The organism is Paeniglutamicibacter quisquiliarum, assembly GCF_019084045.1.
Lineage (GTDB): Bacteria > Actinomycetota > Actinomycetes > Actinomycetales > Micrococcaceae > Paeniglutamicibacter > Paeniglutamicibacter quisquiliarum.
On record NZ_JAHRED010000003.1, the window covers coordinates 459650 to 507608 of the forward strand.

Consider the following 47959-nt stretch of genomic DNA (forward strand, 5'->3'; position numbering starts at 1 on the left):
GTTGACGGACATGGTGACGGAAATTCACGGACTTACCCCTCATGCAGAACAGGGCACGCTCGAAATGCTGGCCCTCGCAGGTCCCTTGCCGAGCAAGCTCTTGTCGATTTGCGATATGCCCTACCGACACCTGCTCGACTCCGGGGAACTGCGGCAGACCACGAATTCCACGATGCGCATCAACTCCGCGCTGCATGAAACCATGTTGCGCCAGCTCGTCCCGGCGCAGCGGAAGGCCGAGCTGTTCGCCGTGTGGGACAGGGCGCGCGCAGACCTAGGCCTACAACCCACACCCACGCAGGTGCTGTGGGGAATCGAAATCGGCGTCGAAGCCGAAACCGACGTGGTGCTCCGTGCCGTGCAACAGGCAGCGGACGCCTTGGACTTCGAGCTGGCGTGGAAGTTGTGCGTCGCCTCGGACATCGCGGCGCGAAATGAGCGGGGAACGCTACTGGAAGCCGCCGTGCTACTGGGAATGGGTCGATATTACTCGTCTCGGTCGCTGCTGGTCCGGCTCCTGGACCAGGCCAGGGATGCCTCCATGCTGACCTCGGCATATATGCAATTGCTTATTGTTCTGAGCAACCTCGATGTCGAGGCCCATGACAGGCAAGCCATCGAGCGACTGTGGGAAGCCCGTGCCAGTGAATTCGATGACAACTCCGGCCGTGGCGAAATCCTAAGAGGACATCGAACCGCGGAGCTGCTCCTGGAGCGCTGGAGCTCCTTGAACACCCCCGACGCGGAACGCCCGTCAACGGCCGAGCTGGAAAACCTTCTTGAGGATCCCGACATGACCCCCGAGGGGTGCCTCGTCGTGCTGTCCCTGCTCAGTGACCTCAACAGCATCGAGGGACGCAACGAGACTGCGCTGGATCTTGCACGTCAAGTGCTCAAGGGTCTGGGACAGAATCCTCGGCTGGAGGGAACCTACCAGTCAAAGACAGTCTTTCGGGTGGGCTGGAACCTGATCATATGCGGTCGGTACGTCGAGGCCAATGAGTTCATCGATTCGTACCAAGGCCAATCCATTCATTTGATCGTCCATCGCCAGGGCATGCTCGCCCTGCTTCATGGGCTGGGTGACCTGTTGCAAGGCCGGAAAGCAGCAGCCACTGAGGAACTTGCCGAAGCCGTCATGGAACTCCGCCTTAGGGACCCCGCCCAGTTGTTGGCGCTGGCATTGCGCCTGTATCAATGGACCTCGGGACAAACCGGTGTTGCCGTGTCCGACCGAGGTGCACGGCAACGTCGAGATCCCGCATCGAATGACCGGCAACGAGCAGAAGCCCTGGCCGAGACCCCTTCCAGCCGTCGCCTCTTTGCCAGGGCAGTCGCCGCGGGCATGGGACATCCCCTGGGGCACGAAAAGGTTTCCGACTTTCCGCTCGTCGAACGCGAATTGCTGCTATGGAAAACAGCGCAATTGGACCACGAGGAGCTGCAAAGCGATCCCGCCCAAGAGCGGCTGGCGTACCTGGTCCGAGGCCACGAGGGACCCCGGGCGACGCTGGCAGCACGCCTGGTCTCTTCACGGGGAATGAACGACGCCGAGGCCCTGGAGAGCCTGGGGCGAGATGCCCTGCATCAGGGCGATTTCCGCATCGCGACCGAGGCGTTGACCAGAGCAGCACTTAGATACCTGGCCGAAGGGGAACCGCGCGTCTGCGGTGCAATCCTGCGCCAGGTGGGGCGCATCATCGATGAGCAGGGCCTGGTGGCCGAAAACCACATTGCCCGGGCCTTGGCCTTCACGGAACTGACGGCACGGGAAAAGGAAATCGTGGATCTGGCACGTTCGGGGATGAATAATGCGCAGATTGCCCGGGCGTTGACCGTTTCCCAACGGACAGTGGAAGGACATCTCTACCGGGTGTTCTCCAAGTTGGGTATTTCCGAGCGCTCGGAACTGAACGACATGGACCGCGAGTCGGGTAATGGCGGCAGCTGAGTAGACGCAATCCACGCAATGTTGAAGTAGTGACCACGCGTGTCAAGGAATGTCGGGGCTACGTAAGCTCTTTTACAGGGAGAAACGCAGGAAAAATGCGATTAAGTCCTGTCCGAACGAGTTACCTCTAATTCCCGTCGCTTGCGACGGGTTTGGACTCATCCCTAGGGCGGGACCGGCGGCCAGCGGACCCTAAAAAGTCCACCCCCCAGCGACCGTCGGTCCCCTATCCGATCCGGCCCCATGCCGAGCGCACCACGCGCCAGGCATGGGGCCTGATTGTTTCTTCGGCCCCGCAATCCGAATTAGGTGTGGCGCTGGTATTGACCGAGTAGCGACCGAGTGTCCTTTTCGTCCGGTACGTGGATAAACGAGTGTCGGGTCACTCGTGCCTGACTTTGGCTCGCAACTTACGATCGGTGTTGACCGGGGCGCATGACCACTCGCGTGGGAACTTGGGGGCCCCGGAATTGTCACAGCATCATTGGGGAGATTGCACAGATGTGTAAAGAACGGGCTGAACACTTTGCCCTTTTCCACGGTGCCGATCCAGGTCGCACCGTGGGGGCAAGTCATGACGCAAATTAGTGGAAAACTGGATGGGCGCAAGCTTGGCATCATTCGGGCCTGGACGTCTTCGACCCTGACGACCACCTCTTCGGTTGCCGGCGCCAACACCGGAGTCGGCGGTCGAAGCTATCGCCGCCGCTTGCTTCTGACCGACGTCTTGATCATCTGTCTGGCTTGCGTCCTGCCGGCCGCGGTGGCGATGGGTGCGGTCCCGGATGCCGGGGGAGGCGGCCGTGTACTGGCCCAGAACCTCGGATTGACGAACCTTGCCGCCACCCCGCCGCATAGTCTGGCCCTGGCCGGTATCATCATCGGCGGATGCTGGATCCTGAGCCTGAGGTTCTTTAGGACCCGTGCCATTGGCCGAATCGCCGTGGGGATGCAGGAATACAAGTTCCTCGCCTATGCAACCGTCGCGCTGGCCGGGGCCATAGGGAGCCTGGCACTTGTCACCGACAGCACCGACCTGCGAATTTTCGTCGTCCTCAGCCTGCCTGTGGGTCTCGGCGCACTCCTGATCGGGAGGTGGGGATGGCGCCAGTGGCTGGCAGTCCAACGGGCGCGGGGCTTCGCATTGAGCAACGTCCTGATTTACGGCCAAGCCAAGGACGCCCCCTACGTGGTGCGCCAGATATCCCGAAAGTCGGGCCCCGCCTACCGCGTGGTCGGGGTTCTCCTTGATGGCGAACCCGACATCGACGCGGAGAACAAGATCCGCGCGGCGGACCCGACCTTGCCGCTGATCTACGACTCGGGCCGAATCGAGGAAGAGGTGCGGCGCCTGGGCGCCGACGCGTTGGTGGTGGCCGGCCCCCTGACCGGGGGAAACCGCGCCATCCAGGAGTTGGGCTGGCGGCTGGAAACTTGTGCCACCCAGCTGATCCTCGTGTCCTCGCTGACCAACGTCTCCGGCCGCCGAGTGCGCATGAGCCCGGTGGACGGCATGCCGCTGCTGCACGTTGACCTGCCCGCGTTTACGGGCTGGCGCTACGGACTCAAGCGCGGCATGGACGTCGCGTTCTCGGCCGCCGTGCTGTTGATGCTCTCTCCGATCCTTTTGGTCATTGCCTTGGTCATCCGCCTGGACAGCCCAGGGAAGGTCTTTTTCAAGCAAGAGCGCGCCGGCCGCGACGGCACTCCGTTCAAGATGTACAAGTTCCGCACCATGGTGGAGGACGCCGAGGCACAACTGGCCATCCTGCAGCTGCACAATGAGGGAGCGGGCCCGCTGTTCAAGCTCAAGGACGACCCCCGAGTCACCCGCGTGGGGAGCTGGCTGCGCCGGCACTCCCTGGACGAACTGCCGCAGTTCCTCAATGTCCTCAAGGGCGACATGTCGGTGGTGGGTCCGCGCCCGCCGCTGCGAAGGGAAGTCGCCGAATACGAGGGGCACACTTACCGCAGGCTCTACATCAAGCCCGGGGTCACAGGACTGTGGCAGGTCAGCGGACGCTCGAACCTGGACTGGGAGGAAAGCGTTCGGCTGGACCTGTACTACGTGGAGAACTGGACGGTCCTCAGCGACCTGCGCATCGTGTGGCGCACTTTCAAAGTCATGATTCAACCGGAAGGGGCCTACTGATGAGCATCGCACCCGAAACGAGCGTCTACCCCGCACTGCGCGTTGCCGTGATCGGCGCCGGCTATTGGGGACCCAACCTCGCCCGCAACTTTGCAATGAGTTCCGACTGGGAATTGGTGGCCATCTGCGACATGGACCTGGAACGTGCCGCCGCACTGGCACGCAAAACGGGAGAGCCAGCCGTTGTCTCCTCCGTCGAGGAGCTGCTGCGGGACCACGCGATCGATGCGGTTGCCATTGCCACGCCGGCGCGGACCCATCACGGCATCGCCATGGCGGCCCTCGCCGCGGGCAAGCACGTCGTGGTGGAGAAGCCGCTGGCCGACAACAGCGTGCGCGGTACCGAGATGGTGGAAGCTGCACGTGCCGCCGGGCTCATCCTGATGGCCGACCACACCTACTGCTACACCCCGGCGGTGCTCAAGATCCGCGAGCTCCTGGAAGCCGGCGAACTCGGCGAGATCCTCTACATCGACTCGGTGCGCATCAACCTGGGCCTCGTGCAGCCGGACGTGGATGTCTTCTGGGACCTGGCCCCGCACGACCTGTCCATCCTGGACTTCGTGCTTCCCGGCGGCCTCAACCCGCTGTCGGTCACCGCCCAGGGCGCCGACCCGCTGAACGCCGGCAAGGCCTGCGTGGGCTACATGAACATGCCGCTGGACAACGGGGCCCTGGCCCACATCAACGTCAACTGGCTCTCCCCGACCAAGATCCGCCAAATGGTGATCGGCGGCAGCCGCAAGACCCTGGTCTGGGACGACCTGAACCCGCAACAGCGCCTGAGCATCTTCGACCGCGGGGTCAACCTTGACCGCCAGGCGATGATCCGGGCCGATGCCGAGGACCGCAAAGGCGCCACCATCTCATACCGGCTGGGCGACACCTGGTCGCCCGCACTATCGGAATTCGAGCCCCTGGGCTTGATGGTGGCCGAGCTGGCCTCAAGCATTCGGTCCGGCAACGCAGCGCCGACCGACGGGCTCTCGGCGCTGCGCGTGTTGAAGGTCCTTGAAGAGGCAAGCGCAAGCCTGGCAACCGGTTCGTTGCCGCAAACCCACAATCCTGATTCCAGTTTGGAGACTGCATCATGAACGAGAACCTGAAGTCATTGGCGGGGGGTCGCTATCTGGTGACGGGCGGGGCCGGAACCATCGGCTCGGAGATCGTCGACCAACTGCTGGCGGCCGGTGCGGCGCGCGTCGACATCCTGGACAACCTGGTGCGCGGGCGCCGGAGCAACATCGCCGAGGCGCTGGCCACCGGAAAGGTCAACCTCATCGAGGGGGACATCGCCGACAGGGCATTGGTCAGGGAGCTCGTGCAGGGGCGGGACGCGGTGTTCCACCAGGCCGCGATCCGCATCACCCAATGCGCCGAGGACCCACGACTGGCGGTGGACGTGATGGTCAACGGAACGTTCAACGTCCTGGAAGCTGTCGTCGAGGCCAGGGTGCCCAAGATCGTTGCGGCCTCCAGTGCCTCGGTGTACGGCATGGCGGAGGAATTTCCCACGACCGAGCGCCACCATCCGTACAACAACGACACCCTCTACGGCGCGGCCAAGACGTTCAACGAGGGAATGTTCAAGAGCTTTCGTGCCATGTACGGCCTGAACTACGTGATGCTGCGCTACTTCAACGTGTACGGGCCCCGCATGGATGTCCACGGCGCCTACACCGAGGTGCTGGTGCGGTGGATGGAACGCATCGCCGACGGGCTGCCGCCGCTGATTTTCGGTGACGGAAGCCAGACCATGGACTTCGTCTTCTCGAAGGACATCGCACGCGCCAACCTGCTCGCGGCGGCCGGCGGCATCAACGAGGGCGTGTACAACGTCGCCAGCGGGACCGAAACCAGCCTGCGGCAACTGGCGGAAACGCTATTGGTGGCCATGGACTCGGACCTGGGCATCGACTTCGGCCCCGAGCGGGCGGTGAACTCGGTGGTACGCAGGCTGGCCGACACCTCCGCGGCCCGACGCGATCTGGGATTTGAGGCAACCACCGGGCTGGAGGAGGGGCTGGAAAAGCTGGTCGAATGGTGGGCCCCGCTTCGCGAGGAAGTGGCCGCCGGGCGCAACGCTGGCCACAAGGTCGGCACCAGAACCTAAATGGACATCGGGACTTCCTTGGGGGGAAGAACAATGAATCGCATCAGTGTCATGAAACCGTGGCTGGGCGCGGCCGAATCCGAGGCGCTCGCCGAGGTCGTAGCCTCCGGCTGGGTTGCGCAGGGACCACGGACCGCCGCCTTCGAAGGGGCCTTCGCGGAACACCAACACGTGCAACACGCGGTGGCAACCTCCAGTTGCACCACCGCGCTGCAGCTTGCCTTGATCGTGGCGGGCGTGAGGCCGGGGGACGATGTCGTGGTCCCATCCTTCTCCTTCATCGCCACCGCTAACGCACCCACCTACCTGGGTGCCCGACCCGTGTTCGCCGACGTCGAGGAATCGACGGGAAACCTCTCCGCGGACACCGTTGCGGCGGTGCTGACCGGAAAGACGACGGCAATTATCGCTGTGGACCAGGGCGGCATGCCCCTGGACCTGGAACCGCTGCGGCACTTGTGCGACGAACGCGGAATTGCCCTGGTTGAGGACGCCGCCTGCGCCGCCGGATCCACCTACAGGGGAAACCCGGTGGGGGGAGGTGCCGACGTGAGCGCGTGGTCATTCCATCCCCGGAAGCTCCTGACCACAGGGGAGGGCGGGATGCTTACGACCAACAACGCCGAGTGGGCGGCCCGGGCCCGGCGCCTGCGCGAACACGCCATGGACGTCTCCGCGGCCGAGCGCCACGGCTCGACCCTGGCCCCGCAGGAACACTACGGCGAGGTCGGTTACAACTTCCGGATGACGGATCTGCAGGCGGCGGTCGGGCTGGTGCAGTTGGGCAAGCTCGATGCCATGGTGCAACGCCGACGTGAACTTGCCCAGCGGTATCGCGAGGCATTCGGGGGAATGAGTGGACTGCGCTGTGCCCGGGACCCGGAGCATGGCACGTCGAATTTCCAGTCTTTCTGGGTGGAGGTCCTGCCGGAATTCCGGATGGACCGGGAACAGCTGATTGAAAAGCTGGCCGCGGATGAAATATCCGCACGCCGCGGCATCATGGCGGCGCACCGGCAGCCGGCGTATGCGGGACACCCGGGCATGGTCTCACCCTTGCCTGTCACGGAGCGCCTGACCGACAACACGCTGATCCTGCCGCTGTACCACGAGCTTGCCGAGCATGAGCAGGACCGCGTGATCTCCAGCGTGCTCACCGCCGGAGGTGGATGAAATGGCGCGGGTGCTCTTGATTGCCGCTGGCGGGCTGGCTCGCGAGGTGATCTCCTCCATCAGGCAAACCGGAGACCATGACGTCGTCGGTCTGCTCGACGACGACACGTCCCTGCACGGGCGCTTGGTCGGCGGCGTCCGCGTCCTGGGAGGGCCGGAACTGGCGGCAGGGATCGATGCAGGACTGCTGGTTTGCGCGGGCCGGGGCAGCGCACGCGCCGCCGTCGTGGATCGACTCGAGGCGCTGGGCATCGGAGCCGCCCGCTACGCCACACACGTCCATGGCTCCGTGGGCCTCGGCGCGGGTTCGCACGTGGGCGGCGGCACCATCCTGTTGGCCGGTTGCGTCGCAACCAGCGATGTTCTCGTCGGCCGGCACTGCGTGCTGATGCCCCGCGTCACCTTGACCCACGATGACAGGCTTGGGGACTTCGTGACGATGGCCGCAGGCGTGGCCTTGGGCGGGCGCGTCACCGTGGGTCCTGGAGCATATCTGGGAATGAACGCCTCGGTGCGCCAGGACCTGGCAATCGGGACCGGTGCGGTGTTGGGCATGGGGTCGGTCCTCCTGCAGGACCTTCCCGCCGGTGAAGTCTGGGCGGGAAACCCCGCCCGGATGCTGGCAAGACATCCCGGCGGCAAGGCGAGGGGCGACGCGCCGGCCCGGCGAACTGTCAACGAAATGTATCCGGAGCAACAGGGGGCGAACCCATGAACACCGTCCCAGTGGACGTACAACGGATCCCCTTGGTGGATCTGCAGGCACAGCAGCGCGAAATCCAGGAAGTAGTGGATGCCGGACTCGCCAGGATCTTTGAAAGCACGGCATTCATCGGAGGCCGGGCGGTTACCGAGTTCGAGGACGCCTACGCCGGTTTCCTGGGCGCCAGGCACTGTGTGGGGGTCGGCAATGGGACGGACGCCCTTGAGCTGGCCCTCCGTGCCAGCGGGGTCGGACCCGGGGACGAGGTCATCCTCCCGGCGAACACCTTCATTGCCACCGCGGAGGCGGTCAGCAGGGTGGGAGCGGTCGTCGTGCCCGTGGACGTGGACCCGGAGTACCTGCTCATCGATCCGCTGGCCGTGGCCAGGGCAGTCACGTCCCGGACCCGTGCCATCATGCCGGTCCACCTTTTCGGACAGACCGCCTTTGTGGAGCAGTTAGAACCCATCGCAGCGGCCTGCGGCGCGGTCATCATCGAGGACGCGGCCCAATCCCAGGGTGCCAAGCGGTTGGGCCGCAGCGCCGGTACGTTGGGGGTCGCCGCCGGAACCAGTTTCTATCCGGGCAAGAACCTGGGGGCCGCGGGGGACGCCGGCGCGGTCCTGAGCAACAACGAAGAACTCGCCGATCGCGTGCGCATGCTATCGGCGCACGGAAGCCGGGAGAAATACCGGCACGAGGCGGTCGGCGTGAATTCCCGGTTGGACGCGGTGCAGGCGGTGGTGCTCAGTGCCAAGCTGGCACATCTGGACCGCTGGAACGGCTTGCGGCGCGAGGCGGCCCGACGCTATGGGCACTTGTTGTCCGAAGACCCAGCAATCCTCTTGCCGCGGCAAGCCGAAGGCAACGAGGATGTCTGGCACCTGTATGTGGTTCGGGTGCCGGAGCGGGACAGGGTCTTGGCTCAACTGAATGCCGGCGGCATAGGTGCAGGCATCCACTACCCGACACCGGTGCACCTGACCGAGGCGTTCTGGCACTTGGGCCATGGGCCGGGATCTTTCCCCGTGGCGGAACTCGCCGCGCAGCAAATACTCTCGCTGCCGCTATATCCGCACATCTCCGAGGCCCAGCAGGAATCTGTAGCGCGCTTCGTGCGATCGGCGCTGTACGGCAAGGGGGAGCAATGATGAAACGCATGCGCGTGATCGTCTGTCCGCATGAACTTGCCATGGGCGGCAGCCAAATCAATGCCATAGAACTTGCCGCCAAATTGAAGGCACGCGGACACGACGTGATTGTCTATGCTCCCCCGGGACCGCTCGGGAAACTCGTGACGGAGCTCGGGCTAGAGCATGTTGCCAGCCCGGATGGCACCCGGATGTCCCTTGCATGGATGCAGGGGCTGGGACGCCTCGTCAAGGACCACGGGGCGGATATCGTTCACACCTATGAGTGGGCCCCCAGCCTGGGAGCAGCGTGGCGACTGTTGCCGATCGCGAAAACCCACTTGGTGATGACGGTGCTGTCGATGGACTTGCCCGACTTCCTGCCCACGCACGTGCCGTTGATCGTGGGGACCGAGGCCTTGCGCCGTCATGCAACCCGGCGCAGGGCCCCGGTCCATCTCATGGAACCGCCTATTGACACGGACCTAAATAGCCCCGGCTCCATGCCGCCGATGCCGTTCAATCACGCCGGACTGGTCGTTTCAATGGTCTGCCGCATTACGGACGAGCTCGACAAGGCCGATGGGGTGCTGCAGGCGATCGAGGCCGTGGCCGGGCTCGCAGTCGAGCACGACATCCGCTTGGTCATCGCGGGCGACGGCGAAGCCATGGGAAAAGTCAGGATCTTGGCCGATGACGCCAACGGGCAGTCCAACCGAGAAATAGTACGACTGCTTGGAACCCTGCCCGATCCCCGAGCGGCGTACCACCAATCCGACATCTGCCTTGGCATGGGAAGTTCGGCACTCAAGGCCCTGGCCTTCGGAAAGCCATTGATCGTTCAAGGAGCCAGCGGCTACTGGAAAACGCTGACTCCTGAAACCCTTCCGGAATTTGAACTACAGGGATTCTATGGGCGGGGAGGCAGCGGCGCAGCAGGGCTCGGCCAGGAGCTGGGCAGGCTTTGCCTTGATGACGAGCTGCGGCAGCGCCTGGGGACTTGGGGGCGGGAAGTCGTGGAAGAAAAGTACAGTCTCTCCAGCGCCGTCGTTGCCCTCGAAAAAATCTACTTGGAGGCCATGGCAGCGCGCACAAACCGTTTCATCGGTCCCGCAAGCATGACCAAATCCGCGTATGACTTTGGAAAATTCATCATGGCGAGAAGAATCCGTGCCGGGGTGGCGTCATGAAAACCCTCCATCCCGATGCCGGGCCCACGTGGGAGAATCCACGTTGCGCGTCTGCCGGGTCCGAGGCCCGGCAGCCTACCGCTTCGCGTGAATCCTCGCGGTTAATGGTGGTTCCGCGACACCAGAGCAGACCCGGAGTTGGACATGCTTCAAGTTGACCTTGGTATGGGGGTTCGCAGGGGGCTCGTCTGGAGTTCGCTGAATGCGGTGGTGCTCCGGATTGGTACCTTCGCCATGGGAATCTTTCTTGCCCGCATTCTGGCTCCCGAGGAATTCGGGGTGTTCGCCATCGCCTTGACCGTGCAGGCGGTCCTGATGACCTTGGCAGATTTTGGCCTCAGCACGGATCTGATTCGTTCCAAGAACCACCAAGCCAAGAGCCCCACGGTCGGAACACTGGGCCTGATCATGGGCACACTGCTGTTCGTTCTCATGTGGTCCAGTTCCCAGGCGACGGCCAATTTGCTGGGGAGTCCCGAAGCCGGACCCGTGATTGCCGTCATGTCTGGATCGCTCCTCCTTGCCGGGCTCGGCGTGGTGCCCTATGCAAAGCTGCAGCGGGATTTTCAACAGAAACGCCTGTTTGGAATCAGCCTTCTGGATTTTGTTGTGGTTAACACCTTGACCGTTGTTCTGGTGCTGTTGGGTTGGGGAGTCATTTCCTTGGCCATCGCTCGGTTGGCGGCCCAATTTGCAACTCTCATTGCACAATTTGTCCTCGCCGGGGTGAAACCCAGATTTGGCTTCAACCGCGTGCTTGCTCCGGAGGTCATTTCCTTCGGGCTCCCGGTGGCCGGGGCAAACATGCTCTCGTGGATATTGCTCAATGTGGACAACATAGCGATCTCCAGCATGGCGGGTCCTGTGAGTCTTGGCTTCTACTACCTGGCATTCAATGTCTCAAATTGGCCCATGAGCATGCTTGGCCAAGTCGTCCGCTCCATTTCCCTGCCCGCGTTCGCGCGAGTGGTGGGTGGCCAAAAAGATCGGAGCCTCGCGCTCGCCCTTGGCCCGGTTTGGGCAGTGGCGCTGTTTGCCGGTTTCATGCTTTCGACCCTGTCGGAACCCTTGGTCAGGGTCGTTTATGGGGAACGCTGGTTACTCTCGGCGGGAATCCTGGCGTTCCTGGGAGTGTTTGGAGCGCTTCGCATGATTTTCGATCTCTTCGTTTCGTACATGCTTGCCAAGGGTCATTCGACCCGAGTCCTGATCGTGCAGGCAATATGGATCGTCGGGCTCGTGCCCAGCTTGGTATTGCTGGTGCGCCAACAAGGTGCTTTGGGAGCCGGTCTGGCGCATGTGATCGTGTCGACTTGCCTAGTGCTCCCTGCCTACCTCGTCGTCCTACACCGGAGCCAAGCGGATATCAGGCTGATACTCCGAAACCTGGTTACTCCTGCGGTGGCCGCCGTACCAGCCGTTTGCGCCGCGTACTTGGTCGGGACGGCAGTGGACGCGGATCTCATGAAACTTTTTCTCGGGGGAATGGCCGGATCTGTGGTCTACGCCTGCGCCATATTTCGGTGGTTTCGGGCCAGAATGCACGACCTGACGAACTACGCGGGACAAGTCGGGCAGGTCGGAGGCGATGTTCCCGAATTCGCCCCCAACGATACCGCGACGGCCAGTCGTGGCGAGAAAGGGGGAACAGCATGAGGCATGGACGAAGAGGTCGATTCACTGCAACGCGAAGTGCGCTTGACGGCCCGATGGCACGGGTCAGTGTTGTCATTCCCTGCTTCAACTACGCCGCGTACCTGCCAGCTGCAGTACACAGCGTGATCGGCCAAGCCGGAATCGACCTACAAATAATCGTCGTCAACGATGCGTCCACGGACGATAGCTTGCACGTCGCAAACGAGCTTGCGCACAAATTTGCCCAAGTCACCGTTCTGCACAACGAAAGGAATCGTGGCCCCGTGGAAACGTTCAACCGCGGTTTGGAACGTGCCACGGGTGAATTCCTGGTGCGCCTTGACGCCGACGACTTGCTGACTCCAGGGTCCCTCCATCGGGCAGTGGCCGTCGCCCGCTCGGACCCCATGATAGGCCTCGTTTACGGTCATCCGATTCACTTTTCCGGCGACAGCCTCCCCAAGGCAAGAGACAGGGTCAAGGGGTGGGCCGTCTGGGAAGGCTTGCAGTGGCTGGAGGACCGGTGTCGAACGGGCGTAAACGTCATTACTTCGCCTGAGGTGCTCATGCGGATGTCGGTGGTCCGGCAGGTCGGCGGGCAACGGGACCTTGCGCATTCCCACGACATGGAAATGTGGATGCGAATTGCGTCTGTTTCCCGGGTCGCCTATATCCGTGGCGCGGACCAGGCATGGCATCGCGATCATGCGCTGAGCCTATCTGCCAGGAAAGTCGATTTCACCACCGATTTTGAACAAAGGTGGCTGGCCTTTGAAACCCTTTTCGACCATTGCCAGCCGGCAGAACACCGGTTCTCGGCCTTGCGCCTTCTGGCTCGGGAGACATTGATTGAAGAAGGGATCAGATCCGCTCGGGTGGAACTTCAGCTCGGACTGCCCGACCGGGAACGTTTTGCAGCGTGGATGTCAATGGCTAGGCGCATTGGCCCCAACGAGTCACAGGCGGCCAGACTAGCTCGCCTGGAGAACCAGGCCCATGGTCCCCAAGCATCGCCGTTCCGGCGAGCGGACACATTCCTGAGGCGAGTCTACCGACGGATGATGCGTGAATATCGGCAGAGGCATTGGGCCAGCTATGGCATCTACTAAACACGAAACGGTTTATCGGAGGTTCATGAAAAATCAAAGCGAAACTGAATTTTATTGAATATCAAATAGCTAAACTAGGGGGTAAAATGTCCAGTTCAAGGCAAGCTGCCGAACAATTGATCCGCGGTCTACAGCGATTTGGGGTCGAAGGGACCAAACGTCGCATTGCCCGGAAAATGTTTCGGCTTGCGGATTCACGCATGAATTTCGCTGAACTTGATTTTCCGCTGCGCAACGAAGACATAGTGGACTTGGCAAAGTATGCATACGCGCATCCGCCGCAGGTGGCAAAGGAAAAGCTTCGATTGGGGTGGGTGTGTGTCCCCCCGAGCGTGGGGTCCGGTGGCCACACCACGTTATTCAGAATGGTACAGGCGGCACAGGATGCCGGACACGACTGCAGCGTCGTGCTCTATGACCGAGATGATGACGACGTGACAAGGCACCACGAGGTGTTGCGGCGGGGCTGGCCATGGCTGACGGCCAAGATTGTCAGCAGTTCTGTCATTGACGGACATTTCGACGCCTTCATTGCGAGCTCCTGGCCAACCGCCCATGTAATCGCATCTCGTGCGCCAAGCTCCGTGCGGCGATTCTACTTCGTTCAGGATTTCGAGCCTTACTTTTATCCGCGGGGCTATCTCTACCAGTTGGCCGAAGACAGCTATCGGCTGGGGTTCCATGTACTAGCACTTGGCGACATGGTGGCGTCCGAATTGAAGTCGAATTGCGATCTGACGCCGAACGCAGTGCTTCCGTTTGGCTGTGACCGAAGCCTTTACCGCATCTTGCCCGCCCCCAAACAGGGCCGGCCGCGCTCGGGCGTTGTCTACTATGCTCGCCAGGATTCGGACCGTCGGGGATACCTGCTGGCCAAGGCCGCCCTGGAGAAGTTCCATGTGCTGTGCCCCGACCAGGAGATCCACTTGTACGGCGATCGTGTTCAGGGGTGGTCGATTCCCGTGACCAACCATGGAAACCTGCCGCCGGAATCACTCAACGATCTCTACAACCGAACTATCGGCAGCATCGCGATGTCATTCACGAACATTTCTTTGGTGGCCAGCGAATTGTTGGCCGCAGGCAACATCCCGGTCCTCAACGAATCACGAACCGCTCGGCAGGATGCCTCGTTTGCCGTGTGGGCGCCGGCGACGCCCTCAGGACTGGCCGAGGCGTTGGCCAAGGTCGTTCGGTACCACGATATTGAAGGGCGGGCGTTGGAAGCGGCCCTTCAGATTCCGCCCAGTTGGGGTGTCACCGAGCAGCAAATTGTTGTCGAGATCTCGGACGCGTGTCGACGGCTGAACAAGGAAGAGGGAACTCGAGTGGGTGAAATGACATGAGCGTCGGGACGAGGAAACCCGGAAGTGGCCGATCGCAGGTGGCCTGGAAACTGCTTGCCGTGTTGGCGCTGCTACTTAGCGCGTGCACGGCGGGGCCCCTCACTCAAACCCCGCCCCAGAGCGAGCCGCCGAAGGTCGGCGGCCCGCTGGGACTCCCAACAATCCCTTGGGAAGGTGGTGGCGAGTATTGGAATGCCTTTGACGCGCCTCGCGAGGCCGGGTGGACGGATGACTCGTTCTTTCCCATCACGTTGTGGTTCAACGCAATCATGTCGAACGAAGAAGTCCAGTACGACAAGAAGCTCGGATTCAACACCTATATCGGACTGGATCCGAGTACCCCGTACGAGCTCTTTGCCGACAACGACGCATATTGGATCGGTGGGCCGTTGAATGACTCCTTCACCGCGGACAGCAAGAACTGGGTGGGAGACTTCCTGGGCGACGAAGTGGACGGAAGATTTGACGTCGACACCGGACAACAAATGATGCGCGAGGCCTCTGACCTCACGGAAGGCACCGGGCGATTCAGGTATACCAACTACACGCAAATAGTCATGGCACAGTATATGAAGGACAAGGACACCGAAACGTACGTCAATGACTATTCGGACGTGGTTTCCATTGACATGTATTGGTACACAATTCCTTTCTGCAGCCAACTGCCATTGCAGCATGCCTACCTTTTCACCCTGACTGAATCCAATTGCAGGACGTCCAGTAGCTACGGGAAGACGATGCAAGCCTTGCGCGAGAGGGACGTAGTTGATGGCAAACTGCAACGCCTGTGGCAATTCGTTGAAATCCTGAATGGCGGCCCAGGCCAAGATGCGACGTACATTGAGGAAATATCTCCCGGGCAACTGAAGGGAGCCGTAATGAATTCCTTGATCCACGAAGCGCGCGGAATCGTATATTTCAACCAATCGCTCAGCGGAGACTGCCTCGCCGGTTCTGTGGTTCGGCAGAGCCAAGTGGTGGAAGACTACTGCGGCAAGAAACAGGTGGAAGCCGCTGGAGAGATCAACTCCTTGGTCCATTCCTTGGCGCCGGTCTTGAATTCTCAGTCCTATGTCTTTGACTTCGGGGAGGGACTCGACACGATGCTGAAGGTCAAGGGCGATACCGCATACGTCTTTTCGATGCTCGATGATTCCCACCAGACGGGGGAACGCAATTTTACGGTTCCGGAACAACTCCGTGGAAAACCCGTCGAAGTCATCGGTGAGAATCGAACCATATTGCCAAATGCCGACGGGACCTTTACCGACACCTTCGAGCATGAGTACACCTACCACGTCTACAAGGTCATCCTATGAAAACGGCCGTCGACCACGTAATCCTGACTCGTTTCAACCTTCCATCGAAAGGCCCCGAGAGTTTCATTCGGGCTCGAGAAGGGTGGCTTGTCGATCGGGTAAAACTATTCGAGCAGTATTGTCTTCCCTCTGTCCGCATGCAGACCTCAAGCAACTTTTCCTGGATCATCTATTTCGATCCGGAATCACCAGATTGGTTGCGCGAGAAGATTCAGGAGTGGAATCAAAATCCGCTGTTTTCCGCGATTTACCGTGAAGAGGTTTCCCGCGACGAATTGTTGACCGATATTCGTTCGACTACCGGGGCAAGCCGACAAAGACTGCTGACCACAAATCTTGACAACGACGACGGCCTTTCACGGGACTTCGTCGAACGATTGCAGTCGGTGGAGGCCCCTCCCCGACGCCTGGCCATCTACCTTAGCCACGGGCTCATCAAAAGCGGCAACGCGTTGTATTGGCACCGGGATAGAGAAAATGCCTTTTGTTCCGTGCTGGAGAACTGGGACGATCCAGTCACCTGTTGGGTTGACTGGCATAACAGGTTGGCGGATCATATGTCTACAACCGAAGTGACGGATGGGCCGGCATGGCTGCAGGTAATTCATGAACGAAATGTGAGTAACAGGGTTCATGGACGGAGAGTGCCAGCGGGGAAATTCATCCTTAACTTCGGACAATTGATTGGGGATATAAATGACCCGAGCTGGTACGAAACGGCACTAGATCGGTATTGGGGCGCACCACGGCGATTCGTCTACGAGACGACACGTTCTGGTGTCAAGAAAGCGACCATGCTCGTCGGCGGCAAGTCGGCGTTGGACAGAATGAAGATTCTGCTCCAGCAGGGTCAAACAGGAAAATAAAGTCCACTGTCACTGGGGGTTAGGCAACATGGACAATAATTCACGTTTAAGCATGGTTGGAGAAAAAAATTTACCGCGGCAGATGGCGGTGGAGTAGATGTTTCTTCAAGACTTAGGTTTCGCCTTACTACGTCGTTGGTATTTTGTTTTGTTCGGAGTGTTGGTCACGGTTGCCGGGGTGTTTGGCATTTATCAGGTTGTGCCAGTCAGCTACCAAGCAACTGCGAGCCTCGTCTTGGTTCCTCCGCAAACCGCGGTCATCGAGGGGGAGAACCCCTACCTCTACATGGGGGCACTGGACCAAGCCCTGAGCGTCCTCGTTGTCAAAATGAACTCGGCGCAAGTTTCTGAGCCAATTTTGCAAAAGGACCCGAATCTCAGTTACGCACTAACTAAGGACGTTGCCACGACCGGGCCGATTATTCTCATTGAAAGCGAAGCACCGGTTGACACCACGGCTCTGTCCATCGTCAACCAAGTGTTGAAGCAGGTTCCACCAAATCTGGTGGAAATCCAGGACGCATTGGGAGTGCCCAAGGACGCGCGCATCACGGCGATGACAATTGTGCAGAACCGCGAAGCCGAAGAAGTAACCAAGAAACAACAGCGAATGATGATTGCGGGCGCCGCCGGCGGCCTTGCCCTGACAGTGTTGGTAACTGGCCTTATGGACAAGCTCCTGACGCGGCGCAAACAAAAACGGATGGCCAAGAGAAAGGTTCGAGCGGTCGCCGAGGAACATCCGATCGAAGCTATTCAAGAGTCCCGCAAGGGCATTCAACCGGCGCGTTCCCATTCTGCCGGAGGGCCTGAAATCAAGACCACTGATGACGGGAACGATCCGGAACGCGACGTAGCGCATCCGGCGCAGGTCACGCAAAGTACACTAATTGAGTCCTGAGGATTGCAGCCATGGACCATTCGGCAGGCCCTAACCAGCCGTTGAGGGTGAAAACCCCGACGTCCTGGGATGCTGTTACCGTCCTCAAGGGTTTCGTGTTGGTTCAATACGTGATTCCATCGGACCAGCGGATCTTGGCACTAGGCGCGGCAGGTTCCCCGGCAATCATTTATGCCTTGGGCGCCATGCTGTGGTGGGTGTGGCATAGAATCCGGTATACGGCACCGGAACGGTCATTTCGAGCCCGAATGCTCAGGGGTGCCCTCTATTGCTTCTTGGCTGCCATGATTTCCGGTTATGCGGCTGCTAACGTCACCGCTCTGCCGCCGTCCGAGTCCAATATGGCGGACATGGGCGCCATCAAGATCGTCGCGATGATTGGACTGGTTCTTGTCGCCAGCGATGGAATCCCGAGTATCCCGCGCCTCATCAATTTTGTGCGATTCCTGAGCACGGTGGGAGGGCTCTATGCCACCCTGGGATTGTTCCAGTTTTTCACCGGAATCAGCGTTATTAACCTCATCAGCATTCCCGGGCTGTCGAGTATTGGGGGTTCCGGTGTCGATGAGCGAGGTGGATTCGTCAGGGCTGTCGCTACAGCCATGCACCCCCTGGAATACGCGACCGTTTTGTCGATGCTTCTGCCGCTATGCCTGACCCTTGCTGTATTTGACCGGAGGAAGTCGGGTCTTGTGCGGTGGTATCCCGTGGTGGCAATCTCCGTCTGTTCAATGCTCTCAGTGAGTCGGTCTGCCCTCATTGGTGCTGCGGCTGTTTTTCTCATCCTTCTTCCGACGTGGCCGCGCCCATTGCGCCAAGGAGTGGGCATCATGATGGGCTTCGGATTTGCGGCCATGTACGTAGCCGTCCCGGGCATGGCTGGAACGATTCTGGGTCTATTTTCAGGCTCTGACACCAGCGTCAGCTCCCGCACGGGAAGTTACGGAGCGGCATCCGAATTCCTGGCCGTTTCCCCAATATTCGGACGTGGCCTGGGAACTTTTCTTCCGAGCTATCACATATTCGACAATCAATATCTTTTGCTGGTGATTGAAACCGGAATCTTGGGCCTCGTGGGTTTCTTGGCCCTCTTGGTAGTCACGATGTACGGGGTCCTGAGAAGCCGCGCGAAGTTTTCCGACGCTGTCGTCCGCGGTCTCGGGATGGCCATATTTGCCGCGTTGGTCGCGGGCGCCCTCCTATCTGCCTTTTTTGATAGCTTGTCGTTCCCGCAAGCCGGCAGCCTCATTTTCCTCATGATCGGCGTTGCGGGCGCCTATGTGTCCCTAGCGGCGTCCGATCCCGGAAAAGTCGGGAAAGAGGTGACCCGATGGCAAGAGACAGGACAAGCTGGGGGCTAAGGGAACGGCTGAGGAAACATAAAAATGTTCTGGTCCGGCGCTGGTACCTGATCGCTGCAACCACGTTGGTGCTCATGCCCGCGCTAATCGCCGTGCACAATGCGACAGGGGTCTATTACTCGACGGCGTCCGTCTTGTTCCTGCCGCCTGCCTCGGCCGTGGAAGGCGGCGGAAATTCATTGCGCGCCGATCCCGGGAGCACCGTGTATTTCGCGGCCGTCGTCGAACGCCATTTCAACCAGGGGGCTCATGCCTACGAAGTGCCTCGACCAACGAGCGCCCCACTCTACGCGACGGGAGTTCGCCATGGTTCAGCCGTGTACCTTCCCGACCAAGGCGGACAATGGCAGACCAACTTCAATAAGGCAGAGATACGCATAGAGGTTGTTGGCACTTCAGAGGAGGAAGTTCTGACGAAAATGAGCGAAACCATTGAGACCTTGAGAGTGCTGGCCATCAGGCCGCAGGAAGAGATGGGAATCTGGCCGGAGTCTCGCATCACCACCGAAACCTCGCCCGAAAAGCCCGCCGTAGCATATGCCTGGATCCGCAATAGCCGCGCTGAAATGACTGTCGCGGCACTGATCGTGGGGCTGAGTATTGGTGTGGCCAACATCGGTGACTCGGGGCTCAACGCGCGTGCGCGCAGGCGCGCTGGACGTGAGGGTGCAAATGCGCCACGGCCAGGATCCCGTGATCGAGTCGGGTTCGGTGTCGGTTCCGAGGCTTCGTAGCCCCGAACGGACGCGGTTGGACAAGGACGATTCTGGACGGTCGGTTGAGAGCCTACCGACTCGATTCGTCCCGTTCCCAGCGCTGATCCTGCATCCTGCTCGCGTTGCGCGCCTTGAGTCTTCCTCCGATGGCAAGGACACCGTAGATCCCGGCATCCACTGCCGTGAACGGACCAGAAACCGATGCCAGCAGCTGCTCGAGCGTTCGCAAAGAATCCGGAGCGTGTTTCTCAGCCATGGCCCCGGCACCAGACCGAAGTTCATCTTGCCCACGGTAGTTTCTGCGCAGCACCGACATGAGCGATGCGACCGATCGGGGCGTTGAGACCTGAACCGGCGGCGTGGGCAGAATTTGCTTTTCCTCGACTGAAAACTGCAGGTCCACGTACAGGTCATCGGCCGTGACGTCCGGAAACGAATCAAAACGCCGACGTCCGATTTCGCTCATGCCGTAGGCGCCGGCGCCCCACAGCGCCTCGTTAGTCGCGGGCAACCGGCGGCGGGCTCGGTAGAACGCGCGCACGGGCCATGACGCTCCTGCGGTTACGTACTCAAATGCCGGTCGTGCCGACAACGCCCCGGGCCGAGACAAATAATCGAAGGTCATGCGCAGGGCGGATGGCGTAATGACGATATCGGCGTCCAAATACAGTCGTGGATACACCGTCGTCTCACCGTCGGCCAAGTTGAGGGCGGCAACCTTGGAGGGGATTTGGGACTCCAAGACTCTGACACCTGCAAAGCCCCTTGCAATCTCCGCCGTGTCGTCGGTGCAGCCGTTGCAGGCGACAATCACCTCGATGGCGCCACTGGCGGCCAACCCGGCCAGAGGCGCCAAGGTCCGCGCGATGACCGAAGACTCGTTGTGTGCAGGAATGATGACAGCTCCCGGCGGAAAGCCAAATGTGCAGCCGGGTTCCTGCGTTGCGCGGGGTAGTTCGCTCCAGCGTTGTTCGTTGGAGACAAGGCTGAAGATCCCGCGGTGGCCTGGCCTGGCGGAACGCAGCGCCTCGTGTAGGACCACCACGGACTTGAACGCGGAGGCGTACCGGGCAGACCGGTGCTTGCGGACGTATCGGACGCGGTTGGCCGCCATGAGCGCATTGAGGGCGACCGAGGCACCGGAGCCTCCCATATGGTGCGTCATGACGGCTTCGGGTTCATACCAAATGGTTGCACCGGACTCCCTGGCACGCCGGAAGTAGTCTGTCTCCTCGGAGTATAAGAAGAACTGTTCGTCCCAGACGCCTAGACGCCTGTCCAGCCCGGCATCGATCAACAGTGCCGCGCCAGTGGCCCAGTCGACCTGGTGCGGGTGGGCGTAGCACTCCGGATTGAATTCCATCTCCGACGTCCAGACTGGGCGCTGCGGAAGCCGCTCGCCCAGGAGCGCATCGCCCAGGGCGCGGCCAAGGGAAGGCTCCCGGCGAAGGGAAGGATAGGTCTTGCCGTCGCCCTGCAGGAGGCGTGGAACCACGATGCCGGCACCCGAGATGACGAGCCGCTCCAGCATTGCGGCGATGGCTCCGGTGCCCACTGTCAGATCGGGATTCAGGACCAGCACGGCCGAGCAATCCCCGGCAAGGAACCGAACCGCATTGATCCCCCCGGCGTAGCCCAGGTTCGATTCCGTGGACACCGCAATGACATCCGGATGGGCTTGGAGACGTTCCAGCGTTCCGTCCACGGAACCGTTGTCGGCCACGACAACGCGCAGGGCCAATGTGAGCGCCTCCCGGCGAAGACTGAGCATCAGGTCATCAATCGTGTCCTCGTTGTTGTAGGTAACCACCAGGACGGTCACATCGGCGCTGTCGTGACGACCGACGAAACTGGCCAGCGGAGCGTGGGACCGTATGGTTTCCACCTGCGGCTGGACACTGTCGATGACTGGCTCATCGTCTGCAAGAACGCTGCTGTCACGACGGATCTTTAGCAGGCCGGGCGGGTCGTCGACCAGATAGCGGCGGGCCATCCGCCGGGGTTCCGCGGCTAGCCTCCAAGCCCACTCCAGCCCCCTGTCGCTAACCCAGGTTGGTGCACGCCTTACCGCCCCGGCCAGGAAATCCACCACGGCACCGAAAGCGAGGAGGGTCTGTGCTCCGGTCAGCGTCCCGTAGGCGGCCATCCATAATTCCTGGCGCGGCTTTCCCAACCCCACGACCAGGATGTCGGTGTCGGTTCGGTGGATCGCATTGGCCAGCGCCACGGAGGCATCGTGGTCCTCCAACTCGGTGCGTGCCGGCGCCCAGAAGCCGCTGACCTGAAGCCGCGGTCGGTGCTCCGCCAGGGTGCGCGAGAGTTCGTCGTGGATTTCGGCCGATCCTCCCAAGAAGCCTACGGACAGTCCGGTCCGCTCCGCCTCGTTCAATATCGGCCCGATCAGGTCGCTGCCGGCCAGACGCGGCCAGCTGCCGCCGGTGAGACGGTTGGACTGGGCAACCAGCGGCGCACCGTCCAACAAGGTCAGCCACTCCATATCGGGCGTCCTGTCTCCGGAAGGGGCATTGGCCTGCAGGAGGCGCAGTGGCTGCGTGGGCCTGAGGGAATCGCCTAGCACCCCATGCCAACGGCCGCCGGCACCGAACTGGACGACGTGGTCGAGATTGGCCGATACAACTGACAAGGGCCTCGTGCGGTCCTGTCCGGCCGAGCGGCCGGAAGTTGAATGGTCGATGATCCGGGCCACCGCGTCTTGCCGCTGAAGCAGGTCGACGACTATGCCTGCCAGATCTACGCGTCTGTATTCAGATGACATGGTCCTGCCCTTCCAAGTCCGGGGTGCGGCGTTCGGTTCCATGGCCATGCGGAAGCCGCGCCCTCGAATGGCCTAGTGCGCGAAGCCGGCGTCCGGGACGTCCGCCTGAGAGATTCGTTCCAAACCGTCCGCGGCCACGCGATAGCGACTTCCGCTGATTGGACATACCCAATGGTCGCCATCCGGATGCAAGGGATGCCCCGCCTCTCCGACCCAGCCGACTTGGCGTGCCGGGACCCCCACGACGATGGCGTGGGCCGGCACATTGCGGTTCACCACGGCACCCGCGGCGACCATAGCCCAAGGCCCGACGGTCACCGGAGCGATGCACACCGCCTGGGCGCCGATCGAAGCCCCCTTGCCAACGGTCACGCCGACGGATTCCCAGTCGTTGGGGCTCTTGAGCGAGCCGTCTGGATTGATTGCCCGTGGAAACAGGTCGTTGGTCAATACCGCCGCCGGACCGATGAAGACGCCATCGGCCAAGCGGGCGGGTTCGTAGACCAGCGCGTAGTTTTGGACCTTGCAGTTGTTCCCCAGCCTGACCTCGGGCCCAATATACGCCCCGCGCCCGATGTTGCACCCCTTGCCCAGGACTGCGCCTTCGCGCACTTGAGCCAGATGCCAGATCTTCGTGCCAGCGCCGATTACCGCTTCCGGCGATACATCGGCGCTGTTTTCAATGCGAGTCATTTATTTTTCCCCCCCAATGCATGGGCCCGAGATCAGGCTCACGAAGTATCCCCCCAAAAAGCTATGTGACACTTCTAGTAGTGACGTTAGGGGCGGTTAGGGGTGCTTTCAATATCGATTGCCCAAAGTGAGTGCTAATTGGGTGGCCCCTGAATCCTGAACGCGTAATTTACGAGTGTCGTGGCGGTTGCCCCCGGTCGAAGGCGGACTTTGCCGCCCGTTGACCCTCAACGGCAGCCTCGGGGCAGGCCTTGTCTGAAAGGTTGAATAACCCGCGGACGGCGGATAGTCTCAATCTCACTCGGGCCATGGGGGACCGGGGCTTGCCGTGAATTTGGGGAAATTACGTCATGGGGTTCTTACGTCGCAGCGCTAAACGAAAAATCATCGCAATAGTCGCGTTCCTGGGTTTGGCGGTGCTGACCGGCGGTTCTCTGGTCTATGCACAGGCAACACGCGGAGCGGAAATCGTTTCACATTTCCCCCGAGATGGCGCGGAATCCGTTTCGCATGCAGCCGCGGTGGTCGCATGGCTGGATAGGCCGATAGCCAGCGAGCCCGGCGGGCTGGACCTGATGTTATACGACCAGCGGGGAATGTCGGTTGAGGGCGATCTCGAATTGGGCGGTGACCGCAAATCCATCATTTTTGAACCGTCGAGGGCCTTGGAGCCAGGTAAATATGTGGCTTCGGTACGGGACAAGGAAACCACCAACGAGTCAACGGATCTGAGTACATGGTCCTTTTTCGTGCCCGACAAGACCCCGATTTCCGAGGGCCCCGGCGGCTCGATCCTGCTGATCCTCGATGAAGATCATGAATTCTCCGCGAACCTTTCCGAGGTCCTCCGCTCCGAGGGGCTGAACACCTTTGAAACCATTTCAATTGACGACGTGTCGCCAGCGATCCTCAAATCCCACGAACTGGCAATTCTGGGTGCCGGGACAGTGGCAGCGGAAAAGGAGGACATGATCGCCCACTGGGTCGAAAATGAACGCGGAAATCTCGTTGCCATGAGCCCGACGGGGAGGATTGCCGATCTTGCTGGCGTGACGCACCTGGGTCCGGGCCCGCGCGATGGATATGTTCAGGTGGACACGGCGCAAGCACCAGGCTTGGGCATTGTCGCCGAACCCATTCAATTCCACGGAGACTCGGTGATCCTTGGGCTGGAGCAAGGTACCCGCGCCATCGCCTGGCTCAGGGAAACGGAAAACGATCCGGGTGGACCGCCCGCCATAACCCTGAAATCGGGAAACGACGACCGCGGCTCCGTTGCCGCGTATTCCTTCAACCTTGCCAAATCCACGGCGCTCACGAGGCAGGGAAACCCTGACTGGGTGGGGCAAGAACGCGACGGCATTGCGCCCATCAGGTCCAACGACTTGTTTTTTGGTTCCAAGGGCAAGGACTACCTGGACCTGTCGAAGGCGCACATCCCCCAAGCCGACGAGCAAATGCGGCTATTCTCCAATTTGATCGGCTACATGAACCAAGACAACGGGCCGATGCCCAAGTTCTGGTACTTCCCGAAATTCGCCAAAGCCGTCCTGGTCATGGCATCGGACGACCACGGAACGCCCAACGGGACAGCGAAGACTTTCGAGCGGTTGAACGAGCTCAGCCCCGAGGGCTGTTCCGTTGAGCATTGGGAGTGCTTTCGGGCGACCTCGTGGTTGTATTCAAACTCCGGCCTCGGTTCGGAGGCTGCCAAGACCTACACCGACCGGGGATTCGACATCGGCGCCCACGTCACCACGGGCTGCACGGACTGGAACGCTCGGTCACTGATGCTGGCCTTCTCGCAATCCCTGGGTGAGTTCCGAACAAGATATCCGGAACTTCCGCCACAAACGGGAAACAGGATGCATTGCATCGCGTGGAGCGACTGGTCTTCGCAGGCAACCGCCGAGCGCAGCTGGGGTATGCGCATGGACATGAACTACTACTACTGGCCCGGCGACTGGGTCCGGGGGCGAGCCGGCTTCATGACCGGGTCCGGGATCCCCATGCGCTTCAGCGACCCCGAGGGGCGGCTAATAAATGTCTACCAACAGGAAACTCACCTGGTCGATGAGGTCTTTGCATCGAATCCACGGGCGGTGGAGCGGCTCCTGGCTCGGGCAACGGGGCCCGAAGGGTTCTACGGGGCGTTCGGGACCCACTACGACTTCAGCAACGAATTCGATGTCGAGCTGATGGACATCGCCATCCGCAACTCCATTCCAATGGTTTCGGCCAAGCAACTGCTGGAATGGGTGGATGCCCGCAACGCATCGAGTTTCACCAACACGGACTGGAACGGAGGAAAACTTTCGTTCGAACTCGACGTTGACCCAGGGACCCACGGAATGCTCAAGACCATGATTCCGACCGGTTCCGCCGACGGCTCGCTGACCGGGATCCGGTCCCGGGGAGAAGACATCGACTTCATGGTCGAAACGGTCAAGGGCGTCGAATACGCAGTCTTCGATGCGGCCAGTGGGTCCTTCGAGGCGACCTACAAATAGCCGCGGCGCACCGGGAACACTTGGAAAACCGTCATGCGACGGACGGGCCCGCTACTCGGACGGCGCGTCGGCCTGTCCCTCGCGGAGACCCGGTTCCTTGCGCAGGCCGGTCAGGCCATACCAGGCCAGGTTCACCACATGGGCGGCAACCGTTCGCTTGTCGGGGTGCCGGGCATCCAGCCACCACTGGGCGGTCATGGCGACCATGCCCACGAGCATCTGTGCGTATATCGATCCGTCCTCGGAGCTGAACCCTCGGCGGGAAAACTCGTCGGCCAGGATGTGCTCGACCTGCTCCGTCACCTTGGTCAACAGCGTGGAGTACGTGCCTTCGGGCTGGGACGGCGGGGCATCGCGCACCAGGATGCGGAAGCCCTCGGTGCTGTCCTCTATATAGGTCAGCATCGCAAGCGCGGCCTTCTCCAACAACACCCGTGAAGAGTCGTCACCGGAAAGCGACTCCGTGATGCGGCCCAGCAGTTCCCGGTATTCGTTGGTGACCACTTCCATGTAAAGCGCTTCCTTGGAACCAAAGTGCTCATAGACAATGGGCTTGGACACACCGGCCGCGCGGGCGATTTCCTCGATCGTGGTTCCGTCAACGCCCCGCAAGGAGAACAGCTGGCGGGAGATATCGATCAGCTGGAGTCGTCGTTGTACTCCGGTCATTCGCGTGCGCGGGCGTGCGGTGGGGCTCATAGGCATCATGGTAAGCACAGGAGCGGCATAAACCATGCCAAGTCACCGTGGTGTGAACGGAGGATTAACGCGCCGCCGTCCCTGAAGTCGCATCGATGCCTCCAGTCGTGGCAGAATAGTTCACTGTGCCGGTGAGGCAAGCTCAGCGCACATTCCGCCCTGGTGTAATGGCAGCACCCCAGCCTTTGGAGCTGTGGAGTATAGGTTCGAATCCTATGGGCGGAACGCACCACTCATTGAAAATCCCGGTGTTCTCCCGGGATAGAATGATGAGGCCTGGCCCGGCCGGTCCGGCTAGCCAAAGTACAGGGGAGTACCAATCTTGAGCGTTCACGCCAACGCACCAGCCGCTGTCATCGTTCTCGCCGCAGGCGCGGGAACCCGAATGAAATCGGCAAAACCCAAGATCCTGCATGAAATTGGCGGCCGTTCCATGGTGGGGCACGCCCTTGCCGCAGCGGAGGGCCTCGAACCCGAAACGCTCGTGGCCGTGGTCCGCTTTGAACGCGAACGCGTTGTCGAGCACCTCCTGCAGGTCAAGCCGAACGTCGTCATCGCCGACCAGGATGAAATTCCCGGCACCGGACGAGCCGTGCAATTGGGTCTCGAGAAGCTGGACCCGGCCCTTGAAGGCACCATCGTTGTCACCTACGGCGATGTTCCGCTGCTGACCACTGAACTGCTCTCCGAATTGGTTGCAACCCACGACGCCGAAGGCAACGCCGTCACGGTGCTCACCGCACTGTTGGATGACGCCACCGGATACGGTCGCATCCTGCGCGCCGAGGACGGCACCGTCACCGGCATTCGCGAGCACAAGGATGCCAGCGACGAAGAGCGCGCCATCCGCGAAGTGAATTCCGGCATCTACGCCTTTGACGCGGAGGTCCTGCGCTCGGCACTGGCCGAGGTCACCACCGACAACGCGCAGGGTGAAATGTACCTGACCGATGTGCTGGGCATTGCCCGGTCCACGGGGGGCCGCGTGGCGGCCGTCGTCACCGAGGACGCCTGGCAGGTCGAAGGTGCCAACGACCGCGTCCAGCTGGCCGCGCTTGGCAAGGAAATGAACCGCCGCATCCTGGAAAAGTGGATGCGCGCCGGGGTCAGCATCATCGACCCGGACAGCACCTGGATCGATGTCGAGGTCGCCCTGTCCACCGATGTCACCATCAAGCCGGGCACACAGCTGCATGGGACCACCGCCATCGGCACCGATGCCGTCGTCGGCCCGGACACCACGCTGACCAACACCCAGGTCGGACGCGGCGCCAAGATCGTCCGCTCGGATGTCACCGACTCGGTCATTGCCGACGGCTCGTCGGTCGGCCCCTTCGCCTACCTGCGCCCCAAGACCAACCTTGGCCCGGACGCCAAGATCGGCGCCTTCTACGAAACCAAGAACATCGTCGTGGGCCGCGGCTCCAAGCTCTCGCACCTGGGCTACGCCGGGGATGCCGAAATCGGCGAATACACCAACATCGGCTGTGGCAACATCACCGCCAACTACGATGGCGTGAACAAGCACCGCACCGTCATCGGCTCGCACGTACGCACCGCCTCCAACACCGTGTTCGTCGCCCCCGTGAGCATCGGGGACGGCGCATACACGGGAGCGGGAGCCATCGTGCGCAAAAACGTTCCGGCGGGGGCCCTTGCGCTTTCCGTGGCTCCGCAACGCAACACCGAGGGCTGGACGATTTCCAAGCGTCCCGGTTCCCCGGCCGCGGAGGCCGCATTCAGGTCCGCACTGGATTCAGGCGCAACCGCCGAATCCGCGGACCAGGTCAAGTAACCCTCCACATCATTTCCGATCCCCGTCTGAGCGAGAAAGCGATCCCATGAGCGAACTGAGCCATAACGTAGATAAGAAGCTGGTGCTGGCTTCCGGGCGTGCCCACCCCGAGCTTGCCGAAGAGGTGGCAGCGGCCCTCGGGACCGAGTTGCTTCCGATGAGTGCCTACGACTTCGCCAACGGCGAGATCTACGTCCGCTCCGGCGAATCGGTGCGAGGCAAGGATGTCTTTGTCATCCAGGCCCACCCGGCGCCGCTGAACAACTGGCTCATGGAACAGCTGATCATGGTTGACTCCATGAAGCGCGCCTCGGCCCGTCGCGTCACCGTCGTGGCCCCGTTCTACCCCTACGCCCGACAGGACAAGAAGGGCCGCGGGCGCGAGCCGATCTCCGCTCGGCTGGTTGCCGACATGTTCAAGGTGGCAGGCGCCGACCGCATCATGAGCGTTGACCTGCACACCGCGCAGATCCAGGGCTTCTTCGACGGCCCGGTCGACCACCTCTTCGCCATCCCGCTGCTGGCCGACTACATCCGCAAGGTCGTCGGGGACGACCCGGTCACAGTGGTTTCCCCCGATACCGGCCGCGTCCGCGTTGCCGAGCAGTGGGCCGAGCGCCTCGGCGGCGCGCCGCTGGCCTTCGTGCACAAGTCCCGCGACCTGACCGTCCCGAACCAGGCGGTATCCAAGACCGTCGTCGGCCAGGTCGAGGGTCGCACCTGCGTGTTGATCGATGACATGATCGACACCGGCGGAACCATCGCCGGAGCCGTGAAGGTGCTGAAGGACGCCGGCGCCAAGGACGTCATCATTGCCGCCACGCACGCCGTGTTCTCCGACCCGGCCGCGCAGCGCCTTGCTGAATCGGGAGCCCGCGAGGTCGTGGTGACCAACACGCTGCCGATCCCGGAGTCCAAGCGCTTCGACTGCCTGACCGTACTATCGATCGCACCCTTGCTGGCCCGTGCCATCAAGGAAGTCTTCGAAGACGGCTCGGTCACCAGCCTCTTTGACGGAGACGCCTAGGAGCCCGTCCCACGGGACCTTGGCTTGATGCCGGGCGCCGCTGCTGCTCCCCTGACGGGAGCCGCGGCGGCGCCCGCTTTCATTGGGGCCGAAACGGTGGATCGCCGACGATTTCCGTCGGGCACCCGGGCCCTGCTAAAATATTGACTTGTGCCCAGGCGAGGGAACCCCATGAAAATGGGGGTCCGTTATCGACGAGGCTAGAAACGCACTACGCGTCCTTCTCCTTAGAGGGAATCGGATGATGTTGCTTCTAGGCCCGAGCGGGGCAGGAACCAATTAATCATCTTCCACAAGGAGAACACCATGAGCAACATCATCACGCTTGACGGCGAACTGCGCACCGACTTCGGCAAGGGCGCCGCACGCCAGGCCCGCCGCGCCGGCAAGATCCCTGCAGTGATCTACGGCCACGGCACCGACCCGGTCCGCGTCCTCCTGCCGGCCGCCGCCACCACCCTTGCAGTCCGCGGCTCCAACGCCCTGCTGAACATCTCGGTTGACGGCGAAGACACCATCACCCTGGTGAAGGACATCCAGCGCCACGCACTGCGCCAGACCGTTGACCACCTTGACCTCCTGATCGTCAAGAAGGGCGAAAAGGTCATCGTTGAGGTTTCCGTCCAGGTCCAGGGCGAACTCACCGCCGGCTCCACCCTTTCCCTGGACCACGCGGTCATCGCCGTCGAGGCCGAGGCAGTTGCCCTTCCGGAGCACGTTGTTGCCAACGTCTCTGGCCTGGCCGCAGGTACCCAGATCCTGGCCTCTGACCTGGTTCTCCCGGAGGGCACCGCCCTTGCCATCGACGGCAGCGTCGTCGTTGCAACGATCGATGCCGCTGTTTCGGAGACCGAAGAGGAATCGGCAGCTTCCGCCGAGTAATTTCTTGAATTTGGTTGTCGCATGACTAGCGAAACCTGGCTCGTAGCCGGGCTCGGAAACCCCGGGCCCGGCTACGCGCATAACAGGCACAATGTTGGCCAGATGGTCGTCGACGAGCTTGCCTCCCGCATCGGGGGGAAGTTCAAGACCCACGGCTCCCGGGCGCAGATCCTCGAGGGACGCATGGGTATCGGGGGACCCAGACTCGTTCTGGCGAAGCCGATGACCTACATGAATCTTTCGGGCGGCCCCGTCGCCAATCTGGCAAAGTTCTTCGGTATCGATCCCGCACACGTCATTGCCGTGCACGACGAGATCGACATTCCCTTTGACACCGTCAAGGTCAAGCTCGGCGGCGGCGAAGGCGGCCATAACGGGCTGCGCGACATCTCCAAGGCCCTGGGCACCAAGGACTACCTGCGCGTGCGCGTGGGCGTGGGAAGGCCTCCCGGACGCATGGAAACAGCGGATTACGTGCTGAAGGACTTCTCCAAGGACGAAAAGAAATCCCTTCCGTTCCTGACCGATGCGGCGGCTGACGCCGTGGAGGAATTGATGAACCACGGGCTGGAAATCGCGCAACGCAAGTTCAATCTCTCCTAGCGGGCTCTTCACGCCGCGGGCTGCTGGCGCCGATGAAGTTCGTTGGCGCTTGGTTGCGCACGCCATGTGTAATTTGTTCAACAATCAAGCGCCTCATACAATGATCAAGTGCCAGTTGGCCCCAAGACCAGGGGCCGGTAGCGGGCGGCCTCCGAGACTGGGCCACCCCCATCCCGCTATCGGCCCCTTTTTTTGTGCCATTTCCCTGTCGAATTCGAATTGGTAAGGGTCGACTTATGTGCCACGGCGGCCCGAACGTGGGAGAATTAGCGAAGCAAATGATGCCGTAATCACGAATCGCACCATGGAATATGCCGCAGGTTGCGCGGCGGAGAACCAATGCGGCGTGGTCGGCATGAAACGAACTTCGGAGGTTCCCAACGTGTCCAGTGCATTGCCCACGACGCAAGATACCCTTCCCAAGCGCCTGGATGACGTCGAGGTCGCGCGGTTGCGGGCAGACTTCCCCATTCTGGGTCGCAATGTCAACGGTGTCCCGTTGACGTATTTGGATTCCGGGGCCACCTCGCAAAAGCCCAGCTGCGTGTACGAGGCCGAGCAGCACTTCTACGAGAACTTCAATTCGGCAGTCCACCGCGGTGCTCACTCCCTGGCCGTAGAGGCCACCGACATCTTCGAGCAGGCCCGTACCGACGTCGCCGGGTTCATTGGCGCCAAGGACAACGAGGTCGTATGGACCTCAAACGCCACCGAGGCGCTGAACCTCATCACGTACTCCTTCGGCAATGCCAGCGCCGGCCTTGGGGGAGAGGCAGCACGACGCTTCGCGCTCGGCGCGGGGGACGAAATCGTCGTCACCGAGCTTGAGCACCATGCCAATTTGATCCCATGGCAGGAACTGGCGCTGCGCACCGGCGCGACCCTCAAGTACATTCCCGTCGACGAATCAGGCGCCCTGCGCATGGATCTTGCCGACTCGATCATCACCGCGGCCACCAAGGTCGTGGCCTTCACGCACGTCTCCAACGTGCTGGGTACGGTGACCGATGTAGCGGCGCTGGTGGCTCTGGCCCGCAACGTCGGGGCGCTGACGGTCCTTGACGGCTGCCAGTCGGTTCCGCACCTTCCCGTTGACGTCAAGGCGCTCGACGTCGACTTTATGGCGTTTTCCGGGCACAAGATGCTCGGCCCCACGGGGATCGGCGGACTGTACGGCCGCGCCGCGCTGCTCGACGCGATGCCGCCCTTCCTCACGGGAGGCTCGATGATCACCTCGGTGACCATGGAGAAGGCCGAATACCTGCCTGCCCCGATGCGCTTCGAGGCCGGCACCCAACGGATCTCGCAGGCCCATGCCCTGGCTACCGCCGTTTCCTACCTGCGCGAAGTGGGCATGGACCGCATCGCGGCCTGGGAAGAGCACTTGGGGGATCGCATGCTCACCGGCCTGGCCGGGATGCCCGGAGTCCGTGTTCTGGGCCCGGACCGGGGTGTCGCGCGTATCGGCACCGCACCGTTCGTGGTCGAAGGCGTGCACCCGCACGACGTGGGACAGTTCCTGGATTCGCGCGGCATTGCGGTGCGCGTGGGCCACCACTGCGCCCAGCCGCTGCACCGGGCATTGGGCGTTGTCTCCAGCACCCGGGCAAGCAGCTACCTATACAACACCACCAGCGACGTCGACACCCTGCTCAATGCGGTGTCGGATGTGCGCGGATACTTTGGAGTCGGCAAGTGAACGATCTGGACCAGCTGTACCAACAAATCATTCTGGACCATGCCAAGGCCAGGCACGGCGCCGGGCTGCTCGAGGCGCCGGACGGCGTGGCTCACGGCGAATCGATGCAGCACAACCCCGTGTGCGGGGACCACATCCAGCTGCGCGTCCAGGTCGAAGGCAGCGTCGTGAAGAACGTTTCCTGGGAAGGCGACGGCTGCTCGATCTCCATGGCCTCCGCGTCGGTCCTCAGTGAACTGGCCACCGGTATCGAACGCGAGGAGTTCATGGCCATCCTCGACGAATTCCGCGAACTGATGCGCTCGCGCGGCGCCCGGGCCGGGGACGAGGAAATCCTGGGCGACGGAGCGGCCTTTGCCGGGGTGTCCAAGTTCCCCGCGCGCGTCAAGTGCGCGATGCTCTCCTGGGTGGCCGCCGAGGCCGCCCTGCTGGCCGCCAACGAATAGCGGAACGCACCCATAAACAACAGAGCCGGATTGGCTTGCCCGGGATTTCCCGGCCAAGCCAATCCGGCTCTTCTGGTGTGCGGCGTCCCCGCTAGCCGTTGTTTTCGGGCTGCTGGAAGATGTCGGGGACGCCGTCGCGGTCCTCGTCCCTGGCCGCCCGCTCGTTCACGAGGCGGTAGCGGCGGTCGCGCGGCCGCAGCCAAATCGTGCCGAGGATGGCGGCCACCACGGAGGCGGTCAGGATCGCGACCTTCGCGTGGTCGTAGTGCGGTGAGGCCAGGCCGAAGGAGAGCTCGGAGACCAACAGGGACACGGTGAATCCGATGCCCGCCAGGAACGTCACGCCCAACAGGTCGCCCCACTTGGTGTCAGGATCCAGGTTCGCCTTGGACGAGCGGGTCACCAGCCAGGTGGCGCCCAGGATGCCGATGGGCTTGCCGAAGACCAGGCCGAAGACGATGCCCCAGAGCACCGGGTCGCCCAGGGCCGAGGCGAAGCCCTCGGCGCCGCCGACGGCAACGCCGGCGGAGAAGAAGGCGAAGACCGGGACGCAGAAGCCGCTGGAGAGCGGGCGGAAGCGGTGCTCCAGCTGCTCGGCCAGGCCCGGCCTGTCGATCTCGTCCGTGTTCTTGCGCAGCACCGGGACGCAGAAACCCAGCACAACGCCGGCAATGGTCGAGTGGATGCCCGATCCGAAGACCAGTGCCCAGGCCGCGATGCCCAGCGGCAACAGGATGACCCAGGGCGCCCAGAGGCGCGCGGCGAAGAACTTCGGCCACTTGTGGGTCACGAACGCATAGAGCGCAATGGGGGCCAGCGCCATCAGCAGGTATGGCGGGTTCAGATCCTCGGTGAAGACGAAGGCGATGATCACGATGGCAATCAGGTCATCGACGACCGCGAGGGTCAACAGGAAGATGCGCAGCGGGGAGGGCAGGTTCGAGCCGATGACGGCCAGCACCGCAACGGCGAAGGCGATGTCGGTGGCGGTGGGGATGGCCCAGCCGCGCAGGGTTTCCCCGCCGGTGGAGGCGTTCAGGGCGACGAAGATCAGCGCGGGGACCAACACGCCGCCAAAGGCGGCGGTCACCGGGACGATGGCGCGTTTCATGTCGCGCAGGTCCCCGGCCACGAATTCCTTTTTCAGCTCCAGGCCGACCAGGAAGAAGAACACGGCCAGCAGCCCGTCGGCGGCCCAGTGGCCCAGTGACAGGTTCAGGTCGATGCCGAACACCTCGAAGCCGAGGTGGAAATCGCGAAGGGCGAAGTAGCTGTCGGCGGCGGGGGAGTTGGCCCAGATCAGCGCGATGACGGCGCCCACGATCAGGACGAGGCCGCCAACGGTTTCCTTGCGCAGGATCTCCCCGATGCGCAGGTATTCGGTGTAGCTGCCCGGGCCGAAAACCGTCTTGGGTTTCGGCGTGGGTGTGGGGGCTTGGTTCATGGTATTTCTTCAATTCTTTCGGGGACGCTGAAGTTATCGCCGACCAGACTTCCCGGCACACCAGAGACCACACTATCGCCTAAACGTGTCCCGGTGCACATCCGGAAGCCACATGAAGCCGGTGGCCGCCGCGTCTTGACCGACCCGGCAGTGCGCCTGCGGCGGCCCGCCTTAAAGGCGAAGGACCGGCACGAGGTCCGCCCTCCGGGGCATGCACGTGCCGGCCCTTTGGCCAGGGACTGGCGCCCGCCGCAACCACGGCGGGCCAAGCGTCGGTATTTAACCGCGTTCGATCCAGGCAGAGACCTTGGCAGCCTGCAGCGAGAGCGCCTTGGAGATGAATGGCTCGGCGGCCGATGCGATCTTTCCGCCCACAAACGGGATGGAGGAGGACACGGTGGCCTCCACGCCCAGGGCCGAGCCGGCGTCGGTGGCGCGCAGCGACTCGGTGCCGGACACCGAAACCGGCAGCGAACCGACGGTGACCTTCAAGGTGGCCTCGCGGGAGCCGTCGGCGGCCGGGGACGACCAGGACTCGACCTGGGTGACTTCCACGGACTGGCCAACGAACTTGCGGGCGATTTCCGGGGCGCGGTCGGTGGGCAGGGTGCGCACGGTGGTCAGCGTGAAGGCCGCGGCGGTGTCGCCGGCAACCTCGAAGCTCTTGAGCTCTCCTCCGACCAGGCCGGTGAGGTGCTCGGCGAAGTCGCGATCGGCAAGCGTGGCGATGACGGTGTCGGGGGCGTGCGTCAGGTCTGTGGTGGCGTTAAGTGCCATGGGGCAGGACTCCGTAAAGTAGATCGGCCGGGATACAACCCCACCAGCGTACCGGGCATGCGCGCGCGCGGCGGTACGCTTGAAAGGCGCACCCCGGGATCCGGCATGGATCTCGGGTAATTGTGTTGTGCGCGTACCAGTCTTCGGAAAGGACCCCACCCGATGGCGCTTCACGGCCTGCGCACTGCATTGCGAACCGACACCTCCTTTTCCCGCGTCAGATCCAATGCCGCAACCGGGTACGCCGCCCGCGCCAACGAACTGGAGATCGCCGCCCCGGCCGGAATGCGCGCAGTCATCACCGCCGAAACCGTCGAGGCGCTGCGCTCCAAGGTCGCCGACGGGCTGGTGCTGGCGGTGACCGCCACCGGCCGCGAGACCGAGGAACTTCTCGCAGCCCTGCACAGCTACCTCCCCGAGGACGCCGTGGCGGAATTTCCATCCTGGGAAACGCTGCCCCACGAGCGCCTTTCCCCGCGCTCGGACACCGTGGGCAGGCGCCTGGACGTGCTGCGCCGGCTGGAGACCAAGGACCCGACGCTGCAGGTCATCGTGGCGCCGATCCGCGCCGTCATCCAGCCCCTGGTCGCCGGCCTGGGCAAGCTGGAGCCGGTTAACCTGCAGGTGGGCGACGAATACGAGTTCTCCGCCGTGGTCAGGGCGCTGGCCGATGCCGCCTATGCGCGCGTTGACATGGTCACCCACCGCGGCGAGTTCGCGGTGCGCGGCGGCATCCTGGATGTCTTCCCTCCCACCCTGAACCACCCGGTGCGCATCGACTTCTTCGGCGACGAGATCGAGGCCATGCGCTTCTTCTCCATCGCCGACCAGCGTTCCCTGGAGCACGAGGCGCCCACCCGGATCCAGGCACCGCCCTGCCGCGAACTGCTGATCACCCCGTCGGTGATGTCGCGGGCGGCAAAGCTGCAGTCGGAGATGCCCGCGGCGAGGGACATGCTCGCCAAGATCGCCGGCGGCCTGGCGGTGGAGGGCATGGAGTCCCTGGCCCCGCTGCTGGTCGACGCCATGGTGCCGCTGCTCTCGGCGCTGCCGGCCGAATCCATCGCACTGGTCATGGAACCGGAACGGGTCCGCGCCCGGGCCCATGACCTGGAAGCGACCAACGCCGAGTTTCTGGCCGCCGCCTGGGCAACCGCCTCCGACGGCGGGGCCGCACCCCTTGACCTGTCCCAGGCGCAGGCGCAGGCCGCCGCGGCCGAGCTGGAGGCCGGGAACTTCACCTCCCTGGCCACCACCCGCAACGACGCGCAGGCCGCCAAAGTCTCCTGGTGGTCGGTGACCTCGCTGGGCACCGACGCCGAACTGTTGCCCGAGGCCGACTCGATCCGCATCAATGCCCGCGAGCCGCGCGGCTACCAGGGGGATGTGGCCGAGATGCTCGGGTTCATTTCCGGGCGCATCAAGGACGACTGGTCGATCGTGGTGGCAACCGACGGCCCCGGACCCGCCCAGCGCCTGGCCGAGCTCTTCCACGACGCCGACATCCCCACCCACCGCATCAATTCGCTCGACGAGGCACCGACCCCCGGGCTGATCGAGATCACCACCGCGCAGGCCGGGCGCGGCTTTGCGCTCGATTCGCTGAAACTCGGCTTCCTCACCGAGGCGGACCTCCTGGGCCGATCCAGCGCCTACGCCCCGAGCGGGGCCAAGCGGCTTGCCGCCAAGCGGCGCAATGCCGTTGACCCGATGACCCTCACCGAGGGCGACTTCGTCGTGCACGAGCAACATGGCATCGCCAGGTTCGTGGAGCTGATCGCCCGCAAGGTCGCCGGCGGGGCCGACGCCAAGCGCGAGTACCTGGTCCTGGAGTACGCGCCGGCCAAGCGCGGGGCGCCGGGTGACAAGCTCTTCGTGCCCACCGACCAGCTGGACCAGGTCACCCGCTATGTCGGCGGCGAGGCCCCGACGCTGTCCAAGATGGGCGGCTCGGACTGGGCCGGCACCAAGTCCCGGGCGCGCAAGGCCGTCAAGGAGATCGCCGGGGACCTGATCCGGCTCTACTCCGCCCGCATGGCCTCGCGCGGGCACGCCTTCGCAACCGACACCCCCTGGCAGTCGGAGCTGGAGGAGGCCTTCGCCTACGTGGAGACCCCGGACCAGCTGACCACCATCAACGAGGTCAAGGCCGACATGGAGCGCGAGATCCCGATGGACCGGCTGGTCTCCGGGGACGTGGGCTTCGGCAAGACGGAAATCGCGGTGCGCGCCGCGTTCAAGGCCGTGCAGGACTCCAAGCAGGTCGCGGTGCTGGTGCCCACCACGCTGCTGGCCTCCCAGCACCAGCAGACCTTCACCGAGCGCTACTCCGGCTTCCCGGTGCGGGTGAAGACGCTCTCGCGCTTCCAGAGCGCCAAGGAGTCCAAGGACATCATCGAGGGGCTGAAGAACGGCACCGTCGACGTGGTCATCGGCACCCACCGGCTGCTCTCGGACACCGTGCAATTCCGTGATCTCGGACTGGTGATTGTCGACGAGGAGCAGCGCTTCGGCGTCGAGCACAAGGAACAGCTCAAGAAGATGCGCACCAACGTGGACGTGCTGTCCATGTCCGCGACCCCGATCCCGCGCACCCTGGAGATGAGCCTGACCGGCATCCGCGAGACCTCCACGCTGGCCACCCCGCCGGAGGAGCGCCACCCGGTGCTCACCTACGTGGGCCCGCGCACCGACAAGCAGATCTCCGCGGCCATCCGCCGCGAGCTGATGCGCGACGGGCAGGTCTTCTTCGTGCACAACCGCGTCTCCTCCATCGACAAGATCGCCTCCGAGCTGCGCGAGCTGGTGCCCGAGGCCCGGGTCGAGGTGGCACACGGCAAGATGAGCGAATCCCGGCTGGAGAAGATCATCCAGGACTTCTGGGAGAAGAAGTTCGACGTGCTGGTCTCCACCACCATCATCGAGACGGGCCTCGACATCTCCAATGCCAACACGCTGATCGTGGACCGGGCCGACAACTACGGCCTGTCCCAGCTGCACCAGCTGCGCGGGCGCGTGGGCCGCGGACGCGAGCGCGCCTACGCCTACTTCCTGTGGAACGCCGAAAAGCCGCTGGGCGAGGTCGCCCTCGAGCGGCTCAAGGCCGTGGCCGCGCACAACGAGCTCGGCTCGGGCTACCAGCTGGCGATGAAGGACCTGGAGATCCGCGGGGCCGGCAACCTGCTCGGCGGGGAACAGTCCGGGCACATCGCCGGGGTCGGCTTCGACCTTTACCTGCGCCTGGTCGGCGAGGCGGTGGCGGACTTCAAGGGCGAGGCCGACGAGAAGACCGCGGAGATGAAGATCGAGCTGCCGGTCAACGCGCACCTGCCGCACGACTACGTGCCAGGGGAGCGGTTGCGCCTGGAGGCCTATCGGAAGATCGCCGCCGCCACCGACTTCGCGGCGCTTGAGGACGTGCTGGCCGAGCTGGTTGACAGGTACGGGCAGCCGCCGGCGCCGGTGGTGAACCTGTTGGAGGTCGCGCGGATCCGCATCAGGGCCCGCGCGCTGGGGCTTACGGATGTGGCGATGATGGGCAACACGATCAAGTTCGCCCCGGCGGCGATCGCCGACCTGCCGGATTCGCGCCAGCTGCGCCTGGCCCGGATGTACAAGGGCGCGGCCGACAAGCCGGCGCTGGGTGCCATTGTGATTCCCAAGCCGCAGACCTCCGCCATTGGCGGACGGGACCTGGTGGACGAGCAGATCCTGGAGTGGGTCTCGTCGGTGCTTTCCAACATCTTCGAGGTCGAGGCCCCGCGCGCCAGGGTCTAGCGGACATCTACCGCAACGCAAGGATGCCCGGTGGCGGCCCCGACATGGGGGCAGCCACCCGGCATCCGCATATCGGTGGTTGTCAGGCGGCGGCGGCTTCTCCGTGGTGGATCAGCACCGGGCACTTGGCATGGGCGGCCAGCGAACTGGACACCGAACCCAGGAGCAGGCCCTTGAAGCCGCCGCGCCCGCGCGTGCCCAACACCAGCATGGCAGCGTCCTTGGAGGCCTCGATCAGGTTGGGAGCAGCGGGGCCCATGACCACCCTGCGCTCCAGGCCGGCGGGAATGTCCTCGCCGAAGGCCTGTTCGATGGACTTTTCCAGCGCGTCGCGGGCGTCCTGCTCGGGCGCCCAGTCCGGGGTGTAGTCCTCCAACGCGATGCGCGGCAGCCACGAGGAAAAAGCCACCAGGCCGTGGCCCAGGGATGCTGCAAGGGTGGCTGCGTAGCGAAGGGCGCTGATGGATTGCGGCGATCCGTCAATGCCGACAACGACGTTGCTGCGCGGAGTGTTTTCCATGGTGGGGCGCTCATTTCTTCAGGCAGAGTCGGCTGGTCCAACGAAAGCCTTGGGTTTCCGTTGGACTTCATCCTACACGCGACCACCTGTAGTTTTCTACGACTTGTAGAAGTTTTGGCGAGGGCTCCGCGCCCGGTCTCCCGCGGGCCGGAGACGTGCCGGAAAGCGGCCGAAATCGGCATGCAAAAAGGGAGGCGGGCACCGCGTGCAACGCAGGTCCGCACGGGGTGCGGATTGCGGATGCTGCGCGGTGCCCGCCTCCCTTTGCGGGAGACGCAGCTGGCGTCTAGTCCTGCTTCGAAGCCGTCTTGGCCGGGTCGCGGTCGGACATGCCCAAGATGTGCTGCGGAATGGCGAAGGCCAACATGGCCAGCACGAGGCAGGCAATGCCCGGGATCCAGGCGTTGTCCAGCGACCAGTACGAGAGCGCGAAGATGGCTCCGGCGAACATGACGAAGAACACCACCAAAGCGATGACGTTCCCGGCCAGTCGGCCCTGGCCCGAGTGGGCTACGTTCTTGCCGTTCGAGTACACAGCGAATCTCCTAAAAATGATCTGGTTTCAATGCGCGCGGGATACGAGATCAGTAGCCCTCGGCGCCTTGTTCACCCTCCACAATAGCAACTCCGGAGCTGGAACCAAGACGCGTGGCGCCCGCGGCGATCATGGCGTGCGCCGTTTCCAGCGAACGCACCCCGCCGGAGGCCTTCACGCCCGTCTCCGGGCCCACGGTGGCCCGCATCAGCGCCACATCCTCGAGCGTTGCCCCGCCGCCGGCAAAGCCGGTGGAGGTCTTCACGAAGTCGGCCCCCGCCCGCACCGAGGCGCGGCAGGCAAGCACCTTCTCCTCGTCGCTGAGCAGCGCCGTCTCGATGATGACCTTCAGGATCGCGCCGCCGGCATGCACCGCCTGCGCGACGGCGGAGATGTCGGCCACCAGGGCTTCCTCGTCCCCGGCCTTGGCTGCGGCGATGTTGATGACCATGTCCACCTCGTTGGCGCCGTCGGCCACCACCGTGTTCGCCTCAAAGACCTTGGCGGCGGTGGGGATGGCGCCGAAGGGGAAGCCGATGACCGAGCAGGTGAGCACGCCGGAGTCCGCCAGCGCGGCACTCACGGTGGCCACCCAGATCGGGTTCACGCAAACGGACTTGAACTTGTACTGCACGGCCTCGGCGCAAATGCGGGCGACATCGGAGGCCGCGGCGTCGGGGTTCAGGATGGTGTGGTCGATGTACGAGGCAATGTTGGGGGTGCTCATGGCGTGTTCTGTGGCTCCTGGTCGTGATCTGGATGAAAAGGCGTGGGGGAGGGGGACGCGCCCGGCGGATTGGCCGCCGGCCGCCACCTAGCGGCCCAGCAGGCCGGCGAGTTCCTGCTTGATGGCCTCCAGCCGTGCGCTGCCGGCGGCGCGGGCCGCCGGCAGCTCGCCGGGGCCGGTGACCGGCGCGATGACCTCGAGGTAGCACTTGAGCTTCGGCTCGGTCCCCGAGGGCCGCACGATCACCCGGGTGTGGGCGGCGGTGGCGAAGAGCAGCCCGTCGGTCGGCGGCAGGTGCGCCCCCAGAGACAGGTCCTCGAAACCGGTGACGGCCTCCCCGCCCAGGGTGGCCGGCGGGGCTGCGCGCAGCGACTCCATCATGGTGTCCAGCAGGGCCAAATCCGCCACGCGCACCGAGAGTTGGTCCGTCTGGTGCAGACCGTGCGCCAGCGCCAGGGCATCGAGCGCCGCCGGCAGGGAGGAGCCGGCGGCCTTGAGCTCCGCGGCGTAGTCGGCAAGCATCAGCGCGGCCGACATGCCGTCCTTGTCGCGCACCAGGTCGGGGGCCACGCAATAGCCCAGTGCCTCCTCGTAGCCGAAGGCCAGGGAGGGCACGCGCGAGATCCACTTGAAGCCGGTCAACGTGCTCTCGTGGGCCAGCCCATGCGCCGCGGCGATTCGTGCGAGCATGCGCGAGGAGACGATGGAGTTGGCCAGCACCGCGCCGGGGGCCGCTGTCGCGGCGGCGCGGTCGCCCAGCAGCCAGCCGAGCTCGTCCCCGCGCAGCATCCGCCAGCCGGTGTCGGGGAACCTGACGGCGACGGCGCAGCGGTCGGCGTCCGGGTCGTTGGCGATCACCAGGTCGGCGTCGGTCCCGGCGGCCAGGGCCAGGGCCAGGTCGAGGGCGCCGGGCTCCTCCGGGTTGGGGAAGGAGACGGTGGGGAAGTCCGGGTCCGGCTCGGCCTGCTCGGCCACCAGGCGCACCCGGGAAAAACCGGCGCGGCCCAGCGCCTGGGCCATGGTGTGCCCGCCGACCCCGTGCATCGGGGTCAGCACGATCCTCAGGTTCTCGCGCGCCGCGGTGATGGCGTCCCCGTCGGTCACGCCGGCCGCCGGTACGACGCCGGCGATGGCATCCAGGTACCCGCCCTCGATGTCCCCTGGCTCCCCGGCGCCGGGCAGCACGGCCCAGCCCTCGGCGGCCAGGGCGATGTCAGCCATCGGTTCGCCGTGGTTGATCCGTGCGGCGATCTGCGCATCCACGGGGCTGACGATCTGGACGCCCTGCCCCCACCCGCTCTCGGCGCGCCCGCCGAGGTAGACCTTGTAGCCGTTGTCGGCCGGCGGGTTGTGGCTGGCGGTGACCATGATCCCGGCCTCCGCGCCCAGCTCGCGCACGGCCCAGGCCAGCACCGGGGTGGGCAGGGCCGAGGGCAGCAGGTGCACCTCGAGCCCGGCGGCGGTGAGCACGGCGGCGGACTCGCGTGCAAAGACGTCGGAGTTGTGCCGGGCATCGAAGCCGATGACCACCCGCGGTCTGTAGGCCCCCTTGGCCGTGTCCAGCAGGAAGCGCCCGATCCCGGCGGCGGTGCGCCGCACCACCATGGAGTTCATGCGGTTCGGGCCCGGCCCCAGCTCGGCACGCAGCCCCGCGGTCCCGAACGCCAGGTTCGCCGCGAAGCGGTCCGCCAGCTCGGCGGCGGCCGGTCCGTCACCTGCACCGGCGGCGTCGCACAGCTTGCGCAGCGCCGCGGCGGTCACCGGGTCCGGGTCCTGGGCGGCCCAGGCCGCGGCGGTCTCAAGCAGGGCGGCGTCGATCTGGTGGGTGGTCATCTGCTGTGCTGGGTCCTTCTGCTGGGCCGGGCTGCCGGGTCTGGCAGGCTCCGGGATCGGGATCGGTCGCTGGGGATCCACCGGGGCGGACGCTTCGGGGGCCTAGAGCTTGGCGACGATGTCCGCCAGCAGCGCGGAAATCCGCGGGCCGGCGGCCTGGCCGGCCTCGATGACCTCGGCGTGGCTGAGCGCGGTCTCGGAGATCCCGGCGGCCAGGTTGGTCACCAGTGAGATCCCGAAGACCTCCATGCCCGCGTGGCGCGCGGCGATGGCCTCCAGGGCGGTTGACATGCCCACCAGGTCGGCGCCGATCACCTTGGCGTAGCGCACCTCGGCGGGGGTCTCGTAGTGCGGGCCGGTGAACTGCGCGTACACGCCCTCGTCCAGGGACGGGTCGACCTCGCGGGCCAGGTCCCGGATGCGCGCGGAATACAGGTCGGTCAGGTCCACGAACGTCGCGCCTTCCAGCGGGGAGGTGCCGGTGAGGTTGAGGTGGTCGGAGATCAGCACCGGGGTGCCCGGGCTCCAGGCCGGGTTCAGCCCGCCGCAGCCGTTGGTCAGCACCAGCGTCTTGGCGCCCGCCGCGGCGGCGGTGCGCACGCCGTGGACCACCGAGCGCACGCCCTTGCCCTCGTAGAAGTGGGTGCGCGCGCCGAGCACCAGCACGCGCCTGCCGCCCGTGGTGAGCACCGAGGAGATCGTGCCCACGTGCCCGGGCACCGCGGCGGCGTGGAATCCGGGCAACTCGGTGGCGTCGATGCGGTGGGTGGTTTCACCGATGAGGTCCGCCGCCTCGCCCCAGCCGGAGCCCAGCACCAGGGCGATGTCGTGGTTCGGGATGCCGGTGAGTTCGGCGATCTTGGCGGCGGCGGCGTTGGCCAGGTCAAAGGGGGCAGATTCGTTGTCGATCACGGGGTTAAACCTACCGGCGGATCCCGGCGTTGTCAGGTGGGGTGCCCCCGGGCACCCCGGGCGCGGGCACCGGGCGGCAGTTCGCCGCCACTGCGGAGGACCCCCGCCCGCGTGTGCGGTGTGCACTTGGCTGCCCGGTAGGGAAGAATGAGTGATCGTGAGTGCACAACGCGATATCAGTTCCCCCAGGCTAGTAATTCTCGGCGGTGGCCCCGGTGGCTACGAGGCCGCGATGGTAGGTGCCCAGCTCGGCGCCCAGGTGACCATCGTCGAACGCGCGGGCATGGGCGGCTCGGCGGTGTTGACCGACGTCGTCCCGTCCAAGACCCTGGTGGCGACGGCCGATGCCATGCGCCGGGTCTTCGGCGCCCGCGAGTTCGGTGTCGAGGTCGGTGATGCCGGCACCGAGGCGGTGGCCGACCTCTCGGTCATGAACGCGCGCCTGTTGGAACTGGCCCGCGAGCAGTCCTCCGACATCCACATGGGCCTCGAGCGCGTGGGAGTGCGCGTGGTCATCGGCGAGGGCAGGCTGCTTGACGCCTCCACCGTCGAGGTCGCCCGCACCGACGGCAGCACCGAGACCATCCCCGCCGACGCCCTGCTGATTTCCGTCGGGGCGCACCCGCGCGAGCTTCCCACGGCGATTCCCGACGGCGAACGCATCTTCAACTGGACCCAGGTCTACAACCTGAAGGAAGTCCCCGAGCACCTGATCGTCATCGGTTCCGGTGTCACCGGTGCCGAGTTCGCCTCCGCCTACAACCTGTTGGGCACCAAGGTCACCCTGGTCTCCTCGCGCGACCGCGTGCTGCCCGGCGAGGACGCCGATGCGGCCGAGGTCCTGGAGCAGGCCTTCAAGAAAAACGGCGTGAACGTCGTGGCCAAGTCCCGCGCCGAGGCCGTGGAACGCGACGGCGACACGGTGCGGGTGACCCTGGGCGACGGACAGGTCATCGAGGGCAGCCACTGCCTGGTGGCCGTCGGCTCGATCCCCAACACCGCCGGCATCGGCCTGGAGGAGGCGGGCATCAAGCTCAGCGAATCCGGCCACATCCAGGTCGACGGCGTCTCGCGCACCACCGCCACCAACGTCTACGCGGCCGGGGACTGCACCGGTGTCTTCGCGCTGGCCTCGGTCTCCGCGATGCAGGGCCGCATTGCCATGGCCCACCTGCTGGGCGATTCGGTGAAGCCGCTGAAGCTCACCGAGGTCTCCTCGAACATCTTCACCTCCCCGGAGATCGCCACCGTCGGGGTCACCGAGCGCATGGTCGAGGAAGGCAAGTACCAGGCCGACATCATCAAGCTGGACCTCGCCACCAACGCGCGCGCCAAGATGATGAACGTGAACCAGGGCTTCGTGAAGATCATTTCGCGCCGCGGCTCCGGAACCATCATCGGCGGCGTCGTGGTGGCGCCGCGTGCCTCCGAGCTGATCTTCCCCATCGCGCTGGCCGTGCACAACAAGCTGCACGTCGATGACATGGCCGAGACGTTCTCGGTCTACCCCTCGCTCTCGGGCTCCATTTCCGAGGCCGCGCGGCGCCTGCACGTCCACCTCTAGCCTCCGTGGGGCGCCCAAAGGCGCCGCCGAAATCGCATCGCACATGGCCGCCGCCCCCGACCCGGGGGCGGCGGCCATGTGCATCCGTGCCCCCTCGCGCGCGGGGCACGGTGGACTACCTGTTTGGCTCCACGTTTTCGAGTGGGAACTACGTGAATTGCTGCGTCCCGGCGGGAGTACCCTGTTTGCACATGCGTTGTTTGGGGGCGGGGTTCCATGGCAGGGGAAAGTGCGAGATTCGGTTCGCTCGACGGGTTGCGTGGAGTGGCGGCGGCCGTCGTGGTCGTCTTTCATATCGTGGTTTCGAATGACCGGGCCGGTGCGATCTACAAGCTGACCGAGACTGGCCCGCTGTCCACCTTTGAAACCCTCATGAATTACTCGCCGCTGCGGATTCTCTGGGCGGGATCGGAAGCGGTGGTCGTCTTCTACGTGCTCAGCGGCTTCGTCCTGGCGCTGCCCTTTGCCCGCGGCGCGGCGGTGCCGTGGAAATACTTCTACCCCCGCCGGCTGCTCCGCCTCTATGTGCCGTCGATCGCGAGCCTAGTCTTTGCGTATCTGACGACGCTGGCCATCCGCCGGGCGGAGATCCCCAATGGCAGCCCCTGGCTGAACGACCATGCGGCGGCCCCCAACGGGCCGGTGCAGGTGCTGCTGGGCTCGTCGCTGATTGCCGGCTGGGGAGGGCTGAACACCTCGCTCTGGTCGCTGCGCTATGAGGTTCTCTTTTCGCTGCTGCTCCCGCTCTTCCTCTGGGTGGCCTTCACCTGGAAAAGGCTGTTGTGGCTGAAGGTCGCGGCGGTGCCCCTGTTCTGCATGCTGTGGCCCTTGGCGGGCTTCTTCTACCCGGATCTGGTGTACCTGAGCGTCTTCCTGCTCGGCGTGCTGATGGCCTACAACATCGAGGCCTTGCGGGCCCGGGCCGCCAGGATCCGGGGATGGGGGTGGACGCTGATCTGCGTCGCGTCGATCCTCCTGTTGTGCTATTCCTGGCTGGTGGCCGGCGTCGACCCGGAATCCCGGTGGCGGCAGTCCTGGATCGGCTTTGCGGCGATCGGCGCGACGCTGTTGGTTTTTGCCGTCGCCTTCTGGCGGCCAAGCGTCAGGGCGTTCGGCTCGCGCCCGATACGCTGGCTTGGCAGAATTTCCTTCAGCCTCTACCTGACCCAGGAGCCGGTGGTCGTGGCCCTTGCCTTCGCGACCCACGGGCTGGTTCCGCTGTGGGTGCAGATTCCCGTGGGGTTTGCCCTCTCCCTGTTCGTCGCGTGGCTGTTCTATTTGGTCGTCGAGCGGCCGTCGCATCGACTCTCCAGGAACTTTGCCCGTGCGCGCCAGCAGCGGGAATTGGCCGCAGTCGCCGTGCCAGTGGGCGCGCCCCGGGCGGACCTGGGGTCCTCGAAGAAGTAGCCACCGCCGGAACGGGTCGATTCCGGGTCCGCGAAGTGCCAAGTCGAATCAAAAATATCGGGCTGCGCGACAGTCATGCGCGCGGGATCGCTGTGGCTTGTATTACAGTTGTCCAAATAGTGGAAGGACTGTCCAATAGATGGACGTCCAGCATAAACTTGTCACTTAGTAATTTTAAGGCACCACCTAGAGAATCACGAGCCCATGTCCAACAAGACCGCGGTCGTTGCACCGAAAGAAAACACGCGCGGACGCGTGCTGTTTGCCAGCCTCATCGGCACCACCATTGAGTTCTTTGACTTCTACGCCTATGCCACGGCATCGGTGCTGGTTTTCCCGACGCTCTTCTTCCCGAACGCGTCCAACGTCAACGCGATCCTCTCCTCGTTCGCGATCTTCGGCGTGGCCTTCGTCGCCCGCCCGGTCGGCTCGGTGCTTTTCGGGCACTTTGGCGACAAGATCGGCCGCAAGGGCACCTTGGTGGCTTCGCTGCTGCTCATGGGCATCGCCACCTTCCTGATCGGCTTCCTGCCCCCGGCGCAGGGCAACTTCGTGGTGCTGGCACCGCTGATGCTGGTGCTGCTGCGCTTCGCCCAGGGCCTGGCCCTCGGCGGCGAGTGGTCCGGCGCCGCCCTGCTGGCCACCGAGAACGCCCCGGCCAACAAGCGCGCCATCTACGGCACCTTCCCGCAGCTGGGCGCGCCGATCGGCTTCATCATCGCCAACCTGATGTTCGTCGGCCTGCAGCTGGGCCTGTCCCCGGAGCAGTTCATGTCCTGGGGCTGGCGCGTGCCGTTCATCCTCTCCGCCGTGATGGTCGCCGTGGGCCTCTGGGTCCGCCTGAAGCTGGTCGAGTCCGTGGCCTTCACCAAGGTCGTGGACCAGAAGAAGGTCGCCAAGTCCCCGTTCAAGACCACCATGAAGTACCACTGGCGTCCGGTGCTCGCCGGCACCTTCATCATGCTGGCCACCTACGTGCTCTTCTACCTGATGACAGCCTTCACGCTGACCTACGGCACCGCCCCGGCCACCGTCGAGGCGGCCCGCGCCGCGGCCGAGGCCAAGGGCAAGGTCTTTGACGCCGCCGCCGAGGCAGCCTTTGCGCCGGGCCTGGGCATCGCCCGCCCCGAGTTCCTCACGATGCTGATCATCGGCGTGGTCTTCTTCGGCATCTTCACCATGGTCTCCGGCCCGCTGGCCGAGAAGTTCGGCCGCCGCAAGTTCCTGATCTATGTCACCAGCGGCATCCTGGTCTTCGGCCTGGCCTGGACCCTGATGTTCGGCCCGGGCAAGGGCGCCGCCATGGTCGGCCTGGTCATTGGCTTCACGCTGATGGGTGCGACGTTCGGCCCGATGGCCGCCTACCTGCCCGAGCTCTTCCCCTCGAACGTGCGCTACACCGGTTCGGCCGTCGCCTACAACATGTCCTCGGTCATCGGCGCGGCACCCGCGTCGTTCGTGGCCATCGCGCTGTGGCAGTTCGGCGGCGGCAACACCGTCTGGGTCGGCGCCTACCTGGCACTCGGTGCGGTGCTCACGCTCGTCGCCCTGTTCCTGACCAAGGACACCAAGGACGTCGACTACGAGAACAACGTCGCCTAACTGAAATTTCGCACCGGGTCCGCCTCTGGCGTTTCCCGGGACCGGACACCGGGCGCCCGCCACCCC

37 protein-coding genes and 1 tRNA gene (1 of these 38 only partly in view) are annotated in these 47959 nt (G+C 63.8%); 28 read left to right on the forward strand and 10 right to left on the reverse strand.

Features of this window, described 5'->3' with window-relative positions; translation table 11 throughout:
- The 16 genes from KRR55_RS08730 to KRR55_RS08805 all read left to right on the forward strand — a co-directional run.
- Positions 1 to 1951 carry the 3' portion of a LuxR C-terminal-related transcriptional regulator gene (locus KRR55_RS08730; RefSeq protein ID WP_217388679.1) on the forward strand. Its footprint begins 737 nt before the window's first position, so 1951 of the gene's 2688 nt are visible here — the last part of the coding sequence; the start codon falls outside the window, past its left edge; the stop codon is at positions 1949 to 1951.
- A 574-nt stretch (positions 1952 to 2525) separates the two neighbouring features.
- Entirely contained in the window at positions 2526 to 4103 is a 1578-nt protein-coding gene (locus KRR55_RS08735; RefSeq protein ID WP_217388680.1) for a sugar transferase, read from the forward strand.
- Positions 4103 to 5197 carry a Gfo/Idh/MocA family protein gene (locus KRR55_RS08740; RefSeq protein WP_217388681.1) on the forward strand — a complete coding sequence of 365 codons (1095 nt, stop codon included), beginning with the start codon at positions 4103 to 4105 and terminating at the stop codon, positions 5195 to 5197. Before KRR55_RS08735 ends, KRR55_RS08740 begins: the two co-directional genes overlap by 1 nt.
- Positions 5194 to 6216: an NAD-dependent epimerase/dehydratase family protein gene (locus KRR55_RS08745; protein WP_217388682.1), complete on the forward strand. Its 1023-nt coding sequence runs from the start codon at positions 5194 to 5196 to the stop codon at positions 6214 to 6216. The genes KRR55_RS08740 and KRR55_RS08745 overlap by 4 nt, the downstream gene beginning before the upstream one ends.
- A 33-nt stretch (positions 6217 to 6249) precedes the next feature.
- Positions 6250 to 7389 carry a DegT/DnrJ/EryC1/StrS family aminotransferase gene (locus KRR55_RS08750; protein WP_254455977.1) on the forward strand — a complete coding sequence of 380 codons (1140 nt, stop codon included), beginning with the start codon at positions 6250 to 6252 and terminating at the stop codon, positions 7387 to 7389.
- A gap of 1 nt (position 7390) precedes the next feature.
- On the forward strand, positions 7391 to 8104 hold the full coding sequence (locus tag KRR55_RS08755) for a PglD-related sugar-binding protein (RefSeq protein ID WP_217388683.1): 714 nt from the start codon (positions 7391 to 7393) through the stop codon (positions 8102 to 8104).
- Positions 8101 to 9243 (forward strand): DegT/DnrJ/EryC1/StrS family aminotransferase, encoded by a 1143-nt coding sequence (locus tag KRR55_RS08760; protein ID WP_217388684.1) that lies wholly within the window; start codon positions 8101 to 8103, stop codon positions 9241 to 9243. The genes KRR55_RS08755 and KRR55_RS08760 overlap by 4 nt, the downstream gene beginning before the upstream one ends.
- Positions 9244 to 9251: 8 nt before the next feature.
- The gene (locus tag KRR55_RS08765; RefSeq protein ID WP_217388685.1) at positions 9252 to 10412 is read left to right on the forward strand and encodes a glycosyltransferase family 4 protein; all 1161 of its coding nucleotides are present in this window, start codon (positions 9252 to 9254) and stop codon (positions 10410 to 10412) included.
- A 144-nt stretch (positions 10413 to 10556) separates the two neighbouring features.
- Entirely contained in the window at positions 10557 to 12068 is a 1512-nt protein-coding gene (locus KRR55_RS08770; RefSeq protein WP_217388686.1) for a lipopolysaccharide biosynthesis protein, read from the forward strand.
- A gap of 53 nt (positions 12069 to 12121) precedes the next feature.
- Positions 12122 to 13156, forward strand: coding sequence for a glycosyltransferase family 2 protein (locus KRR55_RS08775; protein ID WP_217388687.1), 1035 nt, complete (start codon positions 12122 to 12124; stop codon positions 13154 to 13156).
- A gap of 200 nt (positions 13157 to 13356) precedes the next feature.
- Entirely contained in the window at positions 13357 to 14502 is a 1146-nt protein-coding gene (locus KRR55_RS08780; protein WP_217388688.1) for a glycosyltransferase family protein, read from the forward strand.
- Complete coding sequence (locus tag KRR55_RS08785; RefSeq protein WP_217388689.1) at positions 14499 to 15821, forward strand: hypothetical protein; 1323 nt, start codon at positions 14499 to 14501, stop codon at positions 15819 to 15821. Before KRR55_RS08780 ends, KRR55_RS08785 begins: the two co-directional genes overlap by 4 nt.
- Positions 15818 to 16687, forward strand: coding sequence for a glycosyltransferase (locus KRR55_RS08790; RefSeq protein WP_217388690.1), 870 nt, complete (start codon positions 15818 to 15820; stop codon positions 16685 to 16687). The genes KRR55_RS08785 and KRR55_RS08790 overlap by 4 nt, the downstream gene beginning before the upstream one ends.
- Before the next feature lie 97 nt (positions 16688 to 16784).
- Entirely contained in the window at positions 16785 to 17588 is an 804-nt protein-coding gene (locus KRR55_RS08795; RefSeq protein ID WP_217388691.1) for a YveK family protein, read from the forward strand.
- An 11-nt stretch (positions 17589 to 17599) separates the two neighbouring features.
- Positions 17600 to 18949, forward strand: coding sequence for an O-antigen ligase family protein (locus tag KRR55_RS08800; protein ID WP_217388692.1), 1350 nt, complete (start codon positions 17600 to 17602; stop codon positions 18947 to 18949).
- Positions 18919 to 19683, forward strand: a complete 765-nt coding sequence (locus tag KRR55_RS08805; protein ID WP_217388693.1) for a hypothetical protein — start codon at positions 18919 to 18921, stop codon at positions 19681 to 19683. Before KRR55_RS08800 ends, KRR55_RS08805 begins: the two co-directional genes overlap by 31 nt.
- Positions 19684 to 19735: 52 nt before the next feature.
- On the opposite strand, the gene KRR55_RS08810 is transcribed toward KRR55_RS08805, so the two are convergent.
- A complete protein-coding gene (locus KRR55_RS08810; RefSeq protein WP_217388694.1) occupies positions 19736 to 22441 on the reverse strand; it encodes a WecB/TagA/CpsF family glycosyltransferase in 2706 nt (901 codons plus the stop codon).
- 72 nt (positions 22442 to 22513) lie between these two features.
- On the reverse strand, positions 22514 to 23134 hold the full coding sequence (locus KRR55_RS08815; protein ID WP_217388695.1) for an acyltransferase: 621 nt from the start codon (positions 23132 to 23134) through the stop codon (positions 22514 to 22516).
- A 683-nt stretch (positions 23135 to 23817) separates the two neighbouring features.
- Between KRR55_RS08815 and KRR55_RS08820 the strand changes: the two genes are divergently transcribed.
- On the forward strand, positions 23818 to 25644 hold the full coding sequence (locus KRR55_RS08820; protein WP_217388696.1) for a hypothetical protein: 1827 nt from the start codon (positions 23818 to 23820) through the stop codon (positions 25642 to 25644).
- Positions 25645 to 25695: 51 nt separating this feature from the next.
- Here KRR55_RS08820 and KRR55_RS08825 read toward each other — a convergent pair whose 3' ends face one another.
- The gene (locus tag KRR55_RS08825; protein ID WP_254455978.1) at positions 25696 to 26343 is read right to left on the reverse strand and encodes a TetR/AcrR family transcriptional regulator; all 648 of its coding nucleotides are present in this window, start codon (positions 26341 to 26343) and stop codon (positions 25696 to 25698) included.
- 153 nt (positions 26344 to 26496) lie between these two features.
- Between KRR55_RS08825 and KRR55_RS08830 the strand changes: the two genes are divergently transcribed.
- The 7 genes from KRR55_RS08830 to sufU all read left to right on the forward strand — a co-directional run bounded on the left by KRR55_RS08830 (position 26497) and on the right by sufU (position 32795).
- A tRNA-Gln gene (locus tag KRR55_RS08830) sits at positions 26497 to 26568 on the forward strand.
- A gap of 97 nt (positions 26569 to 26665) precedes the next feature.
- Positions 26666 to 28138: a bifunctional UDP-N-acetylglucosamine diphosphorylase/glucosamine-1-phosphate N-acetyltransferase GlmU gene (glmU, locus tag KRR55_RS08835; RefSeq protein WP_217388697.1), complete on the forward strand. Its 1473-nt coding sequence runs from the start codon at positions 26666 to 26668 to the stop codon at positions 28136 to 28138.
- Between the two features lie 46 nt (positions 28139 to 28184).
- Positions 28185 to 29165, forward strand: a complete 981-nt coding sequence (locus tag KRR55_RS08840; RefSeq protein ID WP_217388698.1) for a ribose-phosphate diphosphokinase — start codon at positions 28185 to 28187, stop codon at positions 29163 to 29165.
- A gap of 306 nt (positions 29166 to 29471) precedes the next feature.
- Positions 29472 to 30047, forward strand: coding sequence for a 50S ribosomal protein L25/general stress protein Ctc (locus KRR55_RS08845; RefSeq protein WP_217388699.1), 576 nt, complete (start codon positions 29472 to 29474; stop codon positions 30045 to 30047).
- Between the two features lie 21 nt (positions 30048 to 30068).
- Entirely contained in the window at positions 30069 to 30650 is a 582-nt protein-coding gene (gene pth, locus KRR55_RS08850) for an aminoacyl-tRNA hydrolase (RefSeq protein ID WP_217388700.1), read from the forward strand.
- A gap of 355 nt (positions 30651 to 31005) precedes the next feature.
- Positions 31006 to 32349, forward strand: a complete 1344-nt coding sequence (locus KRR55_RS08855; protein WP_217388701.1) for a SufS family cysteine desulfurase — start codon at positions 31006 to 31008, stop codon at positions 32347 to 32349.
- Positions 32346 to 32795, forward strand: a complete 450-nt coding sequence (gene sufU / locus KRR55_RS08860; RefSeq protein WP_217388702.1) for a Fe-S cluster assembly sulfur transfer protein SufU — start codon at positions 32346 to 32348, stop codon at positions 32793 to 32795. The genes KRR55_RS08855 and sufU overlap by 4 nt, the downstream gene beginning before the upstream one ends.
- A 91-nt stretch (positions 32796 to 32886) precedes the next feature.
- Here sufU and nhaA read toward each other — a convergent pair whose 3' ends face one another.
- Entirely contained in the window at positions 32887 to 34239 is a 1353-nt protein-coding gene (gene nhaA, locus KRR55_RS08865; protein WP_217388703.1) for a Na+/H+ antiporter NhaA, read from the reverse strand.
- Positions 34240 to 34518: 279 nt separating this feature from the next.
- Entirely contained in the window at positions 34519 to 35016 is a 498-nt protein-coding gene (locus KRR55_RS08870; RefSeq protein WP_217388704.1) for a DUF2505 domain-containing protein, read from the reverse strand.
- 162 nt (positions 35017 to 35178) lie between these two features.
- Between KRR55_RS08870 and mfd the strand changes: the two genes are divergently transcribed.
- On the forward strand, positions 35179 to 38793 hold the full coding sequence (gene mfd, locus KRR55_RS08875) for a transcription-repair coupling factor (protein WP_217388705.1): 3615 nt from the start codon (positions 35179 to 35181) through the stop codon (positions 38791 to 38793).
- Between the two features lie 82 nt (positions 38794 to 38875).
- Here mfd and KRR55_RS08880 read toward each other — a convergent pair whose 3' ends face one another.
- The 5 genes from KRR55_RS08880 to KRR55_RS08900 all read right to left on the reverse strand — a co-directional run bounded on the left by KRR55_RS08880 (position 38876) and on the right by KRR55_RS08900 (position 43320).
- Entirely contained in the window at positions 38876 to 39313 is a 438-nt protein-coding gene (locus tag KRR55_RS08880) for a universal stress protein (protein WP_217388706.1), read from the reverse strand.
- A gap of 286 nt (positions 39314 to 39599) precedes the next feature.
- On the reverse strand, positions 39600 to 39848 hold the full coding sequence (locus tag KRR55_RS08885; RefSeq protein WP_217388707.1) for a hypothetical protein: 249 nt from the start codon (positions 39846 to 39848) through the stop codon (positions 39600 to 39602).
- A gap of 49 nt (positions 39849 to 39897) precedes the next feature.
- Complete coding sequence (deoC, locus tag KRR55_RS08890; protein ID WP_217388708.1) at positions 39898 to 40575, reverse strand: deoxyribose-phosphate aldolase; 678 nt, start codon at positions 40573 to 40575, stop codon at positions 39898 to 39900.
- Between the two features lie 87 nt (positions 40576 to 40662).
- Positions 40663 to 42408: a phospho-sugar mutase gene (locus KRR55_RS08895; protein ID WP_217388709.1), complete on the reverse strand. Its 1746-nt coding sequence runs from the start codon at positions 42406 to 42408 to the stop codon at positions 40663 to 40665.
- A 102-nt stretch (positions 42409 to 42510) separates the two neighbouring features.
- A complete protein-coding gene (locus KRR55_RS08900) occupies positions 42511 to 43320 on the reverse strand; it encodes a purine-nucleoside phosphorylase (RefSeq protein ID WP_217388710.1) in 810 nt (269 codons plus the stop codon).
- A 157-nt stretch (positions 43321 to 43477) separates the two neighbouring features.
- On the opposite strand from KRR55_RS08900, the gene KRR55_RS08905 reads away from it, so the two are divergent.
- From KRR55_RS08905 to KRR55_RS08915, 3 genes are all read left to right on the forward strand, one after another.
- Positions 43478 to 44884: an NAD(P)H-quinone dehydrogenase gene (locus KRR55_RS08905; RefSeq protein WP_217388711.1), complete on the forward strand. Its 1407-nt coding sequence runs from the start codon at positions 43478 to 43480 to the stop codon at positions 44882 to 44884.
- 216 nt (positions 44885 to 45100) lie between these two features.
- Positions 45101 to 46291, forward strand: a complete 1191-nt coding sequence (locus KRR55_RS08910; protein ID WP_217388712.1) for an acyltransferase family protein — start codon at positions 45101 to 45103, stop codon at positions 46289 to 46291.
- Between the two features lie 204 nt (positions 46292 to 46495).
- On the forward strand, positions 46496 to 47893 hold the full coding sequence (locus KRR55_RS08915) for an MFS transporter (protein ID WP_217388713.1): 1398 nt from the start codon (positions 46496 to 46498) through the stop codon (positions 47891 to 47893).
- Positions 47894 to 47959 lie beyond the last annotated feature (66 nt).

Coding starts and splice junctions, on each gene's coding strand:
- KRR55_RS08780 (WP_217388688.1), top strand. CDS start 13,357: ATGAATTTCGCTGAACTTGATTTTCCGCTGCGCAACGAAGACATAGTG.
- KRR55_RS08795 (WP_217388691.1), top strand. CDS start 16,785: ATGTTTCTTCAAGACTTAGGTTTCGCCTTACTACGTCGTTGGTATTTT.
- KRR55_RS08770 (WP_217388686.1), top strand. CDS start 10,557: ATGCTTCAAGTTGACCTTGGTATGGGGGTTCGCAGGGGGCTCGTCTGG.
- KRR55_RS08740 (WP_217388681.1), top strand. CDS start 4,103: ATGAGCATCGCACCCGAAACGAGCGTCTACCCCGCACTGCGCGTTGCC.
- KRR55_RS08870 (WP_217388704.1), bottom strand. CDS start 35,016: ATGGCACTTAACGCCACCACAGACCTGACGCACGCCCCCGACACCGTC.
- KRR55_RS08745 (WP_217388682.1), top strand. CDS start 5,194: ATGAACGAGAACCTGAAGTCATTGGCGGGGGGTCGCTATCTGGTGACG.
- KRR55_RS08840 (WP_217388698.1), top strand. CDS start 28,185: ATGAGCGAACTGAGCCATAACGTAGATAAGAAGCTGGTGCTGGCTTCC.
- KRR55_RS08785 (WP_217388689.1), top strand. CDS start 14,499: ATGAGCGTCGGGACGAGGAAACCCGGAAGTGGCCGATCGCAGGTGGCC.
- KRR55_RS08790 (WP_217388690.1), top strand. CDS start 15,818: ATGAAAACGGCCGTCGACCACGTAATCCTGACTCGTTTCAACCTTCCA.
- KRR55_RS08915 (WP_217388713.1), top strand. CDS start 46,496: ATGTCCAACAAGACCGCGGTCGTTGCACCGAAAGAAAACACGCGCGGA.
- deoC (WP_217388708.1), bottom strand. CDS start 40,575: ATGAGCACCCCCAACATTGCCTCGTACATCGACCACACCATCCTGAAC.
- nhaA (WP_217388703.1), bottom strand. CDS start 34,239: ATGAACCAAGCCCCCACACCCACGCCGAAACCCAAGACGGTTTTCGGC.
- KRR55_RS08735 (WP_217388680.1), top strand. CDS start 2,526: ATGACGCAAATTAGTGGAAAACTGGATGGGCGCAAGCTTGGCATCATT.
- KRR55_RS08755 (WP_217388683.1), top strand. CDS start 7,391: ATGGCGCGGGTGCTCTTGATTGCCGCTGGCGGGCTGGCTCGCGAGGTG.
- KRR55_RS08810 (WP_217388694.1), bottom strand. CDS start 22,441: ATGTCATCTGAATACAGACGCGTAGATCTGGCAGGCATAGTCGTCGAC.
- KRR55_RS08895 (WP_217388709.1), bottom strand. CDS start 42,408: ATGACCACCCACCAGATCGACGCCGCCCTGCTTGAGACCGCCGCGGCC.
- KRR55_RS08775 (WP_217388687.1), top strand. CDS start 12,122: ATGGCACGGGTCAGTGTTGTCATTCCCTGCTTCAACTACGCCGCGTAC.
- KRR55_RS08815 (WP_217388695.1), bottom strand. CDS start 23,134: ATGACTCGCATTGAAAACAGCGCCGATGTATCGCCGGAAGCGGTAATC.
- KRR55_RS08750 (WP_254455977.1), top strand. CDS start 6,250: ATGAATCGCATCAGTGTCATGAAACCGTGGCTGGGCGCGGCCGAATCC.
- KRR55_RS08760 (WP_217388684.1), top strand. CDS start 8,101: ATGAACACCGTCCCAGTGGACGTACAACGGATCCCCTTGGTGGATCTG.
- KRR55_RS08805 (WP_217388693.1), top strand. CDS start 18,919: ATGGCAAGAGACAGGACAAGCTGGGGGCTAAGGGAACGGCTGAGGAAA.
- KRR55_RS08855 (WP_217388701.1), top strand. CDS start 31,006: ATGAAACGAACTTCGGAGGTTCCCAACGTGTCCAGTGCATTGCCCACG.
- KRR55_RS08825 (WP_254455978.1), bottom strand. CDS start 26,343: ATGAGCCCCACCGCACGCCCGCGCACGCGAATGACCGGAGTACAACGA.
- KRR55_RS08845 (WP_217388699.1), top strand. CDS start 29,472: ATGAGCAACATCATCACGCTTGACGGCGAACTGCGCACCGACTTCGGC.
- KRR55_RS08910 (WP_217388712.1), top strand. CDS start 45,101: ATGGCAGGGGAAAGTGCGAGATTCGGTTCGCTCGACGGGTTGCGTGGA.
- mfd (WP_217388705.1), top strand. CDS start 35,179: ATGGCGCTTCACGGCCTGCGCACTGCATTGCGAACCGACACCTCCTTT.
- KRR55_RS08880 (WP_217388706.1), bottom strand. CDS start 39,313: ATGGAAAACACTCCGCGCAGCAACGTCGTTGTCGGCATTGACGGATCG.
- KRR55_RS08765 (WP_217388685.1), top strand. CDS start 9,252: ATGCGCGTGATCGTCTGTCCGCATGAACTTGCCATGGGCGGCAGCCAA.
- pth (WP_217388700.1), top strand. CDS start 30,069: ATGACTAGCGAAACCTGGCTCGTAGCCGGGCTCGGAAACCCCGGGCCC.
- KRR55_RS08800 (WP_217388692.1), top strand. CDS start 17,600: ATGGACCATTCGGCAGGCCCTAACCAGCCGTTGAGGGTGAAAACCCCG.